Below are 55,563 nucleotides of genomic sequence, written 5' to 3'. Positions count from 1 at the left end.
GGGTTGCGCCGCACCCAGGCGCGACACCGCGGCGATCAGGCGGGGCACGGCGCCCATGATCACCCCTACCGCCAGCCGGCCCCCTTCGCCCTGGAGAATGCCGAGCATCTCTTCGCGCAGATGGGCCAGGTCGCTCTCGATCAGCCGCGCATAGCGAATCACGCAGCGGCCCAGGTCGTTGGGCTGCAGGCCCTGGTGGGTGCGCAGGAAGAGGGTGGCGCCCAGGGTGCTCTCGATTTCGTGCAGCGCCTTGGTGGCGCCGGGCTGGGAGATGGCGATGCGTTCGGCGGCCTTGTGCAGCGAGCCTTCCTCGTCGAGGGCGATCAGCAGGCGCAGTTGCCGCAGGCGCAGACGGGAGGCGATGGAGCCTAGGGATGGCAGCATGGGAATAACCGTTGGTTATCGCGGGATAGGGAGCTCTCATTAGGCAGGCCCCGTAGCGCCGAGTAAAGTCTCCTTCAGGCGATAACCAACAAGGAGAATGCCATGCACCTGATTCAGTTCGAAGACCAACAGGGCCAGCGCCGCGTCGGCGTGGTCGAGCGCGGCGAAGTCCAGCAGGTCCGGGGTGCGACCAGCACCCGGACCCTGGCGCTGCAGGCCATCCGCGCTGGCGTGTCGCTGGAGTCTCAGGTGCAGACCCTTGGCCTGGAGCCCGGACCGGCCTATGCCGAGCTGCTCGATGGCGGCCGCCTGTTGCCGCCGCTGGACCACGAGGACCCCGCACACTGCCTGGTCACCGGGACCGGTCTGACCCACCTGGGCAGCGCCGCCACCCGCGACAAGATGCACCAGCAGAACAGCCAGGAGGAGGCCAAGCTGACCGACTCCATGCGCATGTTCAAATGGGGCGTGGAGGGCGGTCGGCCTGCAGCGGGTAGCGCCGGTGCCCAGCCGGAATGGTTCTACAAGGGCGACGGCGGCATCCTGGTGCGTCCCGGTGCCGACATCCCGCTGCCGGAATTCGCCGAGGACGCGGGTGAAGAGCCCGAGCTGACCGGTCTCTACGTGATCGGCGACGACGGCACGCCCTATCGCCTGGGTTATGCGGTGGGCAACGAATTCTCCGACCATGTGATGGAACGCAAGAACTATCTCTATCTGGCCCATTCCAAACTACGCTATTGCAGCTTCGGTCCGGCGCTGCGTACCGGTGAGCTGCCGCGTCATCTGGCGGGCACCAGCCGGATCCGTCGCGGCGCGCAGGTGGTCTGGGAGAAGGAGTTCCTCTCCGGCGAGGACAACATGTGCCACAGCCTGGAGAACCTCGAGTATCACCACTTCAAGTATGCGCAGTTCCTGCGGCCGGGCGATGTCCATGTGCATTTCTTCGGCACGGCGACCCTGTCCTTCGCCGATGGTGTGCGCGTCGAGCCGGGCGACAGATTCGAGATCGCGGTGCCGGAATTCGGCGAGCCGCTGAGCAATGGCGTCAAGGCCGGCACGGCAGCCTTCCAGCCCGGGCAGGTCCAGCAGCTCTGATAGTTGTATGATGACTGCTGACTATGCGGATGCTAGAGTGGGTATCGCACAGGCTGGCCCGGCCGCTCGGACAATGAGCGTGCCACCCTTTCGAAGACCTCCCCATTGCGGGTGGTCTTCCCTGAACCCCTAGGTATAAGGAGTCGAGAACAATGCAGATTCAAGGCAAGAACTACATCGGTGGCGCTCGCAGCGGCGAGGGCGAGGTGCGGGTCTACAGCATCGACGCCACGACTGGCGAAAAGCTGCCCTACGAATTCTTCCAGGCGTCCGCGGCCGAGGTCGATGCCGCCGCCCGCGCTGCCGAGCAGGCCGCGCCCCTGTATCGCAAGCTGAGCGCCGAGCAGCGTGCGGCCTTCCTCGATGCCATCGCCGACGAACTGGATGGCCTGGGCGATGATTTCGTCCAGCTGGTCTGCCAGGAAACCGCGCTGCCGGCTGGTCGCATCCAGGGCGAGCGCGGCCGTACCAGCGGCCAGATGCGCCTGTTCGCCAAGGTGCTGCGCCGCGGTGACTTCCACGGTGCACGCATCGACACCGCGCTGCCCGAGCGCAAGCCGCTGCCGCGTCCTGACCTGCGTCAGTACCGCATCGGCCTGGGTCCGGTGGCCGTGTTCGGTGCCAGCAACTTCCCGCTGGCCTTCTCCACTGCCGGTGGCGACACCGCCGCGGCCCTGGCCGCCGGTTGCCCGGTGGTGTTCAAGGCCCACAGCGGCCACATGGTCACCGCCGAATACGTGGCCGATGCCATCCTGCGCGCCGCGGAGAAGACCGGCATGCCCAAGGGCGTGTTCAACATGATCTATGGCGGTGGCGTGGGCGAGCAGCTGGTCAAGCACCCGGCCATCCAGGCAGTGGGCTTCACCGGCTCGCTGCGCGGCGGTCGCGCCCTGTGCGACATGGCCGCGGCCCGTCCGCAGCCGATCCCGGTGTTCGCCGAGATGTCCAGCATCAACCCCGTGGTGATCCTGCCCGAGGCACTCAAGGCCCGTGGCGAGGCCATCACCGGTGAACTCGCGGCCTCCGTGGTCCTGGGCTGCGGCCAGTTCTGCACCAATCCGGGTCTGGTCATCGGCGTGCGTTCGCCCGAGTTCAGCAGCTTCCTCGAGCGCCTGGCCGGTGCCATGAACGAGCAGGCGCCCCAGACTATGCTCAATCCGGGCACCCTGAAGAGCTACGAGAAGGGCGTTGCGGCGCTGCTGGCCCATTCCGGTGTGGAGCACCTGGCCGGTGCCAGCCAGGAAGGCAATCAGGCGCGTCCGCAGCTGTTCAAGGCTGATGTGAGCCTGCTGCTGGAAAACGACGAGCTGCTGCAGGAAGAAGTCTTCGGTCCCACCACGGTGGTGGTCGAGGTGGCTGACGAAGCCCAGCTACACCAGGCGCTGCAAGGCCTGCATGGTCAGCTGACCGCCACCCTGCTGGCCGAGCCGGCCGATCTGCAGCGCTTCGAGGCCATCATCGGCCTGCTGGAGCAGAAAGCCGGTCGCCTGTTGCTCAACGGCTATCCCACCGGTGTGGAAGTCAGCGATGCCATGGTCCATGGCGGTCCCTATCCGGCGACCTCCGATGCCCGCGGCACCTCCGTCGGTACCCTGGCCATCGATCGCTTCCTGCGTCCGGTGTGCTACCAGAACTATCCGGATGCCTTCCTCCCGGAAGCCCTGCAGAACGCCAATCCGCTGGGTATCCAGCGTCTGGTGAACGGCGAGAACACCAAGGCCGCGATCTGATCCTAGTGCTTTGAGGTGGTAAGAAACCCGGCGTCGCGAGGCGCCGGGTTTTTTATTGGGTGATGGAAAGGGGCGGTGGCAGGACAGTGGAAAAGGCTGATCGCGCGGTCTTGAGTGGTGAAGAGACCTGGTGTCGCGAGACGTCGGGTTTTTTATTGGGTGATGGAAAGGGCCAATGGCAGGACAGTGGAAAAGGCTGCGCCGTTTTCCACGCTACGGAGCACGGAGCACGGAGCACGGAGCACGGAGCACGGAGCACGGAGGCGAAAGGCGCTCCGCTCCTGCCCCCTCTCCCTCTGGGAGAGGGTTGGGGTGAGGGGAGCACCAAAGCAAAGGCCGCTCCCGGGAGCGGCCTTTGCTTGAGTCGGAGCAGGCCCTACTTGCCGGCGAACTTGAAGATCGTCGTCTGGGTGTAGGTCTGGCCGGGATCCAGGCGGGTGGTGGGGAAGTTCGGCTGGTTGGGCGCATCCGGGTAGTGCTGGGTTTCCAGGGTGAAGGCGCCCCAGTGGCCGTAGGTCTTTCCGGCCTTGCCCTTGATGTTCCCCTCCAGGAAGTTGCCGGTATAGAACTGCACGCCCGGTTCGGTGGTGTAGAGGGTCAGGGTGCGGCCGGAGCCGGGGTCGGTCACCACGGCAGCGGCTTTCTGCAGATCGCCGGCGGTGTTGAGCACCCAGTTGAAGTCATAGCCACCCTGCTTGGGTTCGGCGTACTTCAGTTGCTGATTTTCGTCGGCGATGTGCTTGCCGATGGCGGTCGGCTTGCGGAAGTCCATCGGCGTGCCGGCTACGGGCGGCAATTCGCCGGTGGGGATCAGCTTGGCGGTCACTGGCGTGTATTTGTCGGCATTGAGCATCGCCACCTGCTTGAGCACGGTGCCACTGCCGGCGCCGGCCAGGTTGAAGTAGCTGTGGTTGGTCAGGTTGAGCACCGTCGGCTTGTCGGTGGTGGCGCGGTACTTGAGGGTCAGCTGGTTGTGCTCGTCCAGCTGGTAGGTCACCTGGGTGGTCAGGGTGCCGGGAAAGCCCATCTCGCCATCGGGGGAGACATAGCTCAGGGTCACGCCGACCCAGCCGTCGCCCTTGGCCGGCTCGGCCTTCCACACCTTGGTGTTGAAGCCCTGAGGGCCGCCGTGCAGGGCGTTGGTCTTGTCGTTCTGGGGGATCTGGTAGCTCTTGCCATCGAGGCTGAAGCGGCCCTCGGCGATGCGGTTGCCGAAGCGGCCGATGGTGGCGCCAAAGAATACGGTGGGGTTGTCGAGATAACCCTGGACGTCATCGAAGCCCAGGACCACGTCTTCGCTGTGGCCCTTGCGGTCGGGCACCTTGAGCGCCTGCAGCACGCCGCCGTAGGTGATGACGGTGGCCTGCATGCCGTGGCTGTTGGTCAGGACGAACTTCTCGATGGGGGTGCCATCGGGCAGCTTGCCAAAGCTCGACTGCTGGCTGCTGAGGCCGGCCGCCTGGGCGGTAAGGGTGCTGATCATGAGTGACAGTCCAAGTCCGGTGAGGGCTAACGTGCGTTTCATCTCGACCACCTTTTCGGTTTGTTGTTGTGCAAGAGTGGGGCAGAGGGCCCCGAGTTCCGGAAAGAGAGGCTGCGCCAGCCCCTCACCCCGACCCTCTCCCGGTGGGAGAGGGGGTAGAGCCGGTCAATGAGAGTGGCGAGGCACCTCGGCGCCGCGGCAACCGACCAGGAAGTCGAAGTCGCAGCCTTCGTCGGCCTGCAGCACATGGTTGACGTAGAGGCGGCGATAACCGCCGGCCAGCAGCTGGTCGGCCGGCGGTTGCCAGTCGGCCAGGCGCGCGGCCAGTTCTTCGTCGGGGATATCCAGGTGCAGGCGCCCGGAAGCGCAGTCCAGTTCGATCATGTCGCCTTCGCGAACCACCGCCAGCGGGCCGCCGGCCGAGGCCTCGGGTGCCACGTGCAGGACCACGGTGCCGTAGGCGGTGCCGCTCATACGGGCGTCGGAGATGCGCACCATGTCGGTGATGCCCTTGGCCAGCAGCTTGGCCGGCAGGCCCATGTTGCCCACCTCGGCCATGCCCGGATACCCCTTGGGTCCGCAGTTCTTCAGCACCATCACGCAGGTCTCGTCGATGTCCAGGTCCGGGTCGACGATGCGCGCCTTGTAGTCTTCCAGGTTCTCGAACACCACCGCGCGACCGCGATGCTGCATGAGTGCCGGGGTCGCGGCCGAGGGCTTGAGCACCGCGCCCTTGGGCGCCAGGTTGCCGCGCAGCACGCAGATGCCGCCGTCGGCGCGCAGCGGGTTGTCCAGGGCGCGGATGACCTCGTCGTCGCCGTAGATGGGCGCCTCGGCGCAGTTGGCCCAGAGGCTCTTGCCGTTGGCGGTCAGGGCCTCGGGGTGGGGCAGCAGCTTGGCTTCGCCCATGCGGCGGATCACCGCTGGCAGGCCGCCGGCATAGTAGAACTCTTCCATCAGGAAGCGGCCGGAGGGCTGCAGATCGACGATGGTGGGGGTGCCGCGGCCGACCCGGGTCCAGTCGTCCAGCTCCAGGTCCACGCCGATGCGGCCGGCGATGGCCTTGAGGTGGATCACCGCGTTGGTGGAACCGCCGATGGCGGCGTTGACGCGAATGGCGTTCTCGAAGGCTTCCTTGGTGAGGATCTTCGACAGTCGCAGGTCTTCTTCCACCATCTCGACGATGCGCATGCCGGACAGGTGCGCCAGCACGTAGCGCCGCGAATCCACCGCCGGAATGGCGGCGTTGTGCGGCAGCGAGGTGCCCAGGGCTTCGGCCATGCAGGCCATGGTGGAGGCGGTGCCCATGGTGTTGCAGGTACCGGCCGAGCGTGACATCCCGGCTTCGGCGGAGAGGAATTCGTTGAGATCGATGGCACCGGCCTTGTAGGCCTCGTGCATCTGCCAGACGATGGTGCCGGCGCCGATGTCGCGGCCGTGGTGCTTGCCGTTGAGCATAGGGCCGCCGGTGACGACGATGGCCGGCACGTCGCAGCTGGCGGCGCCCATCAGCAGCGCCGGCGTGGTCTTGTCGCAGCCGGTGAGCAGCACCACGGCGTCCACCGGGTTGCCGCGAATGGCTTCCTCCACGTCCATGCTGGCCAGGTTGCGGGTCAGCATGGCGGTGGGTCTGAGGTTGGATTCGCCGTTGGAGAACACCGGGAATTCCACCGGGAAGCCACCGGCTTCGTAGATGCCGCGCTTGACGTGTTCGGCGATCTTGCGGAAGTGGGCGTTGCAGGGGGTCAGCTCGGACCAGGTGTTGCAGATGCCGATGACGGGCTTGCCCTGGAATTCGTGGTCCGGGATGCCCTGATTCTTCATCCAGCTGCGGTACATGAAGCCGTTCTTGTCGTTGCTGCCAAACCACTGGGCGGAGCGGAGCGGGCGTTTGGGCGTGGTCATTGTCTTGTCCTCGGGCATTTCACGGGCAAAGCGGTCCCCGGCACGGCGCCCGTGGCGCCGCGGGGGAGGGCACAGTCTGGGTTTAGCGCTGCTTGAAGCGGTCGATGACCACGGCCAGCAGCAGGATGGTTCCGCGGATGACGTACTGGTAGAAGGTGTCGATGTTCTTCAGGTTCATGGCGTTCTCGATGATCGCCAGGATTAGCACGCCGGCGATCACGTGGCGGATCATGCCGATGCCGCCGGCCAGGGAAACCCCGCCCAGCACGCAGGCGGAGATCACCGTGAGTTCGAAGCCCTGGCCGATCATCGGCTGGCCGGAGGTCATCCGCGAGGCTAGCACCACGCCGGCCAGGGCGCCGATCACCCCGTGCATGGCGAAGATGATGATCTTGGTGCGATCGACGTGGACGCCGGCCAGCAGCGCGGCTTCCTCGTTGCCACCGATGGCCATGGTGTTGCGGCCGAAGGTGGTGTAGTTGAGCAGCCAGCCAAAGAACAGGATGCACAGCAGGGTGATGACGATGGGCACCGGCAGGCCGAACAGCTGGCCGTTGCCGAACACGAAGAACTGCTCCTGAGAGACGCCCACGGCCTTGCCGTCGGAGAAGATGTAGCCCAGGCCGCGCACGATCTGCATGGTCGCCAAGGTCGTGATCAAGGCGTTGATCTTGAGCTTAGCGATCACCAGGCCGTTGATCAGGCCGACCACCAGGCCCATGGCCAGGGCGGCGGCGACGCCGAGAAAGACGCTGTCGAATTCGCGCATCACCACCGCGGCGACCACCCCGGCGCAGGCGATGACCGACCCCACCGAGAGGTCGAAGTGGCCGGAGGCCAGGCAGAACAGCATGGTGCAGGCGGCGATGCCCACGGTGGAAATCGCCAGGCCCAGACCGCGCATGTTCAGCGGCGAGAGGAAGTTCTGCACGAACAGCGCGCAGAGGGTGAAGATGACGACGGCGGCCAGCATCATGGCCCAGTCGTCGAGGAAGCGACGCATGTCGAAGCCGCGGCGCGGCGGGGTCAGGCTGTGGGGTTGGGCGGACATGGACTGAACCTCTTTTCTTGTTTTCATCAGGCCCGGGTACGGGGCAGGGCGAGCTGCAGCAGGCGCTCGTCGTTGAATTCGGCGCGGGTCACCTCGCCGGTGATGGCGCCTTCGCTCATCACCAGGATGCGATCGGCCACGCCCATGACTTCCATTAGGTCGCTGGACACCACCACCACGGCGATGCCGCGGGCGGCGAGGTCATGGATGATGGCGTAGATCTCCGACTTGGCGCCCACGTCGATGCCGCGGGTGGGTTCGTCGAGCAGGAGCACCTGCATGGGCATCGACAGCCAGCGACCGAGGATGGCCTTCTGCTGGTTGCCGCCGGAGAGATTCTTGATCTTCTGCCCGGCGTGGGGCGTCTTCACGTTCAGCGCGCGAATCTGCTTTTCGGCGTTGGCCTTTTCCCAGCGCCCCTGGATCAGGCAGCCGAGACTGGCGTGATGGGCGCGGGCGCTGATGTTGATGTTCTCGGCTACGCTGGCCAGCGGCACGATGCCTTCCTTCTTGCGATCTTCCGGGCAGAGCAGGATGCCGGCGGCGATGGCGTCACGCGGCGACCTGAGGCTGATCGGGGCGCCCTTGAGACTCAGGCTGCCAGCCTTGTGCTTTTCCAGGCCCGCCAGCAGGCGCAGCAGCTCGGTGCGACCGGCACCGACCAGGCCGAACAGGCCGAGAATCTCGCCCTGGCAGACCTCGAAGCCCACCGGCTGCTGCAGGCCCTGGCCGAGCAGGCCCTCGACCTTGAGGCAGCCACCGCCGATTTCGCGCGGACGGTAGTCGTAGATGTCGGCGAGGTCGCGGCCGACCATCAGGGTGATCAACTGGTCGGGGGTGATGTCGGCCAGGCGCTCGATGGTGCGCACGTGGCGACCGTCCTTGAACACCGTCACCGCGTCGCAGATGCGGAACACCTCTTCCATGCGGTGGGAGACATAGAGCACCACCCGGCCTTCGTCGCGCAGCCGGGCGATGATGGTCATCAGCCGATCGGTCTCGCGGGCGGACAGCGAGCTGGTCGGCTCGTCGAAGGCGATGACGCGGGCGCCGCGGGAGAGCGCCTTGGCGATCTCGACCAGCTGGCGCTGCCCGAGCGACAGGCGTCCGACCTTGGTGTTGGGGTCGATCTCTTCGGCCAGGCCCTTGAGCAGGTCCAGGGCCTGGCGGCGCAGGTGGCCGCGATTGACGATGCCGTAGCGCGCCGGCAGGTGCCCGAGAAAGAGATTTTCGGCGACGGTCATCTCCGGCACCAGCTGCAGTTCCTGCTGGATCACGGCGACGCCGGCGCGGATGGCTTCGGCGGTGCTCTTGAACACCAGTTCCTGGCCGTCGATGTTGAGGTGGCCGGTGGTGGGGGCGTGGTAGCCGCTGAGGATCTTCAGCAGGGTCGACTTGCCGGCGCCGTTCTCGCCCATGAGGGCGTGCACCGAGCCGGGACGCACGTTGAAGGAGATGTCGGCGAGCGCCTTGACGCCGGGAAAGGTCTTGCCGATGCCGACGAAACCGAGGCTGTCGGCGCTCTGGGCGGTGGTGTGTTCCAGGGCTGCCATGAAGCACTCCTGTCAGACGAAAGAGGAGGGCGGCGCCAGGACCGGCGCCGCCGGGGTCATCACTTCCAGAGGCCGATCTTTTCCAGCTCTTGCTGGAAATTGGCGCGGGTGATGAGGGTGACCTTGTCCATCGCGGTGTACTTGGGCGGTTCCTTACCGGTAGTCACCCACTCGTACATCATGCTGGCGGTCTGGTAGCCCTCTTCGTGGGGGCTGGGCAGCATGGAGCCGAAGAAGCCGCTGTTGGCTTTCTTCAGTTCGCCGATGGCATCGGTGCCGTTGATGCCGATGCCGATCACCTGCTCGGCCTTGAAGCCGGCGCTTTCGGTGGCGCGGACGCCGCCCAGCACGGTGTTGTCGTTCATGCCGCCGATGATCAGGTGCTTGGCGCCCGAAGGCAGCTTGACCAGCGCGGAGGTGGTGGAGTCCATGCTGCCGGGCACGTCCAGGGTCTTCTGCGGCGCGAAGATGATGTGGTCGGCGGGCAGGCCGGCCTTCTTCAGGGCTTCCACCGAACCGTCGGTGCGCTTCTTGCCGGTATCCAGCTCGTTGTAGGTGTTGATCACCGCATAGGTGTCGTCCCACTTCCAGCCACGCTTCTCGGCTTCGGCGGCCATGGCGGCGCCCTGCTGCTGACCGACCTCGAAGGCGGCCATGCCCAGGTAGGGCACGTCTTCCATGAATTTGCCCTTGGCGTCGACGAAGCGGTCGTCCACGGCCATGACCTTGAGGTCGTTGAGCTTGGCCTTGGCCACGATGGCCGGGCCGAGGGAGACGTCGGGCGGGCAGATCACGAAGCCCTTGGCGCCGTTGGCGGCCAGGCTGTCGATGGCGGCGAGGGTCTTCTCGCCATCCGGCACGGCGATCTTGAGCAGGGTGAAGCCCTTGTCCTTGGCGGCTTTCTCGGCGAAGGCCCACTCGGTCTGGAACCAGGGTTCCTCGGGTTGCTTGACCAGGAAACCGATCTTGACCGGATCGGCAGCGAAAGCGGAAAGGGACAGGCTGACAGCGCCGGCGGCGAGGGCGGCACGCAGCAGAGAACGAACTCCCGGAACACGGAACATAGCTGGAACTCCTTGTTTTTATTGGTGTGGCCAGGCAATGCGAGGCGGCGGGCTGCCGTCGTGGAGGTCAGACGACGCCGCTCTGCATTGATATTATGATTGGATGGGTGCGGGCGCAAGAAAAAGGTGACGAGATTTTTCGTCACCTCTGTCACCAAGCTGTTACATAGGGCCCGAAGCGGAAAGGCGCCGCGGAAGGGCGCCTGGGTCGGTAGGATGAATCAGCCGGCGAACCTGTGGCAGGGCATGCCGGCGACCGGCGCGGTCGACTTGAGCAGGGCGCCGTCGAGGGTACCGTCGGCGGCGGCGCTGGTGACGTAGAGGGTGCGCAGATCCGCTCCGCCGAAGACGCAGCTGGTGGGCCGCTGCACTGGCAGCTCGACGATCTCCAGCAGCTCGCCCTCCGGCGAGAAACACAGTAGGCAGTTGCCGTCCCAGCGCGCGTTCCATACGCAGCCTTCGCTGTCGATGGCCGAGCCGTCCGGCGAGCCGCGCTCGTGGGGACCGGCCCAGACGGTGGGTGCACCCAGGTTGCCGCTGGCATCCAGCGGATAGCGATAGAGGGTGTCCTTGAGGGTGTCGGCGCTGATGACGTGGTTGTCCGCCGCGCTCCATACCAGGGTATTGGCGATGCCGAGGTCGCTGGCGTGCCGGCTGACGCTGCCGTCGGGATCGATGCGGAACAGGCCGCCCGAGTGCCGGTCGATGGCCACGTCGCCGCCCTGGGCATCGAGGTTGTTCTGCATGGTGCCCAGCCACAGACGCCCCTGGGCGTCACAGCGGGCCTCGTTGCCGCGATTGCCCGGATCGGGATCGGCGACGCAGAAGAGTTCCAGCGCGGGACGTTCTGGCGGGGAATCGAGATCCAGGCGGAAGACGCCGTTCGGCAGGGTCACCAGGGCATCGCCGCGGACCGTGGGCACGAAGGCGGAGCAGGGACGATCCAGCTGCCATTCCTGATACTGCTCGCCGCGCAGGCGGCAGGCCTTGAAGCCGGCGATATCTACCCAGTAGAGCGCCTGGGTCTCCTGGTCCCAGAAGGGACCTTCGGCCAGTTTGAAGCGCTGGGGAAGCAGCGGCTGCCAATCCATCGTTCACCTCTCTTGTTGTGGCAGGACGGGAAATCCAGGCATGGGAACCTGGAGAGACGCCAAGGTTGCCGACCGAAACGTCAGTCGGTATAGCGCGCCAGGGTCACCGCCGCGCTGTCGATCAGCATCATGCAGGCCCAGACGGCACGCGCCGCATCGCGCGAGGCGATGCCGTCGGCCAGGGTCTTGTGCAGGGGGAGGGTACGCCGCAATTCGTCGGGATCGGCCGACGACAGGGTGAAGGAGGCTGCCAGCAGCGCGCCCAGGGCGGGCACCATCTGCTCGATGAACTGATTGTGGCTGGCCGCCAGGACGCATTCGTGGAAGCGCTGGTCGGCGGTGTTGTAGTCGCCGCCATCGAGCGACGCTTCCAGGTGCTGGTAGGCGACCTGGATCGCCTGGACCTGCTCGGGGGTGGCCCTTTCGCAGGCCCAGCGCACTGCTGCCGGCTCGATGGCGTGGCGCAGATCCAGCAGGTCCTTGACGAAATGGGCGGGCAGACCGCCCGTGGCCAGCCAGCCCACCACCTGGGTATCGAACAGATTCCAGCGACTGAGCGGCAGGACCCGGGTACCGACCTTGGGGCCGACTTCCAGCATGCCCTTGGCCGCCAGGGTCTTGATCGCTTCGCGCAGGATGGTGCGACTGACACCCAGTTCCTGGCAGAGGTCCGCCTCTACCTTGAGGGCGCTACCGGGTGGAAATTGCCCGGCCGCGAGTCGCTGGCCGAGTTGTTCTACGGTAGAGGCATGGTAGCTGCTGGACATGAGGGCATACCGCGAGTGGGTTCTTGCCCTCAATGATCATACGAAATTTCACCTTCAGACAAGGGCTGCGGCCGGAAGGCTTCGGCGACCATGTCATCGACACCGGCCAACTGGGCGATGGCGGCGTGGCGGGCGGTCAGCGGATCACGGTGCTGGATCGCGGTGAGGATCGCCTTGTGCCGGGAGACCAGCAGGTTGAGGCTGTCTCCGGCGGCGAACAGCGCCGAGGAGCGTTCCAGATAGTCCCGCACCGGCAGCAGCATGATGCTGTAGAGGTGAGTCAGCAATTCGTTGTGGGTGGCCGTGGCGATGGACAGATGGAAGGCCATGTCCGGCTCGGCCATGTTGGCGATGTCCGCCGCCTGCTCCATCCGCTGGTAGGCGTCCTCGATGGCCTTGACGTCTTCGGGCTGGGCGTTGGCAGCCGCCATGGCGGCGACCTCCGGCTCGATGATGTTGCGCACCTTGACCAGGGTCTCGTAGAAGCTGTGCCGCGAATCGCTCTCCAGCAGCCAATGGAGCACGTCCGGATCGAGCAGATGCCACTCGTTGCGTGGTTTGACTACGGTTCCGACCTTGGGCTTGGACCTGACCAGACCCTTGGCCACGAGCACCCGGGTGGCCTCACGCAGGACGGGGCGGCTCACTTCGTACTCTTCGCACAGCTGCGCCTCGGGGGGCAGGCGCTGTTCTGGCAGGAAGTGCCCGGACACGATCTGGGTGCCGAGCTCATGAACGATGCGAGCGTGTCTGCTTTTGCGCGGCAGCGGTGTCTTGTAATTCATCGAAAGGCATCCGAAGTCGTCGTGCCATCACTATAACACCATCAGCGCGATAACCGATGTTATCGCGGGCCAAGCGGCTCTGTAACGGGGATCAGCGGAAATCAAGAGGTAAGATCTCTCACTTCGTAACAATATTTTAGTATTATCAAAATAACCTTAAGAGCCGATTAATGGCCTGATTAGGGTATTTAACGATTCAATGATAGTACGTTAGAATTTTGAGCGATCTGCGCTTCAACCGCACAACAACAACAAGTCGGAGAACGCCATGCACCCTGAATCCGCCCTCATCCGTCGGATCACGCTCAAGCTGGTCCCCTTTCTCGTATTGCTCTATCTGGTCGCCTACATCGACCGCTCTGCCGTGGGCTTTGCCAAGCTGCACATGGGCGCCGACATCGGCATCGGCGATGCCGCCTATGGCCTCGGTGCCGGACTGTTCTTCATCGGTTATTTCCTCTGCGAGGTGCCCAGCAACCTGCTGCTGGAGCGCTTCGGTGCGCGCCGCTGGTTCGCCCGCATCCTGGTGACCTGGGGTGCCATCACCATGGGCATGGCCTTCGTCCAGGGACCGAACAGCTTCTATGTCATGCGCTTCCTGCTGGGTGCGGCCGAGGCCGGCTTCTTTCCCGGCGTGCTCTACTACCTCACCCAGTGGTTCCCGGTACGCCATCGCGGCAAGATCATGGGGCTGTTCATCCTCTCCCAGCCCATCGCCATGCTGGTGACGGGACCGCTGTCGGGCATGCTCCTGCAACTGGATGGCGCACTCGGTCTGCACGGCTGGCAGTGGCTGTTCCTCTGCATCGGCGCGCCGGCGGTGCTGCTGGCCTGGCCGACTCTGACCCGGTTGCCGGATGGTCCGCAACAGGTCGCCTGGCTGGACGCCGATGAAAAGCGCTGGCTGGCAACGGAGCTGGAAAAGGACCTGCACCTCTTCGACCAGACCCGCCATGGCAATCCCCTACATGCGCTCAAGGATCGCCGCGTGCTGCTCTTGGCGCTCTATTATCTGCCGGTGACCCTGAGCATCTATGGCCTGGGGCTGTGGCTGCCGACGCTGATCCACCAGTTCGGCGGCAGCGATCTCACCACGGGCTTCATTTCCGCCATTCCCTACGCCTTCGGCATTCTCGGCCTGCTCATCGTGCCGCGCAGTTCCGATCGCCTGGGCGATCGCTATGGCCACCTGGCCGTGCTCTATGGGGTGGGTGCCCTGGCCATGGCCGGCAGCGCCTGGTTCGGCACTGCCGTGCTGCAACTGGCGGCGCTGTCGGTGGTGGCCTTCTGTCTGTTTTCCCTCACCGCGCTGTTCTGGACCCTGCCGGGGCGCTTCTTCGCCGGGGCCAGCGCCGCCGCCGGTATCGCCCTGATCAACTCGGTGGGCAATCTCGGCGGTTATCTCGGCCCCTATGGTATCGGCGCGCTCAAGGCGGCCACCGGCACCTTGGCCTCGGGGCTCTATCTGCTGGCCGCGGTGCTGCTGTTCGGCCTCTTGCTCACCGGCCTCGTCTACGCTCGCCTGGAGCGCAAGAATCGGCGGGAAGAGGGTTATGCCGCGGAGCGTTCCGCCGGCTGACGCCCCGGACAGGTCTCGGCGGCGAACCAGGCGGCGCCGAGACACACCAGGTTGGCCACCAGCAGGTAGGCGGCCGGCGCCATACGGTCGCCGGTGGCGCCGATCAGCCAGGTCACCACGATCTGGGCGGTGCCGCCGAAGGCCGCCACCCCCAGCGCATAGACCAGCGAGAAGCCGGTCGCCCGCACCCGCTGCGGAAAGCTTTCCACCAGCAGCACGATCAGGGCGGCGCCACTCATGCCGTGCAGGCCGGAGAGCACCGCCAGGGTCAGCAGGAAGGTGCCCGGCCCGGGTGCCTGGGTGATGAGCTGCAGCGCCGGATAGAGCAGCACCAGCAACAGCAGTCGCGGCAGGATCAGTACGATGCGCCGGCCATAGCGATCGCTGAGCACCCCGCCCAGGATCGAGCAGACCGCCATGGCCGCGCCCATCACCAGGGTGGCGAGCATGGCGATCCCGGTCGGCAGCTTCAGTTCCACCAGGGCGAAGGTGGTCATGTAGTTGAGGAAGTACTGGGTGATGGTGCTGCCGGAGAGGATCAGCAGCCCCAGCAGCAGTGGCCGCCGCTGGGTGGCCAGCACCTCGCCCAGCACCGCGCCGGCGCCCCGGCTTTCGCCGACGTGGGTATCCACCAGGCCCCGGCGGATATAGAGGCCGATGGGCAGGATCGCCAGGCCCAGCAGGAAGGGCAGGCGCCAGCCCCAGGCCAGCAGTTGCTCCGGCGTCAGCCAGAGGGTCAGGCCATAGCCGATCAGCCCGGCCGCTACCGCGGCCAGCCCCTGGGCCACGACCTGCCAGCAGGCGTAGGTGCCTCTCTTGTGCAGCGGCGCCGCCTCCAGGATGTAGGTGGTGGCCGGGCCGGCCTCGCCACCCCAGGCCAGGCCCTGCAACAGCCGCGTCAGCACCAGCAGGATAGGGGCGGCGATGCCGATCTGCTCGTAGCCCGGCAGCACGGCGATGCCACCGGTGCCCAGGGCCATCAGCACCATGGTCAGCAGCATCGCCGGCTTGCGCCCGACGCGGTCGGCCCAGGCGCCGATGAGAATGGCGCCCAGCGGCCGGACGACGAAGCCGACGCCAAAGGTGATGACGCTGGCCATCAGGCTGGCGAAGGCATTCTGCGAAGGAAAGAACACCTGGCCGATCAGCACGGCGAAGGTGGCGTAGACGCCGAAGTCGAAAAACTCCACGGCGTTGCCGAGCACCACGGCAAAGACGCCCTTGCGGGAGTGGATAGGGCGGGAAGCAGTCATGGGCGATGGTTCAGCAGGAGCAGAGCGCGCGTCCGGAACCGAGCGCGCGGGAGGTATCGACTCAGTGGGCGAGGTGCAGGCCGCACTCGCGGTTTTCGTCACCCTTGGTGGGGTCGAAGTAGTCGAATTCGTTGGGCAGGTCGTGGGCGGTGAGGTACTGGTAGAGGTCCTTGGAGGTCCAGTGCAGCAGCGGCGCGACCTTGATCAGGCCGTCCGGATTGACGCTGACCGGATCCATCTGGGCGCGCACCGCGGTGTCGGTGGCGCGCAGGGCGGTGAACCAGACCTCGGGCGCCGTCTCGCGCAGGGCGCGGGCGAAGGGTTCCAGCTTGACCTCTTCGGTGAAGGCGGCGTGGCGGGGATCGTCCAGCCCCGGCACCGGGCCGTCGATGGCCTCGCGATGGGCGCGGGAGCGCCTGGGCAGGTAGGTCACCAGGTTGAGACCGAGCTTGCGCACGATCTCGTCGGCGCAGCGGTAGGTGGCGGGGGTGTTGTAGCCGCTATCCATCCAGACCACCGGGATATCCGGCTTGACCTGGCTGACCAGGTGCAGGATCACCGCCTCGAAGGGGCGGAAGTTGGTGGTGACGATGGCGCTTTTACCCAGGCCCAGGGCCCAGGCGACGAGCTTTTCGGGATCGCGGCCGAGGTCGGCGTTGATGCGGGCGAGATCGAGAGACATGGCGGGCTCCAGCCGGGGAAGGGATGCCGCCATGGTAGCAAAGCCGGATCAGCTGTGGGTTTCCAGCGTCTCCAGCAGCACCCGCACCTTGGCCAGGGATTCGGCGTATTCGTCGGCCCAGTGGGAATCCATGACGATGCCGCCGCCGCCCCAGCAGCTGAGCATGCCGTCTTCGGCCAGCAGGCTGCGGATCAGGATGGAGCTGTCGCTCTCGCCGCGCACGTCCAGATAGAGCAGCGAGCCGCAGTAGGGGCCGCGGCGGGTTTCCTCCAGCTCGTCGATGATCTGCATGGCGCGGATCTTCGGCGCGCCGGTGATGGAGCCACCGGGAAAGCTGCCGGCCAGGAGGTCGAGGGCGTCCAGGCCCGTGGCCAATTCGCCGGTGACGGCGCTGACCAGGTGATGGACGTTGGGATAGCTCTCCAGGGCGAACAACTCGGGCACCCGCACCGAGCCGATGCGGCAACTGCGCCCCAGGTCGTTGCGCAGCAGGTCGACGATCATCAGGTTCTCGGCGCGATCCTTGGGGCTGGCCAGCAGCGCGCGGGCTTCGCCGGCATCGGCGGCCGGGTCGGCGCGGCGCGGGCGAGTACCCTTGATCGGGCGGGTTTCCACCTGGCCACGGCTCACCCGCAGGAAACGCTCCGGCGAATGGCTGAGCAGGGCGCCGCGCTCCAGTGCCAGATAGCCGGAGAAGGGCGTCGGGCAGGCCGCGCGCAGGGCCTGGTAGGCGGTCCAGGGCGAACCCTGGAAGGGCGCGCGAAAGCGCTGGGCGAAGTTGACCTGATAGCAGTCGCCGGCGGCGATATAGGCCTGGATGGCCTCGATGCGCTGGCGATAGGTGGGCTGGTCGATGTCGGCGGCGAAGGGGGCGGTCAGCCGGAAGCCCTCGGCCCTGGGCGCCGCCCCGGTGTCGAACAGGGCGATCAGTCGCTGGCGTTCCCTGGCGTCCAGCGCCGGATGGCAGACCAGATGGCTGGTGCGGGCCTGGTGATCGCTGACCAGCGCCCAGGCATGGAGGCCCAGGTGCGCATCGGGCAATGCCAGGTCGGCGCGGGTGCCCGCGGGCAGGCGCTCCAGGCGCCGGCCGAAGTCATAGCCGAGATAGCCCAGCAGGCCACCGGCGAAGGGCAGGTCCGCACCAGCCGGCAGGTCGGCGCGACCCAGGCTGGCCAGGGCCGCGCGCGTCCGCGTGAAGAAGGCCTGGCCCGTTTCACCGGCAGCGGGCTGCAGCACCTGCAGCGGCCAGGCCGCCATGAGGTCGTAGCGACCCCGCTCGGCAAGCGGCTGCCCTGAATCCAGCAGCACCGCGCCGGGTTCGCCCTGCAGCAGGGTGAAACGCACCGTGGGATCGGCGTGGTAGGGCAAGGGATGCAGGTGGCAGAGGGGCATGGCGAAATCGGCTGGGAGGGACGGCGCGCTAGTGTAGCGAACCGCCTCTGGCGGAGCGAGATACAGGCTGTCACAGCCAGATTGTCGACAAATGTTGACTGATAAGGCGTTCAGGCGTAGTTATTCGGCCTATAAACACAAAAGGTGTCGACAATGATCGATAGCCCCGTCCCGGCCGAAGCGCCCGAGACCGACAGCGGGACCCTCTCCGAGCAGGTGTTCCGGCGGATCCGCGAGGCCATTGTCCGTGGCGATGTGGCGCCGGGCAGCAAGATTTCCGAGCCGGAGCTGGCCCGCACCTATGGCATCAGCCGCGGGCCGCTGCGCGAAGCCATTCACCGGCTGGAAGGCCAGCGCCTGGTGGTGCGGGTACCCCATGCCGGCGCCCGGGTCGCCGCCCTGAGCCTGGCCGAACTGGTCGAACTCTACGAAATCCGCGAATCCCTCGAAGGCATGGCCTGCCGCCTGGCGGCCGAACGCCTCACGCCCCAGGGCATCGACGAATTGCGCCAGCTGCTGGACACCCACGAGCGCGACCCGGCGTTCCAGGCCGGCACCGGCTACTACCTGCAGGAAGGCGACCACGACTTCCACTACCGCATCATCCAGGCCAGCGGCAACGGCATGCTGGTGCGGCTGCTCTGCGGCGAGCTCTATCACCTGGTGCGCATGTATCGGCTCAAGGTCTCCGCCACCCCCAATCGACCGCGCCAGGCCTTCGCCGAGCACCATCGCATCCTCGATGCCCTGGCCGAGGGCGACGGCGAACTGGCCGAGCTGCTGATGCGCCGCCACATCGCCGCCTCCAAGCGCAATCTGCAGCACCATCCCCTAGTCCAAGATCAGTTGAGGTAACGCCATGCCTGCCGTCAGTCCCGGCCAGAAATTCCGCGCCGCCGTCGCCGCCGAACGCCCGCTGCAGGTGGTCGGCACCCTCAATGCCAATCATGCGCTGCTGGCCAGGCGCGCCGGCTTCCAGGCCGTCTACCTGTCCGGCGGCGGCGTCGCGGCCGGCTCCCTGGGGCTGCCGGACCTGGGCATCAGCGGCCTGGAAGACGTGCTGATCGACGTCCGCCGCATCACCGATGTCTGCGACCTGCCGTTGCTGGTGGATGTTGATACCGGCTTCGGTGCCTCGGCCTTCAACGTGGCGCGCACCACCCGCGCCCTGATCAAGGCCGGCGCGGCGGCCATGCATATCGAGGATCAGGTGGGCGCCAAGCGCTGCGGCCATCGACCGGGCAAGGAAATCGTCAGCCAGCAGGAGATGGTCGATCGCATCAAGGCGGCGGTGGATGCCCGCACCGATCCCGACTTCGTCATCATGGCGCGCACCGACGCCCTGGCGGTGGAAGGCCTGCAGGCCGCCATCGACCGCGCCTGCGCCTGTGTCGAGGCCGGCGCCGACATGATCTTTCCCGAGGCCATCACCGAGCTGCCCATGTACCGCCAGTTCGCCCAGGCGGTAGGGGTGCCGATCCTGGCCAACATCACCGAATTCGGCGCCACGCCGCTGTTCACCACCGAGGAACTGGCCGGCGCCGACGTGAGCCTGGTGCTCTATCCGCTGTCGGCGTTCCGCGCGGCCAATCGCGCCGCCGAAAACGTATATACGGCGATCCGCCGCGACGGCAGCCAGCAGGCGGTGGTCGACACCATGCAGACCCGCGCCGAGCTCTATGACCGCATCGACTACCACAGGTATGAGGACCAGTTGGACAGGCTGTTCCAGCAGCAGAAGAACTGACGCTCCACCCTGAACGCCCGCTTTTTCGCACAACAACTCCAAGAGGAGCGAGACGATGGCAGACAGCAAAACCCTCGGCGGCGCCGGCCTGCGTGGCCAGGTCGCCGGCCGCACCGCGCTTTGCACCGTCGGCAAGACCGGCGCCGGCCTCACCTACCGGGGCTATGACATCCGTGAACTGGCGGCAGGAGCCGACTTCGAGGAGGTCGCCCACCTGTTGCTCTATGGCGAATTGCCCACCCAGGCGCAACTGGACGCCTATCGCCAGCGCCTGGCGGCGTTGCGCGACCTGCCGCAGCCGCTCAAGGAAGGCCTGGAGCGCATTCCCGCCAGTGCCCACCCCATGGATGTGATGCGCACCGGCGCCTCCTTGCTCGGCACCCTGGAGCCGGAGCACAGCTTCGCCGACCAGCAGCAGGTGGCCGATCGCCTGCTCGGCGCCTTTCCGGCGATCCTGCTCTACTGGTATCACTTCAGCCAGCGCGGCACCCGTATCGACTGCAGCAGTGACGCCCCGGACATCGCCAGCCACTTCCTCACCCTGCTGCACGGCAAGGCACCCAGCGACTTGCATGCCCGGGTGATGAACGTCTCGCTGATCCTCTATGCCGAGCACGAATTCAACGCCTCCACCTTTACCGCCCGGGTCTGCGCCTCGACGCTGTCCGACCTCTATTCCTGCGTCACCGGCGCCATCGGCTCCCTGCGCGGCCCACTGCATGGCGGCGCCAACGAGGCGGCCATGGCGCTGATCGAGCGCTTCGCCTCGCCCGAGGAAGCGGTCACCGGCCTCAAGCAGATGCTCGAACGCAAGGAAAAGGTGATGGGCTTCGGCCACGCCATCTACCGCGACAGCGATCCGCGCAACGAGGTGATCAAGGACTACGCCCGGCAACTGGCGGCGGAGGTGGGCGACAGCGTGCTGTTCCCGGTCTCGGAAGCCATCGACCGCACCATGAAGGAAGAGAAGGGGCTGTTCCCCAACGCCGACTTCTACCATGCCTCGGCCTATCACTTCCTCGGTATCCCGAGGCCGCTGTTCACACCGATCTTCGTCTGCTCGCGCACGGCCGGCTGGTGCGCCCACGTCTTCGAGCAGCGCGCCGACAACCGCATCATCCGTCCCAGCGCGGATTACACCGGCGTCGAGCAGCGGGCCTTCACGCCCATCGCCAATCGCTGAATATCTCTGACCGCGGCCATGGGCCGCTCCTGCGGGAGCGCCTACAGCTGCCAATCCCCTGTACGAGCGGCCCATGGCCGCGATAGACGCGATATAAGGAAAATTCATGAGCGCCAACGTCGATCTCAACAACCGACCCGATTACGACCAGGTCATCCAGGACCTGGCCGATTACGTGCTGACCTACCAGGTCACCTCCCGCGAGGCCCTGGACACCGCCCGCAACTGCCTGATGGACACCCTCGGCTGCGGCCTGCTGTCCCTGCGCTTCCCCGAGTGCACCAAGCTGCTCGGCCCCCAGGTGGAGGGCACCGTGGTGCCCCAGGGTGCGCGGGTGCCGGGCACCAGCTATCGCCTGGATCCGGTCAAGGCGGCCTGGGACATCGGCTGCATCATTCGCTGGCTGGACTACAACGACACCTGGCTGGCCGCCGAGTGGGGCCATCCTTCCGACAACCTCGGTGCCATCCTGGCGGTGGCCGACCATCTCTCCCAGCGCCGCGTGGCCCAGGGCGAAGCACCCCTGACCATGCGCCAGGTGCTGGAAGCCATGGTCATGGCCCACGAGATCCAGGGCGTCTTCGCCCTGGAGAACTCCTTCAACCGCGTCGGTCTCGACCACGTCTTCCTGGTCAAGCTGGCCTCCACCGCGGTCAGCGCCAAGCTGATGGGCGCCAACCGCGAGCAACTGCTGGCGGCGCTGTCCCACGCCTTCGTCGATGGCCAGGCACTGCGCACCTATCGCCATGCGCCCAATGCCGGCAGCCGCAAGTCCTGGGCGGCCGGTGACGCCTCCAGCCGCGGCGTGCGCCTGGCCGACATCGCCCTGCGCGGCGAGATGGGCATTCCCGGCGTGCTCAGCGCACCCCAGTGGGGCTTCTACGACGTGCTCTTCAGCCACACCAACAAGGACCTGGCCACCAAGCCGGCCGACCAGCGCCAGTTCAGCTTTCCCCAGGCCTTTGGCAGCTACGTGATGGAACACGTGCTGTTCAAGATCAGCTTCCCGGCGGAATTCCATGCCCAGACCGCCGCTGAGGCCGCGGTGATCCTGCATCCCCAGGTGCGCGATCGCGTCGATCAGATCGAGAAGATCGTGGTGACCACCCACGAATCGGCCATCCGTATCATCTCCAAGCAGGGCCCCATGGCCAATGCCGCCGACCGCGACCACTGCCTGCAGTACATGATCGCCGTACCGCTGCTGTTCGGCGACCTGGTCGCCGAGCATTACGAGGATGCCTTCCACCAGGCCCATCCGCGCATCGACCAGCTGCGCGAGAAGATGGAGATCGTCGAGGACGAGCGCTACAGCCGCGAGTACCTGGAAGCCGACAAGCGTTCCATCGCCAACGCCCTGCAGGTGTTCTTCACCGACGGCAGCAGCACCGAGAAGATCGCCGTGGAATATCCCGTTGGTCATCGCCGTCGCCGCGAGGAGGGCATTCCGCTGCTGGAGCGTAAATTCCAGAGCAACCTGGCGACGCGCTTCCCGGCCGGTCGCTGCGCCCAGATCTTCGAGCTGTGCAAGGACCAGGCGGGACTGGAAGCCATTCCGGTGCATCGCTTCGTCGATCTGTTCGTCTTGTAAGCAGAAGAGGCGACTCGCCCGAGCCTGCAGGGCCATGCAGGAGCGGACGAGTCGCCTCGGAGGTGGGGCAGGGCGCGCCGGGTGGTCAACTACCCGGCGCGCCCTTTTTCATGGCTAGCAGTAGCGATCCACATAGGCCGGCTGCTGCTGCCGACCGGCCAGGCGCCAGTGCTCCTGCAGGGCGGCGTGGACGCTCCTGATGAAGTTGTCGTCCGCCGCGGCCGACTTGCCGACGTAGCCGCCGCCCTTGTTGTAGGTCTTGAAGCGGATGCGCAGGCTGGGATGGCGCTCCTCGAACTGCTCGGGCGTCTCGCCGCCGGGCAGGCGGTCGACATGCACCGCGCCGCTCTCGCAGACCCAGAGGATGTGGTTGTGGTTCTTGTCCTTGAGCCGGCCGAACAGTTGCTTGAGATCGTCCAGGCCGGGGTTGTCGTTCAGGTTCATGAGCGTGTCCTCCGCAGTGGCCGTGATCAATGGAACTGGTTCATGGTGTTGTCCTTGCCCGCCGCCTTAAGCGCGGCCTCCCCGGCAAAGTATTCCTTGTGGTCGTCGCCCATGTCCGAGCCGGCCATGTTCTGGTGCTTGACGCAGGCGATGCCCTGGCGGATCTCCTGGCGCTGTACGCCCTTGACGTAGGCCAGCATGCCTTCCTCGGCGAAGTAGCCCTTGGCCAGGTTGTCGGTGGACAGGGCCGCGGTGTGGTAGGTGGGCAGGGTGATCAGGTGGTGGAAGATGCCCGCTTCCCGCGCTGCATCGCGCTGGAAGCTCTGGATCCGCGCATCGGCCAGACGCCCCAGTTCGGTGTCATCGTAGTCCACGCTCATCAGCTTGGCGCGGTCGTAGGCGGACACGTCCTTGCCTTCGGCCTGCAGGGCGTCGAACACCTGCTGACGGAAACTCAGGGTCCAGTTGAAGGAGGGGCTGTTGTTGTAGACCAGCTTGGCGTTGGGCACGACTTCGCGGATGCGGTCGACCATGGCCTTGATCTGGCCGACGTGGGGCTTCTCGGTCTCGATCCACAGCAGGTCGGCGCCGTTCTGCAGCGAGGTGATGCAGTCCAGCACCACCCGGTCCACGCCGCTGCCGGCACGGAACTGGAACAGGCCGCTGGCCAGACGCTTGGGCCGCAGCAGCTTGCCGCCGCGGCTGATCAGGACGTCGCCGTTGCCCAGCTGGCTGGCATCCACCTCATCGCAGTCGAGGAAGCCGTTGTACTGGTCGCCCAGGTCGCCCGGCTGCTTGCTCACGGCGATCTGCTTGGTCAGGCCGGCGCCCAGGGAATCGGTACGGGCGACGATGACGCCCTCGTCCACGCCCAGCTCCAGAAAGGCGTAGCGCACCGCATTGATCTTGGCCAGGAAGTCCTCGTGGGGCACCGTGACCTTGCCGTCCTGGTGGCCGCACTGCTTCTCGTCGGAGACCTGGTTTTCCAGCTGGATGCAGCAGGCGCCGGCTTCGATCATCTTCTTGGCCAGCAGGTAGGTGGCCTCGGCGTTGCCAAAGCCGGCGTCGATGTCGGCGATGATCGGCACCACGTGGGTCTCGTAGTTGTCGATCTTCGCCTGGATGGCGGCGGCCTTGGCGTTCTCGTCGGCGGCGCGGGCGGCGTCCAGGTCGCGGAACAGCATGGCCAGCTCGCGGGCGTCGGCCTGGCGCAGGAAGGTGTAGAGCTCTTCGATCAGCGCCGGCACGCTGGTCTTCTCGTGCATGGATTGATCCGGCAGCGGGCCGAATTCCGAACGCAGCGCGGCGATCATCCAGCCCGACAGATAGAGGTAGCGGCCTTTCGTGCTGCCCAGGTGCTTCTTGATGGCGATCAGCTTCTGCTGCCCGATGAAACCGTGCCAGCAGCCCAGCGACTGGGTGTAGGCGCTGCTGTCGGCGTCGTAGGCGGCCATGTCCTGGCGCATGATGGCCGCGCAGTGGCGGGCGATGTCGAGACCGGTCTTGAAGCGATTCTGCAGGCGCATCCGGGCGGCGTATTCCGGATTGATGGCGCTCCAGTGATTGCCGGTGCTGTTCTTGAGGGCGGCGATGGCCTGAACGTCGTTCTCGTAAGCGGACATGAGTCGATCCTTCTCGATGAGGTTGGCTTGGGTACCAGTCTTTTCCCAACGTCCGGCAGCGGGATGGCGGTTGCCATCCGGATGCCGGTCGCGAAGGCGAAAGGTCAGCCCAGCTGTCGAGTCATGTCGCCGTACGTACCTGCATGGATCCGGACGTCACCTCTGGCGACGCTGCCTCGAGCAGCGCGGCATTTCAGTCGTCTTCTCTTGTAGTGCCTCTTGAGCATCACTACGCAAGACGGCCCGAGGGTCACCCGGAGCCCAGGCGCGACCCGCATGGATAGGGGGTTCGCGTCCGGTGCAGCTAGAGATTTGCAGGAGATCAGGCCGTCGTCAATCGAGTTTTGTAGTGCTTTCGTATAGTCACTACAAAAGTCGTAGACGCGACTGGGAGCGGGTTTGGGGCGTCTATTGCTGACCCATGGGTCGCTGATGAAGGCAAAACGGGGTCGCAAGCCACGGCGCTGGCCGTGACCCTGCGGTCACTCGGAAGGTGATCCGACGCCCACCGGTATCTGCCCCTGGTGAGGGGCAGCTACGGGGGCGGCGGGTGCGACTTGCCGGTCAGTGCCGACGAACGGTAAGTCCTTGCGGCCTAGGACGACGTGGCGGCGGTAAGGCCGGTGAGGGTATCGGCGATGTCCTTGGTGCGGTGAGAGGTCTGGGCGGTGAGCCGACCGGATTCGCGCAGGACGGCGAGCAGCTCCTGCAGCGAGCCCACGTCCTCGGCCTGGCCGGCGATATGGGCGCCGACCTCGCTGATGGCGCGGGACAGCTGGTCGATGTCGGCGCCGATCTCGGCGGCGTTCTTGTGAGTGATGGCCGCCAGGTTGCGCACCTCGTCGGCTACCACTGCGAAGCCGCGGCCACTCTCGCCGGCGCGCGCCGCCTCGATGGCCGCGTTGAGCGCCAGCAGGTTGGTCTGGCCGGCGATCTGCTGGATCACCTGGACGATGGACTGGATGCGCAGACTCGACTGGCTCAGTTCGTTGGCGCTGCGCACCACGTCCTCGGCCTGTTCGGTGAGGTGCTGCACGGTGCTGTCGGCCTGGCGGGTGACCTCGCCCTGCTGCAGGATGTTGCCCGCCAGATCGTCCATGCTGCTGTGCAGCTCGCCGGAGTAGTGTCGCAGCTGTTCGCCGATCTCCTGGCGACTCTGGTGGGCCTGGCGCAGGACCTGACCCAGATCGGCGAGGCCGCCGAACACCGCCTGGATGGAGTCGTCGAGGCCCTGGGCATCCACCACGCCGGTGAAGTTCTGCCGCTTGAATTCGTTGATCTGATTGACCACCACCTGGCTCAGGCCGGCCAGCTTCTTGATCTGTCGACGCAGGAAGAAGGCCTTGAACTCGCCATAGTGGGCGGCGAAGTTGTCGACGTAGTCGTCGCGGAAGGGCGCGCCTTCGGGGGTGCGGAAAAAGAACACCGCGGTGAGCGTCTGGTTGAGATTCAGGCCAAGGATCTCGCCAAAGGTGGAGAAGCCCACCACCGGCGTCTGGCCGAACACCTCGCCCATGCGCGGCAGCTCGGCGCCATTGTTGGCGCGGCGCAGGATGCAGTCGTTGAGCACGCCCACCAGCGGGGTGCCGCTCTTGCCCTGCAGGAAGCGCGCGAAGTCCTGGCGGGTGGTGTCCACCAGCGAGGTGCGCTTGACCATCACCAGCTCCTCACCGGGCGCCACGTCGCAGAACAGGTGGATGCGCTCGCGCGCGTAGTCGATGCGGGCGATGGAGCGGACGAACAGCTCCTCGCCCACGCGGATCGCGAAGGAATAATCCGCCAGGCGCTGCTCCAGCTGTTCGGCGCGGCAGCTCAGGGCCTCGCAGAGGGCCGCCACCATGCTCTTGATCTGGCCGCGGCTGTCGACCACCTGGCTGATGTAGCGCTCTTCCAGGGAGGCGGTGAGGACACTGAGGCTGAGCGGCGTGGCGCTGAAATTCTGGCTCTTGAACACCCCGAAGCGGGTGTTCCTGGCCATCTTCAGAAAGACCAGCTGGGCATGGTTTTCATAGGCCTGGCGGCCATCGTGCAGCAGCGTCTGACGGAAGTCGCCTTTGCCGCCGGCGGAGCCGCCGACGAACAGGCAGGGGAAGCGGCCGGACTCGTACAGTGCCTCCATGAAGAAGGATTCCGAGGCGGACAGGCCGTCGAACAGCACGAAGGCCAGGGTATCGCGGTGATCGATGGGCGTGCGCACCTGCAGGCGCTTGAGCGACTCGGTCAGGCGGGCAAGGCGTTCCTTCATGCTGCGCCGCGGTCCGCCGCGGCGGATGTCTTCGCTGTCCAGCGGGACGTGCACCACCTCGGCCGAGGCGATGACCGAGGCGTCGAAGAATTGCAGCACCAGCCGGTCCCAGGCGCCGTCGGCGGCGCAATACAGGCGCTGCTCGCTGCCACAGAGTTCGCCGGAGGTGGTGCACAGGCTGATGGACGCCGCGGGGAAGCGTCCGGCCAGTTGCCGGGCGATGGCGTCCAGGTCCAGGTGCGGCGAGACGAAGCCGGCGATGTAGGTGGGCTTGAGGGCGACGCCGCCGAGGCGGTCGCCCAATTCGCGAGCGGAGCAGGTCAGGCTGAACACGCCGCTACCGCCCTGGCGGGCACGCGCGCCGAAGCGTTGCAGAAACCCCATGATTGTTCCTCTTGTCTGGCAGGCTGGGAAAGGGAGCTCACCCAGGCATCGGCGCGTTTGGCGGCGGCTTGATAGGGGTGTGCGTCCAGGCCGCAGGCACGCGGGCAGGGTGGCTCAGGGGTGGGGAAGGGAAGGGGGCTCTGGCACGAGCCTTGGCGCGCTAAGCGCCGTGCCCGGAGGCGCCCGGGGTCAGGCGACCAGCGGTCATGGCTGACGCCCGGGGGCGAACCCGGGCCGCGAGTCCCGGCTGTCGTGCTCGGCCAAGGCTTCGGCCCCGGTCAGCTGGCGGCGCGAGTGCGTGAAGCAGTACCAGGCCGGCTGTTCCTCGATGAAGATCTCGCTGTCCAGCAACCAGTCCGCGCCTTCGAGCAGGCCGACCGGAATGGCGTAGTGCGGCTCGGCCTTGAGGCGGTAGAACAGGTGGGTGCCGCAGTGGCGACAGAAGCCGCGCTCGGCCCAGGCGGACGAGGCATGGACGGTCAGGGCGTCGCCGCCACCGATCACCGGCGGCTGGGCGCATTCCACCGCCAGCAGCGGGCCACCGCCCCAGCGGCGACAGGTCCGGCAATGGCAGGCCGAAACGGCGAGGGTGTCGAGGCGACAATCCAGCTGAACAGCACCGCACAGGCACTGGCCGTGACGTTCGAGGGGCAGGGGCATGGCGCTATCCTCGGGAGGCAGTAAGTCTGCAGGATAGTCGTTTGGAGGCAGGGCGGGGAGGGTGCTCCCGCCTTCAGCGGGAGCACCGGCGCGATCAATCCTCGCGGCTGGTGACTTCCACCAGGTGATAGCCGAACTGGGTCTTTACCGGACCCTGGACCTGGTGCAGCGGCGCGCTGAACACCACGGTGTCGAATTCCTTGACCATCTGGCCCGGGCGGAAGGTGCCCAGGTCGCCGCCCTGGCGGCTGGAGGGGCAGCTGGAATTGTCCTTGGCCACCTGGGCGAAGTCGGCGCCCCCTTCGATGGCGGCTTTGAGTTCGTTGCACTTGGCTTCGTCGGAAACCAGGATGTGGCGGGCAGAGGCTTTGGCCATGGGAGAGACTCCTGTTGAATGAGCCGGCGAGCCTACCCCAATCACCCCTGCAAGCAAACTGCCATCCGTTCCTCGGTTGGCCAGGCGGCTGGCTTGCGCCTCGGGTTCAGGCCGGGTACATAGCGCTTCCCTGTTTTCCGGATCCGCTCGCGCATGCCTCGTCTATCTGTCTTTTCCCTGTTGCTGACTACCGGCCTGCTGGCCCAGGCCGCCCTGGCCGCGACGCCCGAGGAGGCGCGGCTGGTCAGCCTGATCAACGCCTATCGCGCCGCGCCCCAGGGCTGCCCCGGAACCCGCGCCGCGACGCCCCTCGCCGCCGACGGTCGCCTGGCGGCGGTGCGTCTGACCGGTCGTGATCGGCTGCAGAGCGATCTGCGCGCCGCGGGTTATCAGGCGTCGGCGGTGCAGGTGATCATGCTGGCAGGCGCGCCGACCGCCCAGGCGGCCATGACCGGGCTGCGCCAGCAGTATTGCCGACCGCTGGCCAGCAGTGACTATGCGCAGATCGGGGTAAGCCAGCAGGGACCGCGCTGGCAACTGGTGCTGGCGCGGCCGGTGGTGAGCGCAGGCCTGGGCGACTGGCAGACCGCCGGCAAGGCGGTGCTGGCCGAGGTCAATCGCGCCCGGGCCCAGGCGCGCACCTGCGGCACCCGCCGCTTCGCCGCCACCACGCCGTTGCGCTGGAATCCGGCGCTGGCCAATGCCGCCCTGGCCCACAGCCAGGACATGGCCGGGCGCGACTACTTCTCCCACACCGCCCCCGGTGGCGGCACCGTGGCCGAGCGGGTAGCCAGGCAGGGTTACGGCTGGACCCGCATCGGCGAGAACATCGCCGCTGGCGCCGGTTCGGTCACCCAGGCGATGCAGGGCTGGCTGGCGAGTCCGGGCCACTGCGCCAATCTGATGAATCCGGAATTCACCGAAATGGGCGCGGCCTATGCCCTGAATCCGCGCAGCACCCACAGCCTCTACTGGACCCAGGTGTTTGGCCGGCCGCGCTAGGCGCTGTACGAAAAGTGCCTGCACTCGGTGATGCGTCGTTGAAAAAGCCTTCGGAATGCTCGTTTACCATTCGTAAACTCGGTCGCGAGCCCGGTCCGCTTCCTCAGGCTTCTTTTCGCCTCGCCTGACCTTCGCTCGGCGACCTTTCGCGCAGCGCCTAGGTCGGGTATTCGGCGATCTCGATCAGGTTGAGGTCGGGATCGCGTACATAGACCGAGCGAATCGGTCCGGTGGCGCCGGTGCGCGCCACCGGACCCTCGATAATCGGCCAGCCTTCGTGCTGCAGATGGGCGATCACCCGCTCCAGCGGCTCACGGGCGATGAAGCAGAGGTCGAGGGCGCCCGGCACCGGCAGGTGGGCCTTGGGTTCGAATTCGTGCCCCCGCTCGTGCAGATTGATCTTCTGGTTGCCATAGCGCAGCGCCTTGCGCCCCGCGCCGAATGTCTCCAGGCGCATGCCCAGCACCCGGGTGTAGAAGTCCTCGCAGGCGGCGAGGTCCGTGGTGGTCAGGACCAGATGATCCAGATGGTCGATCAGCATGGCGGTCTCCGCGTCGGGACTGGCAGCTCACTGTGCCAGTCCCGGACGCGGCGCACCATCACTTGGCGTGGGCCTTGATCCAGCGGTTGAGCTGGTCGATTTCCTTCTGCTGGGCCTGGATGATGTCTTCGGCCAGCTTGCGCATCTCCGGGTCCTTGCCGTGCTGGAGCTGGTAGCGAGCCATGTCGACGGCGCCCTCGTGGTGGGCCAGCATGCCCTTGGCGAAGGCCAGGTCCGGGTCCTTGGCCTTGAGGCCTTCTTCCATGCCCTGGTGCATGGTCTCCATGCTCTTCTGCATGTCCTGGTGGGCCGGGTGCTGGGTCTCGGCGGCCTGGGCGACGCCGCCCGCCAGCAAGGTGAGGGCGAGCAGGGTGGAGGTAAGGGTAATACGCATGTTCAGAGCTCCTGACTGGGCTGATGACGCGAGGCTAGAGCTTGCCCCTGGGGCAAGGTCAATGACCCGCTGCCTTTCGCCAACAGCTTGAGCCGGGCAAAAGGTTTCGCGATGTTTTGTCGCAGCGACGGGCAGCTGCCAGGCCGGTTACCAGGCGAAAAAGCGCCGCCGATCAGGCAGTTGGGTACTCTGGACCGCCAATTGCGGCAGCCGGGCGCAACTGCGGGTGGTTGTGAGGGTCCGAATCGACAGCGTAGAATTTTTACCACATCCAATTCCAATCCCTACCTACAGCAGACTTCTCGCTCGCGAACAGGCGTCGCAGGCGGGCCAAGCCTTTGCTCGTGGGTTTTCGTCGTCGGCTTTCCGCCTGGAAGTCGCTGTCCACCCTTTCGCTCTGGAGTAGAAGACCCCCCATGGATGCTACCGCCGAAGCCCGGAAATCCAGCTGGTCCGGTGTCATCGCCCTGGCCCTGGCCGCCTTCATCTTCAACACCACGGAATTCGTCCCGGTGGCGCTGCTCAGCGACATCGGCCGCAGTTTCGACATGCGTCCCTCGCAGGTCGGGTTGATGCTGACCATCTATGCCTGGGTGGTCGCCCTGATGTCGCTGCCGATGATGCTCGCCACCCGCTCCATCGAGCGGCGCCGCCTGCTGATGTTCGTCTTCGTCGTTTTCATCGCCTGCCACGGCCTCTCCGGGGTGGCCTGGAGCTTCGAGGTGCTGGTGGCCAGCCGCATCGGCATCGCCTTTGCCCATGCGGTGTTCTGGTCGATCACCGCCTCGCTGGCGGTGCGCATCGCCCCGGCCGGCAAGCAGACCCAGGCGCTCGGCCTGCTGGCCACCGGCACCTGCCTGGCCATGGTGCTGGGCATTCCACTGGGTCGGGTACTGGGCGAGTTGCTGGGCTGGCGCTACACCTTCGTCGCCATCGCGGCGTTGGCGGTGGGTACGGTCCTGTGGCTGGCGCGCAACCTGCCGCTGCTGCCCAGCGAGAACTCCGGTTCCCTGGCCAGCCTGCCGGTGCTGTTCAAGCGCCCGGCGCTGCTGTGCATCTACCTGCTCACCACCCTGGTGGTGACCGCCCACTTCACCGGCTACAGCTACATCGAGCCCTTCGCCGTGGAAGTGGCGGGCATGGGCGGCATGCAGATCACCGCCTTGCTGCTGCTGTTCGGCGGTTCCGGCGTCATAGGTTCGCTGCTGTTCAGCCGCTACAGCCTGAGATTCCCCAATGGCTTCCTGGTCGCGGCCATCGCCGGCATCGCCCTGTCGCTGCTGTTGCTGCTGCCCTTCGCCTGGAAGAGCTTCATGCTGGAAGGGCTGAGCGTGGTCTGGGGCATCGCCATCATGAGTTTCGGCCTGGCGCTGCAATCCAAGGTGCTGGCGCTGGCCAAGGACGCCACCGACGTCGCCATGGCGCTGTTCTCCGGCATCTACAACGTCGGCATCGGCGGCGGCGCCCTGCTCGGCAGCGTGGTGGGGACCCATGTCGGCATGCCCTACATCGGCCTGGTGGGTGGCAGCCTGGCGGTGGCCGGCCTGCTGTTCGCGATCTTCATGACGCGGCGCTACACCGAGCAGCTCAACGCCAATCCGCTGTAAGGCCCGCGGGCGCCTCCTCGACGAGGCGCCCCGGCCACGCGACCCGGGGGTCGCAGAACTGTCTGCCGGGCCGCGTCCGCCAGTCGTGGAGCAGCCCGAGACGAAGCGCTAAGCTGCGGACACCTGGCGCTCCGGCCAGGCTGCCGGATGCGCTCGCCATGAATCGACTGCTGTTCAATCTCTTCGTCTGGACCAAGGTGCCCATCGCCAAGATCGCCGGCCTGCGCCTGCGGCACCTGGACGATGCCGGCTGCCAGATGCAGGTCACCCATGGCTGGCTGAATCAGAATCCCTTCAAGAGCATGTTCTGGGCGGTGGAGGGCATGGCGGCGGAATTTTCCACCGGCATCCTCGCCGACCGGCACATTCGCCGTTCCGGCAGCCGCTACGCCATGCTGGTGGTGGCCATGAGCGCGACCTTCAGCAAGAAGGCTGTGGGCACCCTGGTCTTTCGCTGCGACCAGGGCGCGGCCATCGCCGCAGCGCTGGTGCGCGCCCGGGAGACCGGCGAGCCGCAGCAGGTCGAGCTGCGAAGCGTAGGCACCGACGAAAGCGGTGAGCAGGTGTCGGAGTTCTTCTTTACCTGGAGCTTCAAGGCGCGGGTGCTGCTAGGGACGTCCCGGTAGGAGCGACTGTCTTTATCGCGGCCACGGCGGTCCGCCGATGCGGCTGCTCCTATAGGAATATCCGTTTCACGTAGGAGCGGCCCATGGCCGCGATCGGCAGCGTGATCCACGGGCAGGATGCTTCGAGGGGTGGATAAGGCTTCGCCGTTATCCACCCTACGCGGTTGATCGCGGCCATGGGCCGCTCCTACGGTTACCATGGTACCTGTGGCAGGCGGACCGCCATGGCCGCGATTGGTAGCGTGACCCCCGGTGGCTTTCCGCGCCGCCTAACGCCCGAAGCGCCCACTGCGCCGCTCGCCCCGTCCCTGGCGGCGCTCGCCCTTGCCTTTGCCCTGACCCTTTTCCTGGCCGCGTGGCCGCCGCCGGCGCGACAACTCCCGGGTGATGGCGTCGTTGAGCAGGTCGCGATGGTCCTGGCCGCGTTCCAGCGCCGGAAACAGCTCGGGCAGGCTGCGCGACAGGTGCAGATAGGTCTCCACCACGTGCAGGGCGCTTTCCAGCCCGGCGAGATCGGTGCCCATGGGGATGCGCGGCAGGTCCACCGGCTCGCCACGGGCGACGCTGCGCAGCCAGCGCTGGGCCTGGCCGCTGGCCGGGCCTTCCAGGCCGCCGCGGATCGGCGTGCAGGCGAAGATCCAGCGCAGCTGGAAATCGACGCCGGGCAGGTCGATCAGCTTGATCCACTCGGCCAGCTCGTCGGGCAGTACCGAGACGAAGGCGTCGCCATAGTTGATGTTGCGATTGAAGGTCAGCCAGGTGCGCAGCAGGCTGGGCTCTTCCATGAACTCGGACAGCGCGCGCAGGTGCTCCAGACTCGGCCGCACCTGGAACTGGTGCAGGTCCACCGGATCGTCCGGACTGTGGAACAGCCGCTTGATGTTGCGCAGCACATGGGGCTCCAGCGCGGTGATCTCGCCTTCGGCATGGTGACCGAAGCGCCCGGCGCGCCCGCCGATCTGCTTGACCTCCTGCACCCTCAGTGGACGATTCTCCACTCCGTCGAATTTCTCGTCGGTGTAGAAGCACAGGGTGTGGGCCGGCAGGTTGAGGCCCATGCCCACCGCATCGGTAGCGACCATGATCTCGGTTTCGCCTTCGCGGAAGCGGCGTGCCTGCTCCCGGCGCACTTCCGGCGAGAGGGCGCCGTAGACCACCGAGACCCGACGGCCGGCCATCTCCAGCAGGCCCTTGAGTTCCAGCACCACCCGCCGGCTGAAGGCCACCAGCAGCGAACCCGGTTCCAGGCGTTCCAGGGTGGTGGCGTGGCGCGCCACCGTGACCGGTGACAGGCGCCTGGTGGGCTTGATCTCCAGACGGTCCTCGCAGAGGGCGCTGAGGGTGCGCAGCGAGGGTTCGATCAGCGCCGGACCGGTCATCAGCAGGCGTTTGGTGTGGGCACTGACCAGGGCATCGACCCAGGCCCAGCCGCGCTGCGGATCGGCCAGCATCTGCACCTCGTCGACCACCACCACCTCCCACTGCTGGCGGCGGAAGCGGGCGAATTCCTCGACGGTGCAGCAGAAGTGGGTGGCGCCCGGACGGATGATCTCCTCCTCGCCGGTGACCAGCGAGCAGGGTACGCCGAGGGATTCCAGGCGCTCCTGATTTTCCAGGGCCATCAGCCGCAGCGGCGAGAGGTAGATGGCATGGGTCACCGCCGCCATGGCCTCGATGGATCTGTGGGTCTTGCCGCTGTTGGTGGGGCCGAGCAGGGCGGTCCAGGTGCGGGTCAGCCGTCGGGCCGGATAGTTCTGGTGGTACTGGCCGAAGCGCGGGTTGTTTTCCAGCAGCACGGCGAAGGCCATCTTCTCGCGCTGCTGGGCCACCGCATGGCGCAGGGCGCGGCGCAGCTTGTCGGCTTCCAGGCGCATCAGCTCCTGCAGACGCGGCGTGCCCAGCTGGTGCAGGTCGAAGTCCAGGGCATCGGCTTCGCCCACCAGCACGGCGAAACGCTCGCGCAGGTCCCTCTCGGCTTCGGCCCTGAGCGTGGCGACATCGGCAGCGCCGAGCAGGCGGCCCTGGTTGGCCGCCAGCCGCCGGGGGATCTCCAGGCGAATGTCGTCGTGGGTCAGGACCACGTTGAATCTCAGTTCGTGGCGCGTCTCGTTGAGCACCTCCACCGCCCGCGGCAGGAAGTCCTCCAGACGGATCAGCGCCTGGGGCACCCGCTCCAGCACCCGCTGGCGATCCTCGTCGGCCATCTCGGCGAAGGGCACCGCCAGGAGGCCCAGACGCTCGCGCACAGCGTCACCCAGGCGCTCGCCGACCGCGGCGGCGAAGGCTTCGGCGCAAGCGCTGTCAGCCAGATTGAGCGCCCAGTGGGGTTCGAGCAGTTCGCTTGCCGCGCCGCCGGTAAAGAGCTTTTCACTGCCGAAGACATCCACCGGATAGCCGAAGGTCTTGCCGGCATTGAGCAGCGCCTGGCCCAGCAGGCTGTCGGGATCGGGCGCGCTGCCTGCAGCCACCGCGGCGGCTTCGTCCAGACCCAGCCAGAAGGCCTTGGCGATCCGCCCCAGGTGCGGCAGGGGATAACCCGAATAGGGCTTGAACCAGAGTTCCTGGTGCTGTTGCCTGGCGACGAAGTCGGAATGGGTGCGGCCGGCCCAGTCGAGGAAGCGCTGCAGGCGTTCGAGGCGGCGTTGCTTGCGGAGGCGGTGATCGCTCATGCGAGGAGAGACTTTCCTTGGGGACTATAGGGCATGGGACCCCGGCGATGGGCACGGGGTCACGGCTGCACGCGCCATTCGGCAGATAGGGGGCACCGTGGCTGCGTTTGCGCAGTCTCCATCACAAGGGTGGCGTTCGCTACCCGCTCTCCTTCTTCTGTTCTGGATCACGCTACCCACATGACATTTCTCGTCTGGGTCGGGGTATTGGGATCGCTGTTGATGATCCTGGCCCTGACATCCGCCTATCTGCGCTGGCTGCCGGTCACCACCTCGGTGGTCTGTCTGGCCTTCGGCATGCTGATCAGTCCCATCGGCCTGGGCCTCGCCGAGGTCAATTTCCAGGAGTCGGCGACCTGGATCGGTCACCTCACCGAGGTGGCCGTGCTCTTTTCGCTGTTCGTCAGCGGCCTCAAGCTGCGCCTGTCCTTTCATCGCTCCTCCTGGCACGGCGCCTACCTGCTGGCCGGGCCGGTGATGATCCTCAGCATCGCCGGGGTCTGCCTAGTGGCCCATTATCTGCTCGGCCTGCCCTGGGGCGTGGCCCTGCTGGTCGGCGCTATCCTCGCGCCCACCGATCCGGTGCTGGCCGGGCTGGTGCAGGTCAACCATGCCCAGGATTTCGACCGGGTGCGCTTCGGTCTCTCCGGCGAGGCGGGCCTCAACGACGGCACCGCCTTTCCCTTCGTGCTGCTCGGCCTGCTGCTCCTGCAGCACGGCGAATTGCAGTGGGGCTGGACCCTGGAGTGGTTCCTCAAGAATGTGGTCTGGGGCGTGCCGGCGGGCCTGCTGCTGGGCTATTTCATGGGCAAGGGGGTCGGACGGCTGATGATCTTCCTGCGCACCCGGCATGGCGACAGCACCATCTCGCCCAATGACTTTCTTGCCCTGGCGCTGATCGCCCTGTCCTATGTGCTGGCCGACGAGATCGGCGCCTTCGGCTTTCTCTCGGTGTTCGCCGCCGGTCTGGGCCTGCGCCAGGCCGAGGTGCAGACCTCCGGCCACGCGGAAGTGCCTTCCGAGCACCTGGCGCAGCCGGTGATCGGTCATCTCACCGGCGCACCGGAGCGCGCCACTGTGGCCAGCGCGGAGGACATCGAAGAGCCGCGGATGGCGGCCGGGGTGATGATGGGTGACATGCTCGCCTTCGGCAGCCTGGTGGAGCGCTCCTTCGAGGTGCTGTTGGTGACCCTGCTCGGGGTGGTGCTGATCACTCACTGGGACAGCCGCGCGCTGCTGCTGGGCGCCTTGCTGTTCGTGGTGATCCGCCCGCTGGGCGTGGCCACCATGCTGCCCTTCACCCGCATCGATCGCCACCAGGGTGCGCTGATCGGCTGGTTCGGCATCCGTGGCATCGGTAGCCTGTATTATCTGTGCTACGCGCTCACGCATCATGTCACGGTCGACTGGGCCGGGACCATCGTCGACCTGACCCTGTCGGTGGTGGCCTTGAGCATCGCGGTCCACGGGATTTCCATCCAGCCGCTGCTCGACCGCTACGAGCGCCTCACTGCCCGTCGCGAGGGCTCGGCGAGACCCTGAGCCCGTTTGCGACCCATACCGGAGGACGCATGTATCACGGCGAACGTCTCAATGCCTGGACTCATCTGGTCGGTGCCCTGCTGGCCCTGGCCGGCGCCATCACCCTGGTGGTGCTGGCCAGCCTGCAGGGCGATCCCTGGCGCATCGTAAGCGTGGCCATCTACGGAGTCGCGCTGGTGATCCTCTACAGCGTCTCGACCCTCTACCACAGCGTGAAGGGGCGCGCGAAACGCCTGCTGCAGAAGCTCGATCACCTGTCGATCTATCTGCTGATCGCCGGCAGCTACACGCCGTTCTGCCTGGTGACCCTGCGCGGGCCCTGGGGCTGGACGCTGTTCGGCATCGTCTGGGGCCTGGCGCTGATCGGCATGGCGCAGGAGCTCAAGCCGCGCTCGGAGGCGCGCATCCTGTCGCTGGTGATATACGCCGTCATGGGCTGGATCGTGCTGGTGGCGGTGGGACCGCTGCTGGATCGCCTGGGCGGTGAAGGCTTCGCCTGGCTGGCGGCCGGCGGCGTGCTCTATACCGTGGGCATCCTGTTCTTCGTCTTCGACGATCGCTTCCGCCACTGGCATGGCATCTGGCATGGCTTCGTCATGGCCGGCAGCGCGCTGCACTTCGTCGCCATTCTCAGGTACGTGCTACCGGCGCCCTAGGGCGGTCTTGAGGCGCTCGTCACAGATAGGATGGCCGCTGGCCATCCCTGACGAACCTCCGGGGGACGCCCGGGTTCAGAGCTAGCTGAACCCGATCCCCGAGCGTTGCTTTCCCGAAAACGAAGAAAAAGAGGAAGGTGAAACGTGTTCATCCGTCCCAGACCCCTCGTATTGGTCCTGTTGCTCGCCTGCAGCGCCTGCCAGGAAAAGGATGCCAAGACCGTCGCCGCGCCAATCAAGAAGGAAGCCAGCTTCGAACAGCGCGGCAAGGCCTCCTTCTATGCGCGCAAATTCCATGGCAAGGAAACCGCCAGTGGCGAGACCTTCAACAACAACGAGCTGGTCGCCGCTCACAAGACCCTGCCGCTTGGCACCCGGGTCAAGGTGACCAACCTGGAAAACGATCGCGCCGTGGTGGTGCGCATCAACGACCGCGGCCCCTATATCCGCGGCCGCATCATCGATCTTTCGCGCGCCGCCGCCCGGCGGGTGGACATGGTCGACGACGGCACCACCGCGGTGAAGGTGGAAAAGCTGGAGTAGCGACCCTCAACGGATCCAGACGGTCTGGTCCTTGCCCTGGCGCTTGGCCCGATAGAGCCCTTCGTCCGCCTGGCGCAGCAGTTCGTTCAGCGACAGCTCCGGCGTGAGCCGTAGCGCCCCGGCACTGAAGCGGATACCCAGGGGCTCGGCTTCAGCCAGGCGCCTGCGCAGGGTTTCCAGCAGCTGACTGACCCGTGCCTCGTCGAGGTCGCGGATCAGCAGCCCGAATTCCTCGCCGCCCAGCCGGCCGCCCTGCAACCGCGGATCGAGTTGATCGAGTTGCCGCGCCGTGGCGAACAGCACCTGGTCACCGACCTGATGGCCGTGGCGGTCGTTGATCTCCTTGAAGTTGTCGATGTCGAGCATGACGAAATGCCTGGGCGCCTGCTCGCTCTCGCCGCGGGCCGCGTCGACCCGCTCGAGGAGCTTGCGGCGGTTGGCGATTCCGGTGAGTTCATCGGTCTCCGCGAGAATCCGATAGCGCTCCTTGAGAATGAAGGTCCGCCGCATCCACTGGCTGTTGGCGTGGTTGTAGGCGATGCCGATGGCCAGGGTGGCGCCGACCAGCAAACCGACCAGTTGCACCGGCATGGCGGCGGGTATCAGCTGGGCCTGACCGGCGAAGAGGATGAAGGCGGCGCCGGCGAGGGTGGTCAGGTAGTGGGAGAGGCGATAGGTCAGGCCGCAGGTGCCCAGCACGACGACGATGGCGATGGGGAGATTCCAGTAGTGACCCAGAGCGCCGCCATCCTGGATCTGGATGCGAAAGGCGAGGATGAGCGCCCAGATGTTGCCCGTGAAGGTCAGACTCATCATGCGCGCGCTGCGCGCCACGCTGAGCAGGGCGCTGATCCCCAGCAACAGCAGCATCAGCGCGAAATAGCGCGCCTTGTAGGGACTGCCGATCAGCGGATTGCTCCACAGGCTCAGCGGCCACATCGCCAGCATCAGGGGCTGCAACACCAGCAGGGGCGTGCGCAGCACCCGGCGGACATGCTGCTCATAGCGAATATCGTCGTCCATCGACATCTCGGAAAGGGGTAGGGCCGCTGGACGATGGCAAATCGGCCGATGGCTCGGCCAGGGTGCGTCACTGTAATGGCTAAGTGCTAGCGCTTCCAAGTAGGGCAGGGGTGCTATTGCCCGCCTTAGAGCGGTTTGTCGATGGCCGGCCTGACTGTATGGCCAGCCTGGCGCGGCACTGTATCTGGCCGACGCCCGCCCGTGAGGCCGAGACTCTCGCTTCACCCCGCGCCTCTGGTAGCCCCATGCACCTCGCCATCCTCACCTTCGACGGCTTCAACGAACTGGACTCCCTGATCGCCCTGGGCCTCCTCAATCGCATCAAGCGTCCGGACTGGCGGGTCTCGCTGATGGCGCCGACCCCCTGCGTGACCTCCATGAACGGCGTTCGCCTGGAGCGTCAGGCCCGCTTCGACGAACTGGCGGACTGCACCGCCGTGCTGGTGGGCAGTGGCAGCCGTACCCGGGAACTGGCGCGAGACGCCGCCCTGCTGGAACAGCTGGCGGTGCTCGACCCCGGACACCAGCTGATCGGCGCCCAGTGCTCCGGCACCCTGTTGCTGGCGCGCCTCGGCCTGCTCGACGGTGTACCCGGCTGCACCGATCTCACCACCAGGCCCTGGGTGCAGGAAGCCGGCATCGAGGTGCTGGCGCAACCCTTCTTCGCCCGCGGCAACCTGGCCACCGCCGGCGGCTGCCTGGCCTCCAGCTACCTGGCGGCCTGGGCCATCGCCCGGCTGCTGGGCCGCGAGGCCGCGGCCGAGGCGCTGCATTACGTGGCACCGGTGGGCGAGAAGGAGGACTATGTGCAGCGCGCGCTCGGCAATATCGAGCCCTATCTCAGCCATCCATCCCGGGAGGTCGCCTCGGCATGCTGAAAATTCTCGGTCGCGTCTCTTCGATCAACGTCCGCAAGGCGCTCTGGTGCCTCGACGAACTGGGCCTGGGCTATGAGCGCGAGGACTGGGGCGCCGGCTTTCGCTCGGCGCAATCCGCCGAGTACCTGCAGTGGAATCCCAATGGCCAGATCCCGGTCCTGCTGGACGGCGACTTCGTGCTCTGGGAATCCAACAGCATCCTGCGCTACCTGGCCAATGCCCATGGTGGCGAAGCGTTGTATCCCACCGCGCCGCGCGCTCGGGCGCGGGTCGATCAGTGGCTGGACTGGCAGGCCTGCGAACTCAATCCGGCCTGGAGCTACGCCTATCTGGCCCTGGTGAAGCAGCAACCACCGCAGCCCGATCCCCAGCGCCTGGCGCAAGGTGTCGCCGCCTGGAACGAGCGCATCGCCATTCTGGAAGCGCATCTGGCGCAGCACGGCCCCTATGTGGCCGGCGAACACTTCAGCCTGGCCGACATCGCCCTCGGCCTGTCGCTGCACCGCTGGCGGTTCACTCCGATCGAGCGCTTCGCGACGCCGGCGATCGCGGCCTATCTCGAACGTCTGGCCACGCGCCCGGCCTGGGCCTGCTATGCCAGCGACACCACGCCCTGAGACGCAGCGTCCGGCCTAGTGGGCTGACTCCTCCGGCTGGCTCTTCTCAGTAGGAGGGAACAGCGGATTGCCGCAGCGATTGCAAAAGGAGGAGTCGGGCTCGTGGGTAGGCTTCTGGCAGCGTGGACAGTCGCGCTGTAGCGTGGCACTGCGCATGGCGTTGGCCAGCTCCGCGGTAAAGATGCCGGTGGGCACGGCGATGATCGAATAACCGGTGATCATGATCATGCCCGCCAGGGTCTGGCCCAGCGCCGTCTTGGGCACCATGTCGCCGAAGCCCACGGTGGTCAGGGTCACCACTGCCCAGTAGATGCTGCGCGGGATGCTGGTAAAGCCGTTGGGCGGTCCTTCGATGACGTACATGAAGGTGCCGAACATGGTCACCAGGGTGCAGATGGCCAGCAGGAAGACGGTGATCTTCTGCCGGCTGCTGCTCAGCGCCACCATCAGGAAATCCGCCTGGCTCAGGTAGGGCGTCAGCTTGAGCACGCGGAACACCCGCATCATCCGCAGCACCCGGATGACGAGGAAATACTGGGCATCGGGCATCAGCAGGGCGATAAAGGCCGGCAGCACGGCCAGCAAATCGATGAAGCCATAGAAACTGGTGACGTACTGGCGCGGTCGGGGCGCGCAGATCACCCGCAGCAGGTATTCGATTGCGAAGAGACCGGTAAAGATCCATTCCAGTCCATAGAGCCAGCTGCCGTAGCGCAGATGGATGGCCTGGATGCTGTCCAGCATCACCACGCCCAGGCTGGCCATGATGACCGCCAGCAGCAGGGTGTCGAAGAGTCTTCCGGCCGGGGTGTAGGTGTGGAAGATGATGATGTACAGGCGCTCGCGCCAGGTGCCTGGGCGAGGGTAGGGATCCATGGGAGCTCCTTAGCAGGGATATCCAACGGATCAGCATAGCAAGACCCTTCCCGTGGACCGAGTGAAAGCGCCCTAGAGCCGCGCGGCCACCTCGGTGGTCGCCAGCAGATGCTGGAAGCCTTCCAGCAGCGCCGTTTCCGCCTGGGTCATGCGCTGCTCGCGGTGCCAGAGCAGGTGCACGTCGACATCGGCCACGCCTTCGCCAGGCGGCAGTCGCCAGAGTTCGCCGGCGGCCACGTCATCGGCCACTACATGCTGGGGCAGACAGCCGATGCCGTAACCGGCGCCGACCAGGCGGCGGATTTCTTCGAGGCTGGGTGAGGAAGCGACGATCCGTCCGGTGAAGCCCTGCTGATCGCGAAAGATGGTGAGCGGCGAGAGGCTGCCGCCAATCTGGTCGCTGGTGAAACTGACGAAGTTCTCGCCCTGCAGATCGGCCAGCGACAGGTCACTGCGCCCGAATAGGGGATGGCGACGTCCGCAGAAAAAGGCATAGCGCTGCTGCAACAGCACCCGTTGCTCCAGTTTTGGCTGAGGAATACGGCAGAGGGCGAGGCCCAGGGTCGCGGTCTTCTGCAGCAGGGAGCTGATGATGTCCGAGCTGCGCATCACGTCGATCTCCAGTTCCACCCGCGGAAAGCGGCGGTGGAAGTCGGCGAGGAAGTCGTCGTAGCAGCGCGACTGGATACGGCTGATGGTGAGCATCCGCACCTTGCCCACCACGGTTTCCGTTGAGCGCTCCAGCGCAGCGCCGAGGCGGGAGACGTTGCCATAGAGGTCGCTGGCGATGCGGGCCACCTCTTCGCCGGCCTCGGTGAGGGCGAAGCGCGGCCCCCGGCGAATGATCAGCCCGCGATCGAGTTGTTCCTCCAGCCGTTTGAGAGCCTGGCTGACGGCTGGCTGAGTCAGGTGCAGCCGCGCGGCCGCACGACTCACGCTGCCCTCCTGAACGATCACCAGATAGGTGCGCAGGAGATTCCAGTCCAGCCGATCGTTGAGAAAACGCCGGCCGTCTGGCAAGGGCGCGGGGGAGAGCGGTTCATCCTGATTATTAGCCATGCTTATAGATAGGTATAAGAATTAGAAAATTGACTAATCTTAGCCCGCTAAGGGATAACGACGTCAAGGCGCCCTAGAACGCTCCTGCATTCTTCTCTCTCTCCTGCCCAACAAGAACGATACCCCCAGGAGTGCTGCGTCCATGTCTCCCTGATCGCCCCTGCCCATCGCTCTCCGTGCGTCCGGCCTTTGATCCGCCGCGCCGCTTCCTTTTCCGGCAGTCGATAGGAGCACCCTGCATGCCGTCCACCTCACCGCGTCACCAACCCAGGCGCGCCGCCGCCGCTGCCTTCGTGGGCACCACCATCGAGTGGTACGACTACTACATCTTCGCCACCGCCGCCGCGCTGGTCTTCGGCCAGCTGTTCTTTCCCTCCGAAGACCGCTTGCTGAGCACCCTGGCCGCCTTCGGCACCTTCGCCGTGGGGTTCTTCGCCCGGCCATTGGGTGGCCTGGTCTTCGGCCATATCGGCGACCGCATCGGCCGCAAGAAATCCCTGATCGTCACCCTGCTGATGATGGGCGTGGTCACCGTGCTCATCGGCGTACTACCCACCTACAGCCAGGCCGGCGTCTGGGCGCCGATCCTGCTGATCCTGCTGCGAGTGGTGCAGGGCATCGCCGTGGGTGGCGAATGGGGCGGCGCCGTGCTGATGGCCGGCGAGCATGCACCGGCCGGTCGACGGACCTTTTTCGCCTCCTTCGCCCAGTGGGGCAGCCCGGCCGGCCTGATCCTGTCGATCATCGCCTTTCGTAGCGTCACCAGCCTGCCGGAAGAGGACCTGCTCGACTGGGGCTGGCGCCTGCCGTTCCTGGCCAGCGCGCTGCTGCTGGTGGTCGGCCTGGCCATCCGCCTGGGCGTGGACGAGTCCCCCGAGTTCGCCGAGATGAAGGAGCGCCAGGAAACGGCCAAGACGCCGGCGGCCGAAGTGCTGCGCACCGCCTGGCGTCCGCTGCTGCTGTGCATCGGTGCCAATACCCTGGGCATCGCCGGGGTCTATTTCACAAACACCTTCATGCTCAGCTACACCACCCAGGTGCTGGAGTTGTCGCGCTCGCTGATCCTTGATTGCCTGCTGTTCGTCGCCCTCATCCAGTTCCTGGTCCAGCCGCTGGCCGCGCTGCTCGCCGAGCGTATGGGCAGCGCACGTTTCCTGCTGTTGATCGCGGCCCTGGCCATGGCCTCGCCCTATCCGATGTTCGTGCTGGTCAAGACCGGCTCGGCGCCGCTGATCGTGCTGGGAATCGCCCTGGCGGCCGCCTGCATGGCGTCCTTCTATGCGGTGATCGCCGGCTTCGTCAGTGGCGTCTTCGCTACCCGGGTGCGCTACACCGCCATCTCCATGGCCTACCAGGTCTGTGGCGCCATTGCCGGTGGCCTGACCCCCATGGTCGGCACCCTGTTGGCCCATCGCTTCACGGGCGAGTGGTGGCCGCTGGCGGTCTTCTACTCCCTGCTGGCCGGCCTGTCGCTGCTGTGCGTGGCGGCTCTGGCGCGCCGTCGGGAGGCCACTGCCCATGTCTCTCCCGCCTGATTACAAGGAATCCAGTATGTATCGAATTGATGGCGAGCGCCTCTGGCAGAGTCTGGCCGCCATGGCCGAGATCGGTCCGGGCGAGGCCGGGGGCAGCAGTCGCCTGGCCCTGAGCGAAGAAGATCGCCAGGGGCGGGCGCTGTTCAGCCAGTGGTGCGTGGCCGCCGGCCTCAGCCTGGCGGTGGACCCCATCGGCAACCTGTTCGCCCGTCGTCCGGGGCTTGATGACCAGGCCGCGCCGGTGGTCATGGGCAGCCATCTGGACACCCAACCCAAGGGCGGGCGCTTCGATGGCGTCTATGGCGTGCTCGCCGGGCTGGAGGTGATGCGCAGCCTGAACGACGCGGACATCCAGACCGACCGACCCCTGGAACTCGCCGTCTGGACCAACGAGGAGGGTGCCCGCTTCACGCCGGCCATGCTGGGTTCCGCAGTCTTCACCGGGCAGTTGCCCCTGGCCGAGGCCCTGGCGACCTGCGACCGTGACGGCATCTCCGTGGCCACGAGTCTGGAACGTACCGGCTATGCCGGCGACCAGCCGTTGGGGCGGCCCTTCGATAGCTATTTCGAGGCCCATATCGAGCAGGGCCCGGTGCTCGAAGACGAAGGCCTGGCCGTGGGCGTGGTCACCGGGGGCCAGGCGATCTGCTGGCTCGACGTGTGCGTCCACGGCACCGCGGCCCACGCCGGCACCACACCCATGGCCAGGCGCCGGGATGCCCTGTTCGGCGTCGGCCGGATGCTGGCGGCGCTGGAGGATCTGGCTTCTCGCTTCGGTGACGGACTGGTCACCGTAGGGCAACTGGACGTGGCGCGCTCCTCGCGCAACACCATCGCCGGCGAGGTGCACTTCACCCTGGACCTGCGTCACCCCCAGGACCAGACCCTGGCAGCGCTGGAAACCGCCGCACGCGAATGCCTGGCCGCCGTGGCCGACGAGCGCGGCTTGTCGCTGGACGTCCAGCGGCACTGGCTGAGCCCTGCTACCCCCTTTGCCGCCGACTGCGTCGCCGCCGTGCGCGAGGCGGTCCAGGCGCTCGGCTATCCCCACCGCGACATCATCAGCGGCGCCGGTCACGACGCCATCCACCTGGCCAGGCACTGCCCCACGGCGATGATCTTCATCCCCTGTGCCGGCGGCCTGAGCCACAACGAGGCCGAATCGGCCAGTTTCGATGACGTCCGCCGCGGCGCCGACGTCCTGTTCAATGCCGTGCTGGCCCGCGCGGGCCGTCAGGAGAGATGACATGAAGACCTTTTTCCATCCCGATCAGCGCCTGCATCATCCGCGCAGCTACCTGTCCCGTGGCCAGATGCGCACCCCCCAGGAAGTGCCGGCCCGCCTCGACGCCCTGCTGGCCGCGGTGGAGCGGCTGGGCTATCCCCTCGAACAGCCGGCGGATCACGGCCGCGCGCCGCTGCATGCCGTGCACGGCGAGGCCTATGTGACCTACCTGGAGAATGCCTATCGCGACTGGCACCAGGTGCCCGAGGACTGGGGTGACGAGGTGATGTCGAACATCTATGTCCGCGAGAACAACCCGCTGCGTGGCATCCTCGGCCAGACCGCCCGCTACCTGGCGGACGGCAGTTGCCCGATCGGCGCCCAGACCTGGGCCGCCGTCTATGGCTCCGCCCAGAGCGCCATCGCCGCGGCGTGCTGCGTGCGGGACGGCGCACCAGCCGCCTATGCCCTCTGCCGCCCACCGGGGCACCATGCCCGCGCCGAGGCGGCCGGTGGCTTCTGCTACCTGAATGGCGCCGCCATCGCGGCCCAGGAGTTGCGCGCGCGCTTCGCTCGGGTCGCCATCCTCGATACCGACATGCACCACGGCCAGGGTATCCAGGAAATCTTCTATGACCGGGACGACGTCTGCTACCTGTCAATCCATGGCGATCCGACCAATTTCTATCCGGTGGTGGCCGGTTTCGCCGATGAACGCGGCAGCGGGCGGGGCGAGGGCTGCAACCTCAATCTGCCGATGCCCCACGGCGCCTCCGAGGCAGACTTCTTCGCCCGGCTGGAGGAAGCCGAGGCGGCGCTGCGGCTGTGGGCGCCGGACGTGCTGGTGCTGTCCCTCGGCTTCGACATCTATGAAAACGATCCGCAGTCCAAGGTGGCGGTGAGTCAGGCGGGATTCGGCGTGCTGGGCGAAAGGATCAAGGCCCTGGGACTGCCCACGGTGATCGTGCAGGAAGGGGGGTACGACCTGGACACCCTGAGCGACAACGCCGAGCGCTTCTTCCGCGGCTTCGACGGGCGCTGAAGCTAAAGCCTGGGCCCCGGCAGCGGTGCCGGGGCCTGGCGGTATCAGGCAAACACGAAATACTTGCGCACCGTCTCGACCACTTCCCAGGTGCCCTTCATGCCGGGTTCGACGACGAAGATGTCGCCGGCCTTGAGGTGAATGGGTTCCTGGCCATCGGGGGTGATGATGCAGTACCCCTCCTGGAAGTGGCAGTACTCCCACTTCACGTAGTCGACGCGCCACTTGCCGGGGGTGCAGATCCAGGTGCCCATGATCTTGCTGCCGTCATCGGAGGTGTAGGCATTGAGGTTGACGGTATGGGGCTCGCCTTCGATGCGCTCCCATTTGCAGGCATCGACCACGGGCAGGGGTTGGGTGTCGCGCAGAACGGTGATGGGCGGGTTGGCCATGGCGGCTCTCCTGGTGATGGAAGCCGCCAAGGGTGAGGGGTCGCCCCGGACCGGAGTTGTCCAGGGTCGACATCCAGCGGTGCGTTTGCGCTGTTGGAGCGACTAGCGCTCCACCTGCCGGTTCCAGCGGGCGTTCCACTGCGGCCGTACCTTGTTGACTTCATCCCAGTCGATGGTCACGGCGGTCTTTAGGTAGTTCTGCATGGCGTCCACCTGGCCGCGGGTCTTGTCGGTGGTGGGGGTGTTGGGGTTGGACGGGATCTGGTCGCCCAGTTCCAGCGCCGGCGCCTGGGCTTCGGGCGTCAGCAGGTATTCCGCCAGCTGCTGGGCCAGCTCCGGCTGGTCGTTGTTGGCGGTCACGCATTCGGCGACGTTGAGCACCACGGCGCCTTCTTTGGGCGGCGCGTATTCCACCGGGATGCCCTTGAGCTTGAGCGCGGTGACCTGGGTGGGCGTGAGCGGGAACAGCGCCGCCTCGTCGGTCTGCACCATCTCCGAGAGCTTGGCCGAACTGGGGATGTACTCCAGCACATTGGGGCCGACGGTGGTGGGCCAGGCCTTGAAGCCGGGGTCGACGTCCTGCTCGGTGCCGCCCTTGAGGCGGTTGAACATCAGGAAGCCGTGCAGGCCGAAGGTGGACGAGGACAGCGACTGGAACACCACCTTGCCCTTGTACTTGGGATCGGCGAGGTCCGCCCAGGAGGTCGGCGCTGCCCAGCCCTTTTCCTTGAACAGCCGGCTGTTGTAGGCAAGCCCTGTCACGCCCAGGCTGACGGCGGCCGCCTGGTCCTTGATCTTGGCCTTGTCGGGGATCTGCGCCAGGCTCGCGCTGGGCTTGAGCGGGCTGCACAGATTCATGCCGATGGCGCGGTACATGATGCCGTCGTCGAGAAACATCACGTGGATCGGCGGCTTCTGCGGACTGGCCTGGACCTTGGCGAGGATGTCCGCCGAGGTGCCGGGCACGATCACCACCTTTACGTTGTGCGCCTTCTCGAAGGCGGGCAGCACGCTGTCGGCATAGAGGCGCTCCATGGTGCCGCCGTTCATGCCGAGGTAGAGCGTCGGTTCGGCCACGGCGGCCAGGGGCAGGCCGGCGAGGGCCACGAGCAGGGCGGGGGTCAGGCGCATGATTGGGAACTCCTGGGCTGGGAAGGGAAACGGGCGATGGAAAAGGCCTGCAGGCTGTGCCGGGGCGCGCCCTGCAGGATGCACTCGGCCAAGGCTTCGCCAACCGCCGGCCCGATCTGGAAGCCCGCGCCGGCAAAGCCGAAGCCGTGCAGCAGGCCGGGGGTGGTAAGACTGGGGCCGAGTACCGGCTGGTGATCCGGCAGATAGCCCTCGACGCCGCTCCAGGTGCGGATCGCCTGGGCGCCGGTGAGGGCCGGATAGAGTTCGGCGGCGTTCCTGAGGATGTCGAGGATGGCCAGCTGGCCGGGGCGGGCGCGGTCGGCGTCCAGTGCGAAACCGCGCCCGCCGCCCAGCACGCAATTGCCGCGCGCCACCTGGCGGGCATAGATGCCGCCGCCTTCCACGCCGGTGCTGGCGGTCATGAAGGGCGGCAGCGGTTCGGTCACCAGCATGGCCGGATGGGCCGCGGTGAGGGGGACCGGCTCGCCGAAGCGGGCGGCCAGCTCCGCGGCCCAGGCGCCGGCGCAATTCAGCAGCCAGGGCGCGCTCAAGGTCAGGCCGCTGTCGGTACGGAGCTGGAAGCGCTGGCCGTCGTGCTCGACGGCGGTCACGGCGGTGCGCTCGAAAATCTGCGCGCCCGCCCGGCCAGCCGCCCGGGCGAAGGCCGGGGAGACCAGGCGTGGATTGGCGTGGCCATCCTCCGGGCAGAAGGAGGCGCCCACGGCGATGTCGCCGACCCAGGGAAAGCGCCGGCGCAATTCGCTCCGGTCGAGCAGTTGCAGATCGAGGTCGAAGCCCTGGCTGGCCTGGGCATAGGCCTGCAGGGAGGCGAAGTCGGTGTCGCTGCGGGCCAGCTTGAGGTGGCCGGATCTGAGGTATTCGCCATCGGTACCCAGCAGGTCCTGCAGACCGCCCCAGAGCTGATGGGCGCGACTGGACAGCGGCAATTGCACCAGCGGGCGGCCCTGGCGGCGTACCCCGCCGTAGTTGACGCCACTGGCCTGGGCGCCGCAGAAGTTGCGTTCCAGCAGGGCGACGCGCTGGCCGCCCTGGGCCAGAAACAGCGCCGCGCTGCTGCCGACGATGCCGCCGCCGATGATCAGGACATCCACGTCCAGCCGGCTCATGGCGCCAGCTCCACGCCGAAGGGCAGCGGCTTGATCGGCGCCTGGGCGCGCAACCGGCCGATCTGGTCCAGCGGCCGACCACTGGCGCAGGCGATCAGCTCGGCCGCCGCCGCGCCGCAGATGCGGCCCTGACAGCGGCCCATGCCGACCCGGCAGGTGGCCTTGACTCTGTTGATCTCCCAATGGCCCTGGGCCACGGCGGCGCGGATCTCGCCGGCGCTGACCTGTTCGCAGCGACAGACCATGAGTTCGTCCGGCGCCTTGGTCGCCCAGTCCGCGGGGAAGGGGAAGGCCCGCTCCAGGCCCTGGCGAAAGACCTCGAAGCGTGCCAGGCGTGCCTGCAGGGCCTGGATACGTGCCCTGTCCACCGGCACGTCACGATCCTCCAGCAGACTCAGGGCCGCCAGTTCGCCCGCCAGTTCGGCGGCATCGGCGCCCTGGATGCCGGCGCCGTCGCCGGCCAGGTAGACCCCGGTCTGACTGCTGCGTCCACCACTGTCCCGTACCGGCAACCAGGCCCGGTTGAGAACGCTCCAGGCGAAGTCGCACCCCAGCAGGTCGGCCAGCTGGGTCTCGCTGCGCAGCGTCTGGCCGAAGCCCAGCGCATCGCACTCCAGTCGATGCGCTTCGCCGTCGGCGGCGCGCCAGCGCACGGCTTCCACCCGGCGCTCGCCCTCGACCGCCAGGAGATCGGCGCCCTGGTGCACGGGTACGCCGTGCAGCCCCAGCCAGCTGCGGTAGTAGAGGCCCTTGGCGAAGGTGGCCGGCTGGCCGAGCAGGGCCGGGGTGGCCGCGGCCTGGTCGCGGAAGGGCGCGCTGTCCAGCACCGCCAGTGGCTTGGCCCCGGCCTTGGCGTATTGATAGGCGACGAGATAGAGCAGCGGACCGGTACCGGCCAGCACCGGGCGGCTGCCGATGGCGCAGCCCTGGAACTTGAGCGCCACCTGGGCGGCGCCCAGGCTGTAGACGCCCGGCAGCGTCCAACCCGGCACCGGCAGGATACGGTCGGTGGCACCGGTGGCGACGATCACCTGGTCGAAGGCCAGGCGATCGACATAGCGGCCCTGGCTGAGGGTATCCAGGGCGCGCGCTTCGGCATTCCACACCAGGGTGTCGGGTCGATAGTCCAGCTTTGCCTGCGCGGCCTCCAGCGCGCCGTGCAGCGCCTGGGCCTTGCCCGCTTCGAAGCCGTACAGCGCCTTGATCGGACGCTGGAAATTACCCGGTTGCTGGCGATAGATCTGGCCGCCGCCGCGGGCGCTTTCGTCCAGCAGCACCGGCTCAAGGCCATGGGCGACCAGGGTCTGGGCCGCGCGAATGCCCGCTGGCCCGGCGCCCACCACCACGACGGCGCTCACAGCGGCCGCCCTGGATCGCGGCTGACCTGCTGGCCCGCTTCGAGAAAGGTGGCGCAGGCCCGCACCCGGCGGCCGTCGGCCAGGCGCACCCAGCAGTCCTGGCAGGCGCCCATCAGACAGAAGCCGGCTCGGGGTTCGCCGCCGAAGTCGCTGCCGCGCAGGTGATCGCTCTGGGTCAGGATGGCGGTGAGCAGGGTGTCGCCCTGCAGGCCCTCGGCCGGCTGGCCGTCGAGGGTGAAGGCCAGGGTCGGGCGGTCGCATTCGGCCACCCGCTTGAGCAGTGCCATGGACGGGTCTCGGCTGTTCATTGTTTGCCCACCAGCACGCGATCCAGGCCATAGATGCGGTCGAGCAGGATCATGGTGGCCGCGGTCAGGGCGATCACCAGCGCCGACACCGCCGCCATCATCGGATCGATGGATTCGGTGGCGTAGACGTACATCCGCACCGGCAGGGTCTGGGTCGCCGGAGAGGTGACGAAGATCGACAGGGTGACCTCGTCGAAGCTGTTGATGAAGGCCAGCAGCCAGCCGCCGGCCACCCCGGGCAGGATCATCGGCAGGGTGATGCGGCAGAACAGCGTGGTACGACTGGCGCCCAGGCTCTCGGCGGCCTGCTCGGCGCTGCGGTCGATGCCGATAGCGGCGGCGATCACCAGGCGCAGCACATAGGGGGTGATCACCACCACGTGGGCCAGCACCAGCCAGCTGAAGCTGCCATTCACCCCCAGCAGGGCGAACAACCGCAGCATGGCCACGCCCAGCACCAGGTGCGGGATGATGATCGGCGAGAGAAACAGGCCATTGAGAAAGCCCTGGCCGGGAAAGCGGTAGCGGGTGATGGCCAGGCCCGCCGGCACCGCGATCAGCGTCGCCAGGGTGGCCGACAGCGCCGCCAGCTGCAGGCTGTTGTAGAAGGCGGTGAGGAAATCCGCCCGCTCGAACACGGCGGCGAACCAGCGCAGCGAGAAGCCGGAAGTGGGCAGGCTGAGGGTGTTTTCCGGGGTGAAGGCCACCAGGCAGACCACCACCAGCGGCGCCAGCATGAAGACCATCACCAGGGTATGGAAGGCGAGCCCGAGCGGGCCGTTGCGGGTCATGAGGTCAGACTCCCAGGGCACGTTTGTAGCGGCGTTCCACCAGGCGATTCCAGCCCAGCATCACCAGCAGGTTGAGCAGCAGCAGGGCCACCGCCAGGGTGGCGCCCATCGGCCAGTTGAGTTCCGCCAGGTACTGGTCGTAGATCAGGGTGGCGACCATCTTCAGCCGGCGTCCGCCCAGCAGGCCGGGAATGGCGAAGGAGCTGGCGGCCAGGCCGAAGACGATCAGCGTCCCCGACAGCACCCCGGGCATCACCTGGGGCAGCACGATGCGCCGCAGCACCGTCAGGTGACTGGCGCCCAGGGACAGCGCGGCCTGTTCGGCGGCGGGATCGAGTTTCTGCAGCGAGGTCCAGACCGGGATGATCATGAAGGGCAGCATCACGTGGACCAGGCCGACGATCACCGCGAAGGGGGTGTAGAGCAGCTTCAGCGGGCGCCCGCCCAGGGCCATGATGGCCTGGTTGACCAGGCCGTCGGCGCCCAGCAGCAGACTCCAGCCAAAGGCGCGCACCACCACCGAGATCAGCAGCGGCGTCAGCACCAGGATCAGGAAGATCGAGCGCCAGGGCGCGCCCATGCGACTGAGGACGATGGCCTCCGGTACCCCGATCAGCACGCAGAGCAGGGTGACCAGGGCGCTGATCCAGAAGGTGCGCAGGAAGATCTCGTAGAAGTAGGGATCGCCCAGCAGGCTCAGGTAGTGCGCCAGGGTGTAGCTGCCTTCCTTGATCCCGGTCTCGTAGTCGAAGACGTTGAAGGACAGCGCCAGGGTCAGCGCCAGGGGCGCCAGTAGCAGTCCGGCGAATAGCACCAGGGCCGGGGCGCTGAGCAGGTAGGCGCGACCGGTGCCGCGCAGCAGGGTGCTCATGCGGCGGCCTCCGCGGCTTCCAGGCGGCGCAGCAGACCGTCGTCCCAGTGCAGCCCGACGCGCTGCCCTTCGTCCAGCGGCGGCAGCCCGTCGTTGCTGCGCAGCACCGACACTTCGCCCAGCGCCGTCTCCAGCCGATACAGCCACTGGCTGCCGAGGAAGAAACGGGTCAGCACCCGTCCTTGCAGACGCCCCTCACCGGCGGGGCGTAGCTCGATCTTTTCCGGCCGCAGCGAGATCGCCAGGGCGCCGCCCGCGGTGATCTGTGGCCGACCCTGGGCATCCAGGCTGCCGGGCAGCAGATTGGCCTTGCCGACGAAGTCGGAGATGAATCTGTTGCGCGGATGTTCGTAGAGCCGATAGGGCGCATCGACCTGGGTGATGCGCCCGGCCTCCATCACCACCACCCGGTCGCTGATGGACAGCGCCTCGGACTGGTCGTGGGTCACCATCAGGGTGGTGATGCCCACCTCGCGCTGGATGCGGCGGATCTCGAATTGCATCTCTTCGCGCAGATGGGCGTCCAGGTTGGACAGCGGCTCGTCCAGCAGCAGCACCGGGGGGGCTATCACCAGCGCTCTGGCCAGGGCGACCCGCTGGCGCTGTCCACCGGAAAGTTCGCGCGGATAGCGCTCGGCGTGCGGGCCCAGGTGCACCAGGCCCAGGGCTTCCTCGACGCGCCGCGCCAGTTCGGCGCCCGCTACCTTGCGCATGCGCAGGCCGAAGGCGACGTTGTCGCGCACCGTCATGTGGGGAAACAGCGCATAGCTCTGGAAGACCACCCCGAGGCCGCGACTGGCCGGTTTGGCGTGGGTGATGTCCTGGCCGTCGAGCAGGATGCGCCCGCTGCTGACGTCGACGAAGCCGGCGATCATCTGCAGGGTGGTGGTCTTGCCGCAGCCGGAGGGGCCGAGCAGGGAGACGAATTCGCCGCGCTCGATGGCCAGGGTCGAATCGGCCACCGCGTAGCTGTCGCCGTAGCGCTTGCTGAGATTGTCGAGAGTCAGGAAAGCCATGGCCGCAATGCTCCTCCGGTCGCGCCCACTGGAGAGGTGGGCAAGGTTTTGGCAGGGCGAAAGACAGCCTGGATCTGGGACGTTGGCGCTCGCTCGACTGGCGGCGTCCGGTGATTGTGAGTATCGCCCTATGGACCTGAAGGTAAGGGCGACCTAGGATGCAGGACAAGCATGTTTTTCACTGAATGAACTCTTTTTTCAGTTTTATTCATTCAGTGAAATATTTTGGAGCGCGGTAGATGGAAGATTCCAGTGAAAGAAAGACAGCGGCAGGTGAGGTAGGTGTTGGCGCCATCAGCCGGGTGTTCGCCGTGGTGCGCGCCCTGGGTGAGGGTGATCCCGAGGGGGAAAAGGTCACCCGCCTCGCCGAGCGCGTGGGCCTGTCGCAACCCACCACCCACCGGCTGCTGCGGGGCCTGGTGGAAGAGGGCATGGTCGAGCAGTGCGGCCGCAGCAAGAGATACCGCCTGAGCCTGGACTTCTTCGCCCTGGCGGCCCGCGCCGGCCAGGTCGGCAACCTGCGCGACCTGGCGCGGCCGAGTCTGCTGCGGCTGTCGGCGTCCCTGGGTGACTCGCTGTTCCTGCTGGCGCGCAGCGGCTTCGACGCCATGTGCCTGGATCGCAGCGAAGGGCCCTATCCGATCCGCACCTTCACCGGCGACATCGGCGGTCGCGTGCCCCTGGGCGGCGGCCAGGGCGCCCTGGCGATCCTGGCCTTCCTGCCCGAGGAAGAGCGCGACGAGGTGATCCGCTACAACCTGCCGCGGCTGCGCGATGCCCATCATTACGATGAGGTGCTGCTGCGCGCCGAAATCGACAACGTCCGCCAACAGGGCTACGCCGCGCGCAACACCGGGGTGCTGGCCGGCATGGCGGGCCTCGCCGTACCTATCCTCGACCGCAATGGCCGGGCGGTGGCGGCGCTGAGCGTGGGCACCCTGAGCGAACGCCTCAACCCCCAGCGCCTGCCCACGGTGATCGAACTGCTCAGGCGCGAAGCCGGGGTGATCGCCGCGCGCATCAACCCCTTCGATCCGGTCTTGCGCCGGCCGACCCAAGGGTTTGGCTGAAAGGGGTTAGAGCCTGTTCAAAGCCTCGCGAGCGAGAGACAAACAAGGCCTAGGCGGCCCCGCGAAAATAGCTGAGGAAGCGGGTCGGACTCGCGCTCGAGTTTACGAATGGTAAATGAGCATTGCGACGGGGCCGCCCAGGGCCTTTTCAACGCAGTTTGGCCGACGCGCAGCAAGCTTTGAATAGGCTCCTAGAACAGCGGACCGGAGCGGGTGTTATTGCCCTTCGCCAGGCGGTCATAGAGCACCACATTGACCGTGGCCGCCAGATTCATGCAGCCCTGGGTGGGGATGTACACCACGTCCTCGCACCAGTCGCGCAGCTCCTGGCTCAGCGAACCGTCCTCCGAGCCGAACAGATAGAGCGCGCGATCGGGATGGGTGTATTCGGGCAGCGGCCGGGCGCCATCGACCAGCTCCACCGCCACCGGTACACACCCTAGCGGCAGGATGCGGCGCAGGTCGTCGATGTTGATCAGCGGAATGTCCTGGTGGACCTTCTTGGTGTCGGTGACGAAGTCCTTGGCGCGGTCGTAGCGGGTGCCGGTATAGAACACCGAGGCCACCCCGTAGCAGCCCGCCGCCCTCATGATGGACCCGACGTTGGACGGCGACTTGGGGTTGCTCAGGCCGATGCAGGCGTATCTCTTGTTGCTCACGTCAGGGACTCTCGGGAAAACCGCCAGTATAAGGCGTCGAAGCTTGCAGAAACCGACTAAGATGCGCGCCCGCGTCTCCAGCCCCGAGCCCCTGCGATGTCCGCCACCGCCCTCTACACCGACCTGTCGGCCTACTACGACCTGCTCTGCGCCGACATCGACTACCGGGCCCAGAGCCAGGCGGTGCTGCGCCTGCAGCGACTGTTCGGCAACGGTGGCAGTCGTCATCTCGACCTCGCCTGCGGCACCGGCCCCCATCTGCGGCACTTCCTCGATGCCGGCTTCCAGAGCAGCGGGCTGGACCTCAATCCGCCGATGCTGGCTCAGGCCGCGCTGCGTTGCCCCGAGGCCGAATTCTCCTGCCAGGACATGTGCGCCTTCGAGCTGGAGCGGCCGGCCGATCTGATCACCTGCTTTCTCTACTCCCTGCACTACAGCGGCAGCCTTGCACGGCTCCAGGCGTGCCTGACGCGGGTCCGGGCGGCCCTGACTCCTGGCGGCCTGTTCTGCTTCAACGCCGTCGACAAGCGCCGCATCGACAATGCCTCCAGCGTCGGCCACAGCGTCGAACGGGCCGATGGCCACTTCAGCTTCGCCTCCGCCTGGCACTACCCGGGCGAGGGCGAACACCAGCAACTCCGCCTGCGCATCGAACGCCGCCACGCCGGCGCGCAGCAGACCTGGCAGGACGAACACCCCATGGTGGCGGTGGACTTCCCCGAACTGCTGGCCCTGCTGGAGCCGCAGTTCGATGTGCAGGTGCTGGAGCACGACTACCAGCGCATCGAACCCTGGGCCGGCGAGGCGGGTAATGCGCTGTTCGTCTGCGTCAGGCGCTAGTGGGCATGGGCATGCATCCCACCATCCACTGCGATGACATCGCCGGTGAGGTAGCGCGCCAGCGGTGAGGCGAGAAAGGCCACCACCTGGCCCACG

Annotated in this window: 53 protein-coding genes (2 of these 53 only partly in view); 20 read left to right on the top strand and 33 right to left on the bottom strand. The window is 66.8% G+C overall.

All coding sequences use genetic code 11. The features are described from left to right. Positions 1–384 carry the 5' end (the start) of a LysR family transcriptional regulator gene (locus AABM56_RS16205; protein ID WP_187979999.1) on the bottom strand. 540 nt of this gene lie to the left of the window's left edge, so only the first 384 of its 924 coding nucleotides appear in the window; its start codon is at positions 382–384; the stop codon falls past the left edge of the window. A gap of 102 nt (positions 385–486) precedes the next feature. Between AABM56_RS16205 and araD1 the strand changes: the two genes are divergently transcribed. Both araD1 and AABM56_RS16195 read left to right on the top strand, forming a co-directional pair. Beyond that, positions 487–1,482 (top strand): AraD1 family protein, encoded by a 996-nt coding sequence (gene araD1, locus AABM56_RS16200; protein ID WP_347883502.1) that lies wholly within the window; start codon positions 487–489, stop codon positions 1,480–1,482. Positions 1,483–1,634: 152 nt separating this feature from the next. Beyond that, complete coding sequence (locus AABM56_RS16195; RefSeq protein WP_347883501.1) at positions 1,635–3,212, top strand: aldehyde dehydrogenase (NADP(+)); 1,578 nt, start codon at positions 1,635–1,637, stop codon at positions 3,210–3,212. A 376-nt stretch (positions 3,213–3,588) separates the two neighbouring features. On the opposite strand, the gene AABM56_RS16190 is transcribed toward AABM56_RS16195, so the two are convergent. The 8 genes from AABM56_RS16190 to AABM56_RS16155 all read right to left on the bottom strand — a co-directional run bounded on the left by AABM56_RS16190 (position 3,589) and on the right by AABM56_RS16155 (position 12,911). After that, a complete protein-coding gene (locus tag AABM56_RS16190) occupies positions 3,589–4,737 on the bottom strand; it encodes an aldose epimerase family protein (RefSeq protein WP_133862722.1) in 1,149 nt (382 codons plus the stop codon). Positions 4,738–4,860: 123 nt separating this feature from the next. After that, on the bottom strand, positions 4,861–6,600 hold the full coding sequence (locus tag AABM56_RS16185; RefSeq protein ID WP_158892690.1) for an IlvD/Edd family dehydratase: 1,740 nt from the start codon (positions 6,598–6,600) through the stop codon (positions 4,861–4,863). An 82-nt stretch (positions 6,601–6,682) separates the two neighbouring features. Beyond that, positions 6,683–7,651, bottom strand: a complete 969-nt coding sequence (gene araH / locus AABM56_RS16180) for an L-arabinose ABC transporter permease AraH (protein ID WP_166655940.1) — start codon at positions 7,649–7,651, stop codon at positions 6,683–6,685. 26 nt (positions 7,652–7,677) lie between these two features. Then, a complete protein-coding gene (gene araG, locus AABM56_RS16175; protein WP_133862725.1) occupies positions 7,678–9,204 on the bottom strand; it encodes an L-arabinose ABC transporter ATP-binding protein AraG in 1,527 nt (508 codons plus the stop codon). Positions 9,205–9,263: 59 nt separating this feature from the next. Next, positions 9,264–10,268 carry a substrate-binding domain-containing protein gene (locus AABM56_RS16170; protein ID WP_133862726.1) on the bottom strand — a complete coding sequence of 335 codons (1,005 nt, stop codon included), beginning with the start codon at positions 10,266–10,268 and terminating at the stop codon, positions 9,264–9,266. A gap of 221 nt (positions 10,269–10,489) precedes the next feature. Further along, positions 10,490–11,359 (bottom strand): SMP-30/gluconolactonase/LRE family protein, encoded by an 870-nt coding sequence (locus AABM56_RS16165; protein WP_347883500.1) that lies wholly within the window; start codon positions 11,357–11,359, stop codon positions 10,490–10,492. An 80-nt stretch (positions 11,360–11,439) separates the two neighbouring features. Then, positions 11,440–12,126, bottom strand: coding sequence for a FadR/GntR family transcriptional regulator (locus AABM56_RS16160; protein ID WP_133862728.1), 687 nt, complete (start codon positions 12,124–12,126; stop codon positions 11,440–11,442). Between the two features lie 29 nt (positions 12,127–12,155). After that, the gene (locus tag AABM56_RS16155; RefSeq protein WP_133862729.1) at positions 12,156–12,911 is read right to left on the bottom strand and encodes a FadR/GntR family transcriptional regulator; all 756 of its coding nucleotides are present in this window, start codon (positions 12,909–12,911) and stop codon (positions 12,156–12,158) included. Positions 12,912–13,179: 268 nt separating this feature from the next. On the opposite strand from AABM56_RS16155, the gene AABM56_RS16150 reads away from it, so the two are divergent. After that, complete coding sequence (locus AABM56_RS16150) at positions 13,180–14,490, top strand: MFS transporter (protein WP_133862730.1); 1,311 nt, start codon at positions 13,180–13,182, stop codon at positions 14,488–14,490. Here AABM56_RS16150 and AABM56_RS16145 read toward each other — a convergent pair. The 3 genes from AABM56_RS16145 to pabB form a co-directional block, all read right to left on the bottom strand. After that, positions 14,463–15,743 carry an MFS transporter gene (locus tag AABM56_RS16145; protein WP_133862731.1) on the bottom strand — a complete coding sequence of 427 codons (1,281 nt, stop codon included), beginning with the start codon at positions 15,741–15,743 and terminating at the stop codon, positions 14,463–14,465. The two genes, AABM56_RS16150 and AABM56_RS16145, sit on opposite strands and share 28 nt — an antisense overlap. A gap of 61 nt (positions 15,744–15,804) precedes the next feature. Continuing rightward, the gene (locus AABM56_RS16140; RefSeq protein ID WP_133862732.1) at positions 15,805–16,425 is read right to left on the bottom strand and encodes a phosphoadenosine phosphosulfate reductase family protein; all 621 of its coding nucleotides are present in this window, start codon (positions 16,423–16,425) and stop codon (positions 15,805–15,807) included. Between the two features lie 48 nt (positions 16,426–16,473). Then, complete coding sequence (gene pabB, locus AABM56_RS16135; protein WP_347883499.1) at positions 16,474–17,817, bottom strand: aminodeoxychorismate synthase component I; 1,344 nt, start codon at positions 17,815–17,817, stop codon at positions 16,474–16,476. 153 nt (positions 17,818–17,970) lie between these two features. On the opposite strand from pabB, the gene AABM56_RS16130 reads away from it, so the two are divergent. The 4 genes from AABM56_RS16130 to prpD all read left to right on the top strand — a co-directional run bounded on the left by AABM56_RS16130 (position 17,971) and on the right by prpD (position 22,338). Further along, positions 17,971–18,672: a GntR family transcriptional regulator gene (locus AABM56_RS16130; RefSeq protein ID WP_133862734.1), complete on the top strand. Its 702-nt coding sequence runs from the start codon at positions 17,971–17,973 to the stop codon at positions 18,670–18,672. 4 nt (positions 18,673–18,676) lie between these two features. Beyond that, positions 18,677–19,564 carry a methylisocitrate lyase gene (gene prpB, locus AABM56_RS16125; RefSeq protein ID WP_133862735.1) on the top strand — a complete coding sequence of 296 codons (888 nt, stop codon included), beginning with the start codon at positions 18,677–18,679 and terminating at the stop codon, positions 19,562–19,564. A 55-nt stretch (positions 19,565–19,619) separates the two neighbouring features. Continuing rightward, a complete protein-coding gene (gene prpC, locus AABM56_RS16120; protein ID WP_133862736.1) occupies positions 19,620–20,747 on the top strand; it encodes a 2-methylcitrate synthase in 1,128 nt (375 codons plus the stop codon). A gap of 106 nt (positions 20,748–20,853) precedes the next feature. Next, positions 20,854–22,338 (top strand): 2-methylcitrate dehydratase, encoded by a 1,485-nt coding sequence (prpD, locus tag AABM56_RS16115; protein WP_347883498.1) that lies wholly within the window; start codon positions 20,854–20,856, stop codon positions 22,336–22,338. A gap of 114 nt (positions 22,339–22,452) precedes the next feature. On the opposite strand, the gene AABM56_RS16110 is transcribed toward prpD, so the two are convergent. From AABM56_RS16110 to AABM56_RS16090, 5 genes are all read right to left on the bottom strand, one after another. After that, positions 22,453–22,782 (bottom strand): hypothetical protein, encoded by a 330-nt coding sequence (locus AABM56_RS16110; protein ID WP_133862738.1) that lies wholly within the window; start codon positions 22,780–22,782, stop codon positions 22,453–22,455. 26 nt (positions 22,783–22,808) lie between these two features. Next, a complete protein-coding gene (locus AABM56_RS16105; RefSeq protein ID WP_133862739.1) occupies positions 22,809–24,404 on the bottom strand; it encodes an isocitrate lyase in 1,596 nt (531 codons plus the stop codon). Between the two features lie 595 nt (positions 24,405–24,999). Continuing rightward, positions 25,000–27,033: a methyl-accepting chemotaxis protein gene (locus tag AABM56_RS16100; RefSeq protein ID WP_133862740.1), complete on the bottom strand. Its 2,034-nt coding sequence runs from the start codon at positions 27,031–27,033 to the stop codon at positions 25,000–25,002. A 204-nt stretch (positions 27,034–27,237) separates the two neighbouring features. Further along, entirely contained in the window at positions 27,238–27,693 is a 456-nt protein-coding gene (locus AABM56_RS16095) for a GFA family protein (RefSeq protein ID WP_347883497.1), read from the bottom strand. A 94-nt stretch (positions 27,694–27,787) separates the two neighbouring features. Then, a complete protein-coding gene (locus AABM56_RS16090) occupies positions 27,788–28,069 on the bottom strand; it encodes a peptidylprolyl isomerase (protein ID WP_133862742.1) in 282 nt (93 codons plus the stop codon). A gap of 153 nt (positions 28,070–28,222) precedes the next feature. Here AABM56_RS16090 and AABM56_RS16085 point away from each other — a divergent pair, with 153 nt between their 5' ends. Next, on the top strand, positions 28,223–29,071 hold the full coding sequence (locus AABM56_RS16085) for a CAP domain-containing protein (RefSeq protein WP_133862743.1): 849 nt from the start codon (positions 28,223–28,225) through the stop codon (positions 29,069–29,071). Between the two features lie 157 nt (positions 29,072–29,228). Here AABM56_RS16085 and AABM56_RS16080 read toward each other — a convergent pair whose 3' ends face one another. Beyond that, positions 29,229–29,609 (bottom strand): VOC family protein, encoded by a 381-nt coding sequence (locus AABM56_RS16080; RefSeq protein WP_178083934.1) that lies wholly within the window; start codon positions 29,607–29,609, stop codon positions 29,229–29,231. A gap of 61 nt (positions 29,610–29,670) precedes the next feature. Further along, complete coding sequence (locus AABM56_RS16075) at positions 29,671–30,006, bottom strand: DUF305 domain-containing protein (protein ID WP_133862745.1); 336 nt, start codon at positions 30,004–30,006, stop codon at positions 29,671–29,673. Positions 30,007–30,422: 416 nt separating this feature from the next. On the opposite strand from AABM56_RS16075, the gene AABM56_RS16070 reads away from it, so the two are divergent. Continuing rightward, complete coding sequence (locus AABM56_RS16070) at positions 30,423–31,613, top strand: sugar transporter (RefSeq protein WP_133862746.1); 1,191 nt, start codon at positions 30,423–30,425, stop codon at positions 31,611–31,613. 158 nt (positions 31,614–31,771) lie between these two features. After that, positions 31,772–32,239: a DUF4442 domain-containing protein gene (locus AABM56_RS16065; RefSeq protein WP_133862747.1), complete on the top strand. Its 468-nt coding sequence runs from the start codon at positions 31,772–31,774 to the stop codon at positions 32,237–32,239. 269 nt (positions 32,240–32,508) lie between these two features. Here AABM56_RS16065 and AABM56_RS16060 read toward each other — a convergent pair whose 3' ends face one another. Beyond that, positions 32,509–34,908: a DEAD/DEAH box helicase gene (locus AABM56_RS16060; RefSeq protein WP_347883496.1), complete on the bottom strand. Its 2,400-nt coding sequence runs from the start codon at positions 34,906–34,908 to the stop codon at positions 32,509–32,511. A gap of 180 nt (positions 34,909–35,088) precedes the next feature. Between AABM56_RS16060 and AABM56_RS16055 the strand changes: the two genes are divergently transcribed. From AABM56_RS16055 to AABM56_RS16045, 3 genes are all read left to right on the top strand, one after another. Further along, the gene (locus tag AABM56_RS16055; RefSeq protein ID WP_347883495.1) at positions 35,089–36,450 is read left to right on the top strand and encodes a cation:proton antiporter; all 1,362 of its coding nucleotides are present in this window, start codon (positions 35,089–35,091) and stop codon (positions 36,448–36,450) included. Between the two features lie 29 nt (positions 36,451–36,479). Further along, entirely contained in the window at positions 36,480–37,106 is a 627-nt protein-coding gene (locus AABM56_RS16050; protein WP_133863286.1) for a hemolysin III family protein, read from the top strand. 144 nt (positions 37,107–37,250) lie between these two features. Beyond that, entirely contained in the window at positions 37,251–37,649 is a 399-nt protein-coding gene (locus AABM56_RS16045) for a septal ring lytic transglycosylase RlpA family protein (protein WP_133863285.1), read from the top strand. A gap of 6 nt (positions 37,650–37,655) precedes the next feature. Here AABM56_RS16045 and AABM56_RS16040 read toward each other — a convergent pair whose 3' ends face one another. After that, a complete protein-coding gene (locus AABM56_RS16040; protein WP_133863284.1) occupies positions 37,656–38,672 on the bottom strand; it encodes a GGDEF domain-containing protein in 1,017 nt (338 codons plus the stop codon). A gap of 245 nt (positions 38,673–38,917) precedes the next feature. On the opposite strand from AABM56_RS16040, the gene AABM56_RS16035 reads away from it, so the two are divergent. After that, entirely contained in the window at positions 38,918–39,550 is a 633-nt protein-coding gene (locus AABM56_RS16035; protein ID WP_133863283.1) for a DJ-1/PfpI family protein, read from the top strand. Then, positions 39,544–40,167: a glutathione S-transferase family protein gene (locus AABM56_RS16030; protein WP_133863282.1), complete on the top strand. Its 624-nt coding sequence runs from the start codon at positions 39,544–39,546 to the stop codon at positions 40,165–40,167. Before AABM56_RS16035 ends, AABM56_RS16030 begins: the two co-directional genes overlap by 7 nt. Positions 40,168–40,182: 15 nt before the next feature. Here the strand turns inward: AABM56_RS16030 and AABM56_RS16025 are convergent, their stop codons facing one another. Both AABM56_RS16025 and AABM56_RS16020 read right to left on the bottom strand, forming a co-directional pair. Then, entirely contained in the window at positions 40,183–41,043 is an 861-nt protein-coding gene (locus tag AABM56_RS16025) for an ion transporter (protein ID WP_347883494.1), read from the bottom strand. Between the two features lie 72 nt (positions 41,044–41,115). Next, on the bottom strand, positions 41,116–42,102 hold the full coding sequence (locus tag AABM56_RS16020) for a LysR family transcriptional regulator (RefSeq protein WP_133863280.1): 987 nt from the start codon (positions 42,100–42,102) through the stop codon (positions 41,116–41,118). 239 nt (positions 42,103–42,341) lie between these two features. On the opposite strand from AABM56_RS16020, the gene AABM56_RS16015 reads away from it, so the two are divergent. Genes AABM56_RS16015 through AABM56_RS16005 form a run of 3 tightly spaced genes read left to right on the top strand, consistent with a single transcriptional unit; the run spans position 42,342 to position 45,904 of the window. Next, entirely contained in the window at positions 42,342–43,637 is a 1,296-nt protein-coding gene (locus AABM56_RS16015) for an MFS transporter (RefSeq protein WP_347883493.1), read from the top strand. A gap of 16 nt (positions 43,638–43,653) precedes the next feature. Then, positions 43,654–44,883, top strand: a complete 1,230-nt coding sequence (locus AABM56_RS16010; protein ID WP_133863278.1) for a Zn-dependent hydrolase — start codon at positions 43,654–43,656, stop codon at positions 44,881–44,883. A gap of 1 nt (position 44,884) precedes the next feature. Continuing rightward, on the top strand, positions 44,885–45,904 hold the full coding sequence (locus tag AABM56_RS16005; RefSeq protein ID WP_347883492.1) for a histone deacetylase family protein: 1,020 nt from the start codon (positions 44,885–44,887) through the stop codon (positions 45,902–45,904). Between the two features lie 44 nt (positions 45,905–45,948). Here AABM56_RS16005 and AABM56_RS16000 read toward each other — a convergent pair whose 3' ends face one another. From AABM56_RS16000 to AABM56_RS15965, 8 genes are all read right to left on the bottom strand, one after another. Continuing rightward, positions 45,949–46,296 carry a cupin domain-containing protein gene (locus AABM56_RS16000; protein ID WP_007160512.1) on the bottom strand — a complete coding sequence of 116 codons (348 nt, stop codon included), beginning with the start codon at positions 46,294–46,296 and terminating at the stop codon, positions 45,949–45,951. Between the two features lie 102 nt (positions 46,297–46,398). Further along, entirely contained in the window at positions 46,399–47,427 is a 1,029-nt protein-coding gene (locus AABM56_RS15995; RefSeq protein WP_059315658.1) for an ABC transporter substrate-binding protein, read from the bottom strand. Beyond that, complete coding sequence (locus AABM56_RS15990) at positions 47,418–48,554, bottom strand: FAD-binding oxidoreductase (RefSeq protein ID WP_347883491.1); 1,137 nt, start codon at positions 48,552–48,554, stop codon at positions 47,418–47,420. The genes AABM56_RS15995 and AABM56_RS15990 overlap by 10 nt, the downstream gene beginning before the upstream one ends. Next, entirely contained in the window at positions 48,551–49,912 is a 1,362-nt protein-coding gene (locus tag AABM56_RS15985; protein WP_347883490.1) for an FAD/NAD(P)-binding oxidoreductase, read from the bottom strand. The genes AABM56_RS15990 and AABM56_RS15985 overlap by 4 nt, the downstream gene beginning before the upstream one ends. After that, positions 49,909–50,199 carry a (2Fe-2S)-binding protein gene (locus AABM56_RS15980; protein WP_347884130.1) on the bottom strand — a complete coding sequence of 97 codons (291 nt, stop codon included), beginning with the start codon at positions 50,197–50,199 and terminating at the stop codon, positions 49,909–49,911. Before AABM56_RS15980 ends, AABM56_RS15985 begins: the two co-directional genes overlap by 4 nt. Positions 50,200–50,216: 17 nt before the next feature. Beyond that, positions 50,217–51,011, bottom strand: a complete 795-nt coding sequence (locus AABM56_RS15975; protein WP_133863274.1) for an ABC transporter permease — start codon at positions 51,009–51,011, stop codon at positions 50,217–50,219. Positions 51,012–51,015: 4 nt separating this feature from the next. Continuing rightward, positions 51,016–51,882, bottom strand: coding sequence for an ABC transporter permease (locus tag AABM56_RS15970; protein WP_347883489.1), 867 nt, complete (start codon positions 51,880–51,882; stop codon positions 51,016–51,018). After that, entirely contained in the window at positions 51,879–52,898 is a 1,020-nt protein-coding gene (locus AABM56_RS15965; RefSeq protein WP_347883488.1) for an ABC transporter ATP-binding protein, read from the bottom strand. The genes AABM56_RS15970 and AABM56_RS15965 overlap by 4 nt, the downstream gene beginning before the upstream one ends. A 239-nt stretch (positions 52,899–53,137) precedes the next feature. Here AABM56_RS15965 and AABM56_RS15960 point away from each other — a divergent pair, with 239 nt between their 5' ends. Continuing rightward, positions 53,138–53,968 carry an IclR family transcriptional regulator gene (locus tag AABM56_RS15960; protein WP_347883487.1) on the top strand — a complete coding sequence of 277 codons (831 nt, stop codon included), beginning with the start codon at positions 53,138–53,140 and terminating at the stop codon, positions 53,966–53,968. Between the two features lie 191 nt (positions 53,969–54,159). Here the strand turns inward: AABM56_RS15960 and AABM56_RS15955 are convergent, their stop codons facing one another. Then, positions 54,160–54,627 (bottom strand): RNA methyltransferase, encoded by a 468-nt coding sequence (locus AABM56_RS15955; RefSeq protein WP_059226744.1) that lies wholly within the window; start codon positions 54,625–54,627, stop codon positions 54,160–54,162. Positions 54,628–54,723: 96 nt separating this feature from the next. Between AABM56_RS15955 and AABM56_RS15950 the strand changes: the two genes are divergently transcribed. Continuing rightward, a complete protein-coding gene (locus AABM56_RS15950) occupies positions 54,724–55,467 on the top strand; it encodes a class I SAM-dependent methyltransferase (RefSeq protein ID WP_347883486.1) in 744 nt (247 codons plus the stop codon). Here AABM56_RS15950 and AABM56_RS15945 read toward each other — a convergent pair. Beyond that, a protein-coding gene (locus tag AABM56_RS15945; RefSeq protein ID WP_285386219.1) for an SDR family oxidoreductase crosses the window boundary here: on the bottom strand, positions 55,464–55,563 show its final stretch. It continues 659 nt past the right edge of the window; the window shows 100 of its 759 coding nt (coding positions 660–759); its start codon lies off the right edge, out of view; it ends in the stop codon at positions 55,464–55,466. The genes AABM56_RS15950 and AABM56_RS15945 overlap by 4 nt on opposite strands.

Origin of the sequence: Pseudomonas aestiva, from assembly GCF_039908605.1 — a bacterium.
GTDB classification, from domain to species: domain Bacteria; phylum Pseudomonadota; class Gammaproteobacteria; order Pseudomonadales; family Pseudomonadaceae; genus Chryseomonas; species Chryseomonas aestiva.
This window is presented reverse-complemented; position numbering and strand designations above follow the sequence as displayed.

Excerpts from the sequence above, each read along its gene's own strand:
- prpC (WP_133862736.1), top strand. The coding sequence starts at position 19,620 with ATGGCAGACAGCAAAACCCTCGGCGGCGCCGGCCTGCGTGGCCAGGTC.
- AABM56_RS16170 (WP_133862726.1), bottom strand. The coding sequence starts at position 10,268 with ATGTTCCGTGTTCCGGGAGTTCGTTCTCTGCTGCGTGCCGCCCTCGCC.
- AABM56_RS16030 (WP_133863282.1), top strand. The coding sequence starts at position 39,544 with ATGCTGAAAATTCTCGGTCGCGTCTCTTCGATCAACGTCCGCAAGGCG.
- AABM56_RS16155 (WP_133862729.1), bottom strand. The coding sequence starts at position 12,911 with ATGAATTACAAGACACCGCTGCCGCGCAAAAGCAGACACGCTCGCATC.
- AABM56_RS16100 (WP_133862740.1), bottom strand. The coding sequence starts at position 27,033 with ATGGGGTTTCTGCAACGCTTCGGCGCGCGTGCCCGCCAGGGCGGTAGC.
- AABM56_RS16160 (WP_133862728.1), bottom strand. The coding sequence starts at position 12,126 with ATGTCCAGCAGCTACCATGCCTCTACCGTAGAACAACTCGGCCAGCGA.
- AABM56_RS16085 (WP_133862743.1), top strand. The coding sequence starts at position 28,223 with ATGCCTCGTCTATCTGTCTTTTCCCTGTTGCTGACTACCGGCCTGCTG.
- AABM56_RS15965 (WP_347883488.1), bottom strand. The coding sequence starts at position 52,898 with ATGGCTTTCCTGACTCTCGACAATCTCAGCAAGCGCTACGGCGACAGC.
- AABM56_RS16040 (WP_133863284.1), bottom strand. The coding sequence starts at position 38,672 with ATGGACGACGATATTCGCTATGAGCAGCATGTCCGCCGGGTGCTGCGC.
- AABM56_RS16095 (WP_347883497.1), bottom strand. The coding sequence starts at position 27,693 with ATGCCCCTGCCCCTCGAACGTCACGGCCAGTGCCTGTGCGGTGCTGTT.
- AABM56_RS16035 (WP_133863283.1), top strand. The coding sequence starts at position 38,918 with ATGCACCTCGCCATCCTCACCTTCGACGGCTTCAACGAACTGGACTCC.
- araH (WP_166655940.1), bottom strand. The coding sequence starts at position 7,651 with ATGTCCGCCCAACCCCACAGCCTGACCCCGCCGCGCCGCGGCTTCGAC.
- AABM56_RS16165 (WP_347883500.1), bottom strand. The coding sequence starts at position 11,359 with ATGGATTGGCAGCCGCTGCTTCCCCAGCGCTTCAAACTGGCCGAAGGT.
- AABM56_RS15980 (WP_347884130.1), bottom strand. The coding sequence starts at position 50,199 with ATGGCACTGCTCAAGCGGGTGGCCGAATGCGACCGCCCGACCCTGGCC.
- prpD (WP_347883498.1), top strand. The coding sequence starts at position 20,854 with ATGAGCGCCAACGTCGATCTCAACAACCGACCCGATTACGACCAGGTC.
- AABM56_RS16000 (WP_007160512.1), bottom strand. The coding sequence starts at position 46,296 with ATGGCCAACCCGCCCATCACCGTTCTGCGCGACACCCAACCCCTGCCC.
- AABM56_RS16150 (WP_133862730.1), top strand. The coding sequence starts at position 13,180 with ATGCACCCTGAATCCGCCCTCATCCGTCGGATCACGCTCAAGCTGGTC.
- AABM56_RS16025 (WP_347883494.1), bottom strand. The coding sequence starts at position 41,043 with ATGGATCCCTACCCTCGCCCAGGCACCTGGCGCGAGCGCCTGTACATC.
- AABM56_RS16145 (WP_133862731.1), bottom strand. The coding sequence starts at position 15,743 with ATGACTGCTTCCCGCCCTATCCACTCCCGCAAGGGCGTCTTTGCCGTG.
- pabB (WP_347883499.1), bottom strand. The coding sequence starts at position 17,817 with ATGCCCCTCTGCCACCTGCATCCCTTGCCCTACCACGCCGATCCCACG.
- AABM56_RS16015 (WP_347883493.1), top strand. The coding sequence starts at position 42,342 with ATGCCGTCCACCTCACCGCGTCACCAACCCAGGCGCGCCGCCGCCGCT.
- AABM56_RS16065 (WP_133862747.1), top strand. The coding sequence starts at position 31,772 with ATGAATCGACTGCTGTTCAATCTCTTCGTCTGGACCAAGGTGCCCATC.
- AABM56_RS15995 (WP_059315658.1), bottom strand. The coding sequence starts at position 47,427 with ATGCGCCTGACCCCCGCCCTGCTCGTGGCCCTCGCCGGCCTGCCCCTG.
- AABM56_RS15950 (WP_347883486.1), top strand. The coding sequence starts at position 54,724 with ATGTCCGCCACCGCCCTCTACACCGACCTGTCGGCCTACTACGACCTG.
- AABM56_RS16190 (WP_133862722.1), bottom strand. The coding sequence starts at position 4,737 with ATGAAACGCACGTTAGCCCTCACCGGACTTGGACTGTCACTCATGATC.
- AABM56_RS16110 (WP_133862738.1), bottom strand. The coding sequence starts at position 22,782 with ATGAACCTGAACGACAACCCCGGCCTGGACGATCTCAAGCAACTGTTC.
- AABM56_RS15970 (WP_347883489.1), bottom strand. The coding sequence starts at position 51,882 with ATGAGCACCCTGCTGCGCGGCACCGGTCGCGCCTACCTGCTCAGCGCC.
- AABM56_RS16050 (WP_133863286.1), top strand. The coding sequence starts at position 36,480 with ATGTATCACGGCGAACGTCTCAATGCCTGGACTCATCTGGTCGGTGCC.
- AABM56_RS16185 (WP_158892690.1), bottom strand. The coding sequence starts at position 6,600 with ATGACCACGCCCAAACGCCCGCTCCGCTCCGCCCAGTGGTTTGGCAGC.
- AABM56_RS16195 (WP_347883501.1), top strand. The coding sequence starts at position 1,635 with ATGCAGATTCAAGGCAAGAACTACATCGGTGGCGCTCGCAGCGGCGAG.
- AABM56_RS16090 (WP_133862742.1), bottom strand. The coding sequence starts at position 28,069 with ATGGCCAAAGCCTCTGCCCGCCACATCCTGGTTTCCGACGAAGCCAAG.
- AABM56_RS16070 (WP_133862746.1), top strand. The coding sequence starts at position 30,423 with ATGGATGCTACCGCCGAAGCCCGGAAATCCAGCTGGTCCGGTGTCATC.
- AABM56_RS16020 (WP_133863280.1), bottom strand. The coding sequence starts at position 42,102 with ATGGCTAATAATCAGGATGAACCGCTCTCCCCCGCGCCCTTGCCAGAC.
- AABM56_RS16060 (WP_347883496.1), bottom strand. The coding sequence starts at position 34,908 with ATGAGCGATCACCGCCTCCGCAAGCAACGCCGCCTCGAACGCCTGCAG.
- AABM56_RS15960 (WP_347883487.1), top strand. The coding sequence starts at position 53,138 with ATGGAAGATTCCAGTGAAAGAAAGACAGCGGCAGGTGAGGTAGGTGTT.
- AABM56_RS16130 (WP_133862734.1), top strand. The coding sequence starts at position 17,971 with ATGATCGATAGCCCCGTCCCGGCCGAAGCGCCCGAGACCGACAGCGGG.
- AABM56_RS15975 (WP_133863274.1), bottom strand. The coding sequence starts at position 51,011 with ATGACCCGCAACGGCCCGCTCGGGCTCGCCTTCCATACCCTGGTGATG.
- AABM56_RS16005 (WP_347883492.1), top strand. The coding sequence starts at position 44,885 with ATGAAGACCTTTTTCCATCCCGATCAGCGCCTGCATCATCCGCGCAGC.
- AABM56_RS16140 (WP_133862732.1), bottom strand. The coding sequence starts at position 16,425 with ATGTCTCTCGATCTCGCCCGCATCAACGCCGACCTCGGCCGCGATCCC.
- AABM56_RS16010 (WP_133863278.1), top strand. The coding sequence starts at position 43,654 with ATGTATCGAATTGATGGCGAGCGCCTCTGGCAGAGTCTGGCCGCCATG.
- araD1 (WP_347883502.1), top strand. The coding sequence starts at position 487 with ATGCACCTGATTCAGTTCGAAGACCAACAGGGCCAGCGCCGCGTCGGC.
- prpB (WP_133862735.1), top strand. The coding sequence starts at position 18,677 with ATGCCTGCCGTCAGTCCCGGCCAGAAATTCCGCGCCGCCGTCGCCGCC.
- AABM56_RS16055 (WP_347883495.1), top strand. The coding sequence starts at position 35,089 with ATGACATTTCTCGTCTGGGTCGGGGTATTGGGATCGCTGTTGATGATC.
- araG (WP_133862725.1), bottom strand. The coding sequence starts at position 9,204 with ATGGCAGCCCTGGAACACACCACCGCCCAGAGCGCCGACAGCCTCGGT.
- AABM56_RS15990 (WP_347883491.1), bottom strand. The coding sequence starts at position 48,554 with ATGAGCCGGCTGGACGTGGATGTCCTGATCATCGGCGGCGGCATCGTC.
- AABM56_RS16105 (WP_133862739.1), bottom strand. The coding sequence starts at position 24,404 with ATGTCCGCTTACGAGAACGACGTTCAGGCCATCGCCGCCCTCAAGAAC.
- AABM56_RS16075 (WP_133862745.1), bottom strand. The coding sequence starts at position 30,006 with ATGCGTATTACCCTTACCTCCACCCTGCTCGCCCTCACCTTGCTGGCG.